General features: G+C 43.0%; 47 protein-coding genes and 2 pseudogenes (1 of these 49 only partly in view). 42 read left to right on the top strand and 7 right to left on the bottom strand.

The window, feature by feature from the left end; genetic code table 11:
* Window positions 1–239 precede the first annotated feature (239 nt).
* Window positions 240–632, top strand: a complete 393-nt coding sequence (locus GC093_RS01850) for a hypothetical protein (protein WP_171650143.1) — start codon at window positions 240–242, stop codon at window positions 630–632.
* A gap of 305 nt (window positions 633–937) precedes the next feature.
* Here GC093_RS01850 and yjcZ read toward each other — a convergent pair whose 3' ends face one another.
* Window positions 938–1,027, bottom strand: a complete 90-nt coding sequence (yjcZ, locus tag GC093_RS01845) for a sporulation protein YjcZ (protein ID WP_171650142.1) — start codon at window positions 1,025–1,027, stop codon at window positions 938–940.
* A 151-nt stretch (window positions 1,028–1,178) separates the two neighbouring features.
* Here yjcZ and GC093_RS01840 point away from each other — a divergent pair, with 151 nt between their 5' ends.
* A complete protein-coding gene (locus GC093_RS01840) occupies window positions 1,179–1,898 on the top strand; it encodes a class I SAM-dependent methyltransferase (RefSeq protein WP_171650141.1) in 720 nt (239 codons plus the stop codon).
* Window positions 1,899–2,356: 458 nt separating this feature from the next.
* Here the strand turns inward: GC093_RS01840 and GC093_RS01835 are convergent, their stop codons facing one another.
* Window positions 2,357–3,037, bottom strand: a complete 681-nt coding sequence (locus GC093_RS01835) for an SDR family NAD(P)-dependent oxidoreductase (RefSeq protein ID WP_171650140.1) — start codon at window positions 3,035–3,037, stop codon at window positions 2,357–2,359.
* Between the two features lie 96 nt (window positions 3,038–3,133).
* Here GC093_RS01835 and GC093_RS01830 point away from each other — a divergent pair, with 96 nt between their 5' ends.
* The 6 genes from GC093_RS01830 to GC093_RS36765 all read left to right on the top strand — a co-directional run bounded on the left by GC093_RS01830 (window position 3,134) and on the right by GC093_RS36765 (window position 8,650).
* A complete protein-coding gene (locus tag GC093_RS01830) occupies window positions 3,134–3,316 on the top strand; it encodes a DUF2524 domain-containing protein (protein ID WP_171650139.1) in 183 nt (60 codons plus the stop codon).
* A 411-nt stretch (window positions 3,317–3,727) separates the two neighbouring features.
* Window positions 3,728–6,133, top strand: a complete 2,406-nt coding sequence (locus GC093_RS01825; protein WP_246313284.1) for a xanthine dehydrogenase family protein molybdopterin-binding subunit — start codon at window positions 3,728–3,730, stop codon at window positions 6,131–6,133.
* Window positions 6,120–6,953 (top strand): FAD binding domain-containing protein, encoded by an 834-nt coding sequence (locus tag GC093_RS01820; RefSeq protein ID WP_171650138.1) that lies wholly within the window; start codon window positions 6,120–6,122, stop codon window positions 6,951–6,953. Before GC093_RS01825 ends, GC093_RS01820 begins: the two co-directional genes overlap by 14 nt.
* A gap of 3 nt (window positions 6,954–6,956) precedes the next feature.
* The gene (locus tag GC093_RS01815) at window positions 6,957–7,427 is read left to right on the top strand and encodes a (2Fe-2S)-binding protein (RefSeq protein ID WP_171650137.1); all 471 of its coding nucleotides are present in this window, start codon (window positions 6,957–6,959) and stop codon (window positions 7,425–7,427) included.
* Window positions 7,428–7,469: 42 nt separating this feature from the next.
* Window positions 7,470–8,510 (top strand): XdhC family protein, encoded by a 1,041-nt coding sequence (locus GC093_RS01810; RefSeq protein ID WP_171650136.1) that lies wholly within the window; start codon window positions 7,470–7,472, stop codon window positions 8,508–8,510.
* Window positions 8,507–8,650, top strand: coding sequence for an NTP transferase domain-containing protein (locus tag GC093_RS36765; protein WP_376768611.1), 144 nt, complete (start codon window positions 8,507–8,509; stop codon window positions 8,648–8,650). Before GC093_RS01810 ends, GC093_RS36765 begins: the two co-directional genes overlap by 4 nt.
* A 229-nt stretch (window positions 8,651–8,879) precedes the next feature.
* Here the strand turns inward: GC093_RS36765 and GC093_RS01800 are convergent, their stop codons facing one another.
* Together GC093_RS01800 and GC093_RS01795 are read right to left on the bottom strand one after the other, a co-directional pair.
* Window positions 8,880–9,926, bottom strand: coding sequence for an FUSC family protein (locus tag GC093_RS01800; RefSeq protein ID WP_246313283.1), 1,047 nt, complete (start codon window positions 9,924–9,926; stop codon window positions 8,880–8,882).
* A 7-nt stretch (window positions 9,927–9,933) separates the two neighbouring features.
* Window positions 9,934–10,149: a hypothetical protein gene (locus GC093_RS01795; RefSeq protein ID WP_216624455.1), complete on the bottom strand. Its 216-nt coding sequence runs from the start codon at window positions 10,147–10,149 to the stop codon at window positions 9,934–9,936.
* Window positions 10,150–10,332: 183 nt separating this feature from the next.
* On the opposite strand from GC093_RS01795, the gene GC093_RS01790 reads away from it, so the two are divergent.
* The 6 genes and pseudogenes from GC093_RS01790 to GC093_RS01765 all read left to right on the top strand — a co-directional run bounded on the left by GC093_RS01790 (window position 10,333) and on the right by GC093_RS01765 (window position 15,609).
* Window positions 10,333–11,337, top strand: coding sequence for an S-layer homology domain-containing protein (locus tag GC093_RS01790; RefSeq protein WP_171650134.1), 1,005 nt, complete (start codon window positions 10,333–10,335; stop codon window positions 11,335–11,337).
* A gap of 555 nt (window positions 11,338–11,892) precedes the next feature.
* Window positions 11,893–12,708: pseudogene (gene argC / locus GC093_RS01785) on the top strand (N-acetyl-gamma-glutamyl-phosphate reductase); the annotation flags it as partial.
* A 200-nt stretch (window positions 12,709–12,908) separates the two neighbouring features.
* Window positions 12,909–13,658 carry an alpha/beta fold hydrolase gene (locus tag GC093_RS01780; protein ID WP_171650133.1) on the top strand — a complete coding sequence of 250 codons (750 nt, stop codon included), beginning with the start codon at window positions 12,909–12,911 and terminating at the stop codon, window positions 13,656–13,658.
* Window positions 13,659–13,710: 52 nt separating this feature from the next.
* A complete protein-coding gene (locus tag GC093_RS01775; protein WP_171650132.1) occupies window positions 13,711–14,505 on the top strand; it encodes a Nif3-like dinuclear metal center hexameric protein in 795 nt (264 codons plus the stop codon).
* Window positions 14,506–14,841: 336 nt separating this feature from the next.
* Window positions 14,842–15,309 (top strand): hypothetical protein, encoded by a 468-nt coding sequence (locus GC093_RS01770; protein ID WP_171650131.1) that lies wholly within the window; start codon window positions 14,842–14,844, stop codon window positions 15,307–15,309.
* A gap of 192 nt (window positions 15,310–15,501) precedes the next feature.
* On the top strand, window positions 15,502–15,609 hold the full coding sequence (locus GC093_RS01765) for a YjcZ family sporulation protein (protein ID WP_171650130.1): 108 nt from the start codon (window positions 15,502–15,504) through the stop codon (window positions 15,607–15,609).
* An 82-nt stretch (window positions 15,610–15,691) separates the two neighbouring features.
* Here the strand turns inward: GC093_RS01765 and GC093_RS01760 are convergent, their stop codons facing one another.
* Window positions 15,692–15,961 (bottom strand): hypothetical protein, encoded by a 270-nt coding sequence (locus tag GC093_RS01760; protein WP_171650129.1) that lies wholly within the window; start codon window positions 15,959–15,961, stop codon window positions 15,692–15,694.
* Between the two features lie 394 nt (window positions 15,962–16,355).
* Here GC093_RS01760 and GC093_RS01755 point away from each other — a divergent pair, with 394 nt between their 5' ends.
* The 4 genes from GC093_RS01755 to GC093_RS01740 all read left to right on the top strand — a co-directional run bounded on the left by GC093_RS01755 (window position 16,356) and on the right by GC093_RS01740 (window position 22,308).
* Window positions 16,356–16,670: a heterocycloanthracin/sonorensin family bacteriocin gene (locus tag GC093_RS01755; protein WP_171650128.1), complete on the top strand. Its 315-nt coding sequence runs from the start codon at window positions 16,356–16,358 to the stop codon at window positions 16,668–16,670.
* Window positions 16,671–16,857: 187 nt separating this feature from the next.
* The gene (locus tag GC093_RS01750; RefSeq protein ID WP_171650127.1) at window positions 16,858–18,774 is read left to right on the top strand and encodes a putative thiazole-containing bacteriocin maturation protein; all 1,917 of its coding nucleotides are present in this window, start codon (window positions 16,858–16,860) and stop codon (window positions 18,772–18,774) included.
* On the top strand, window positions 18,771–20,714 hold the full coding sequence (locus tag GC093_RS01745; protein WP_171650126.1) for a TOMM precursor leader peptide-binding protein: 1,944 nt from the start codon (window positions 18,771–18,773) through the stop codon (window positions 20,712–20,714). The genes GC093_RS01750 and GC093_RS01745 overlap by 4 nt, the downstream gene beginning before the upstream one ends.
* A 22-nt stretch (window positions 20,715–20,736) precedes the next feature.
* The gene (locus tag GC093_RS01740; protein WP_171650125.1) at window positions 20,737–22,308 is read left to right on the top strand and encodes a SagB family peptide dehydrogenase; all 1,572 of its coding nucleotides are present in this window, start codon (window positions 20,737–20,739) and stop codon (window positions 22,306–22,308) included.
* Window positions 22,309–22,549: 241 nt separating this feature from the next.
* Here GC093_RS01740 and GC093_RS01735 read toward each other — a convergent pair whose 3' ends face one another.
* Together GC093_RS01735 and GC093_RS01730 are read right to left on the bottom strand one after the other, a co-directional pair.
* Window positions 22,550–23,584 (bottom strand): stalk domain-containing protein, encoded by a 1,035-nt coding sequence (locus tag GC093_RS01735; protein ID WP_171650124.1) that lies wholly within the window; start codon window positions 23,582–23,584, stop codon window positions 22,550–22,552.
* A gap of 1 nt (window position 23,585) precedes the next feature.
* Complete coding sequence (locus GC093_RS01730) at window positions 23,586–23,990, bottom strand: alpha/beta hydrolase family protein (RefSeq protein WP_171650123.1); 405 nt, start codon at window positions 23,988–23,990, stop codon at window positions 23,586–23,588.
* Window positions 23,991–24,132: 142 nt separating this feature from the next.
* Between GC093_RS01730 and GC093_RS01725 the strand changes: the two genes are divergently transcribed.
* From GC093_RS01725 to GC093_RS01610, 24 genes and pseudogenes are all read left to right on the top strand, one after another.
* The gene (locus GC093_RS01725; RefSeq protein WP_171650122.1) at window positions 24,133–24,753 is read left to right on the top strand and encodes a TetR/AcrR family transcriptional regulator; all 621 of its coding nucleotides are present in this window, start codon (window positions 24,133–24,135) and stop codon (window positions 24,751–24,753) included.
* A gap of 312 nt (window positions 24,754–25,065) precedes the next feature.
* A complete protein-coding gene (locus GC093_RS01720; RefSeq protein WP_171650121.1) occupies window positions 25,066–26,049 on the top strand; it encodes a phosphotransferase enzyme family protein in 984 nt (327 codons plus the stop codon).
* Between the two features lie 606 nt (window positions 26,050–26,655).
* Window positions 26,656–27,528: a DMT family transporter gene (locus tag GC093_RS01715; protein ID WP_171650120.1), complete on the top strand. Its 873-nt coding sequence runs from the start codon at window positions 26,656–26,658 to the stop codon at window positions 27,526–27,528.
* A 340-nt stretch (window positions 27,529–27,868) separates the two neighbouring features.
* Window positions 27,869–28,663 carry a pirin family protein gene (locus GC093_RS01710; protein WP_171650119.1) on the top strand — a complete coding sequence of 265 codons (795 nt, stop codon included), beginning with the start codon at window positions 27,869–27,871 and terminating at the stop codon, window positions 28,661–28,663.
* Between the two features lie 197 nt (window positions 28,664–28,860).
* Window positions 28,861–29,547: a GntR family transcriptional regulator gene (locus GC093_RS01705; RefSeq protein ID WP_171650118.1), complete on the top strand. Its 687-nt coding sequence runs from the start codon at window positions 28,861–28,863 to the stop codon at window positions 29,545–29,547.
* A 164-nt stretch (window positions 29,548–29,711) separates the two neighbouring features.
* Window positions 29,712–30,641, top strand: coding sequence for a 4-hydroxy-tetrahydrodipicolinate synthase (gene dapA, locus GC093_RS01700; protein ID WP_171650117.1), 930 nt, complete (start codon window positions 29,712–29,714; stop codon window positions 30,639–30,641).
* Between the two features lie 28 nt (window positions 30,642–30,669).
* A complete protein-coding gene (locus tag GC093_RS01695) occupies window positions 30,670–31,821 on the top strand; it encodes a sialidase family protein (RefSeq protein ID WP_246313286.1) in 1,152 nt (383 codons plus the stop codon).
* A gap of 93 nt (window positions 31,822–31,914) precedes the next feature.
* Window positions 31,915–33,510 carry a type 2 periplasmic-binding domain-containing protein gene (locus tag GC093_RS01690; protein ID WP_171650116.1) on the top strand — a complete coding sequence of 532 codons (1,596 nt, stop codon included), beginning with the start codon at window positions 31,915–31,917 and terminating at the stop codon, window positions 33,508–33,510.
* 67 nt (window positions 33,511–33,577) lie between these two features.
* Window positions 33,578–34,531 carry an ABC transporter permease gene (locus GC093_RS01685; protein ID WP_171650115.1) on the top strand — a complete coding sequence of 318 codons (954 nt, stop codon included), beginning with the start codon at window positions 33,578–33,580 and terminating at the stop codon, window positions 34,529–34,531.
* A 12-nt stretch (window positions 34,532–34,543) separates the two neighbouring features.
* Complete coding sequence (locus GC093_RS01680; protein WP_216624454.1) at window positions 34,544–35,419, top strand: carbohydrate ABC transporter permease; 876 nt, start codon at window positions 34,544–34,546, stop codon at window positions 35,417–35,419.
* A 61-nt stretch (window positions 35,420–35,480) separates the two neighbouring features.
* Window positions 35,481–36,563 carry a sialidase family protein gene (locus GC093_RS01675; RefSeq protein ID WP_216624453.1) on the top strand — a complete coding sequence of 361 codons (1,083 nt, stop codon included), beginning with the start codon at window positions 35,481–35,483 and terminating at the stop codon, window positions 36,561–36,563.
* A gap of 62 nt (window positions 36,564–36,625) precedes the next feature.
* The gene (locus tag GC093_RS01670) at window positions 36,626–38,797 is read left to right on the top strand and encodes an MGH1-like glycoside hydrolase domain-containing protein (protein WP_312886447.1); all 2,172 of its coding nucleotides are present in this window, start codon (window positions 36,626–36,628) and stop codon (window positions 38,795–38,797) included.
* 53 nt (window positions 38,798–38,850) lie between these two features.
* The gene (locus tag GC093_RS01665) at window positions 38,851–40,362 is read left to right on the top strand and encodes an extracellular solute-binding protein (RefSeq protein ID WP_171650114.1); all 1,512 of its coding nucleotides are present in this window, start codon (window positions 38,851–38,853) and stop codon (window positions 40,360–40,362) included.
* Window positions 40,363–40,391: 29 nt separating this feature from the next.
* Window positions 40,392–41,462, top strand: a complete 1,071-nt coding sequence (locus GC093_RS01660) for a sialidase family protein (RefSeq protein WP_171650113.1) — start codon at window positions 40,392–40,394, stop codon at window positions 41,460–41,462.
* 341 nt (window positions 41,463–41,803) lie between these two features.
* Window positions 41,804–42,433 carry a class I SAM-dependent methyltransferase gene (locus GC093_RS01655; protein ID WP_171650147.1) on the top strand — a complete coding sequence of 210 codons (630 nt, stop codon included), beginning with the start codon at window positions 41,804–41,806 and terminating at the stop codon, window positions 42,431–42,433.
* 134 nt (window positions 42,434–42,567) lie between these two features.
* Window positions 42,568–42,738 carry a hypothetical protein gene (locus GC093_RS01650; protein ID WP_171650112.1) on the top strand — a complete coding sequence of 57 codons (171 nt, stop codon included), beginning with the start codon at window positions 42,568–42,570 and terminating at the stop codon, window positions 42,736–42,738.
* 187 nt (window positions 42,739–42,925) lie between these two features.
* Window positions 42,926–43,138, top strand: a complete 213-nt coding sequence (locus GC093_RS01645; RefSeq protein WP_171650111.1) for a DUF2691 family protein — start codon at window positions 42,926–42,928, stop codon at window positions 43,136–43,138.
* Between the two features lie 168 nt (window positions 43,139–43,306).
* Entirely contained in the window at window positions 43,307–43,969 is a 663-nt protein-coding gene (locus GC093_RS01640; RefSeq protein WP_171650110.1) for a methyltransferase family protein, read from the top strand.
* A gap of 221 nt (window positions 43,970–44,190) precedes the next feature.
* Window positions 44,191–44,667: a GNAT family N-acetyltransferase gene (locus GC093_RS01635; RefSeq protein ID WP_171650109.1), complete on the top strand. Its 477-nt coding sequence runs from the start codon at window positions 44,191–44,193 to the stop codon at window positions 44,665–44,667.
* Window positions 44,668–44,904: 237 nt separating this feature from the next.
* Entirely contained in the window at window positions 44,905–45,576 is a 672-nt protein-coding gene (locus GC093_RS01630; RefSeq protein ID WP_171650108.1) for a CatB-related O-acetyltransferase, read from the top strand.
* A 317-nt stretch (window positions 45,577–45,893) separates the two neighbouring features.
* Complete coding sequence (ppsA, locus tag GC093_RS01625; protein WP_171650107.1) at window positions 45,894–48,506, top strand: phosphoenolpyruvate synthase; 2,613 nt, start codon at window positions 45,894–45,896, stop codon at window positions 48,504–48,506.
* Window positions 48,507–48,615: 109 nt separating this feature from the next.
* Window positions 48,616–48,909: pseudogene (locus tag GC093_RS01620) on the top strand (DUF8821 family protein); the annotation flags it as partial.
* Between the two features lie 253 nt (window positions 48,910–49,162).
* Window positions 49,163–49,612: a GNAT family N-acetyltransferase gene (locus GC093_RS01615; RefSeq protein WP_171650106.1), complete on the top strand. Its 450-nt coding sequence runs from the start codon at window positions 49,163–49,165 to the stop codon at window positions 49,610–49,612.
* A 610-nt stretch (window positions 49,613–50,222) separates the two neighbouring features.
* Window positions 50,223–50,717, top strand: the beginning of a protein-coding gene (locus tag GC093_RS01610; RefSeq protein WP_171650105.1) for a LuxR C-terminal-related transcriptional regulator. The gene runs 1,563 nt beyond the window's last position; only the first 495 of its 2,058 coding nucleotides appear in the window; the start codon lies at window positions 50,223–50,225; the stop codon falls past the right edge of the window.

Here is a 50,717-nt window from a genome sequence, read left to right as displayed (position 1 = left end):
TTGGTTACAATTGACAATATAATCCTTGTGTGGAACACCTTACGATATTGGTTTTCAGCTTGGTCAATCACTAAAGCCCCGTGTAATCGGAATTGTTGGATATTTGCTGAAATCAGGTGAAGATTTTCAAAGTAATGAGATCGAAGAAACCATCATTCGATTAACGCAACATTTGAATAAATATTGGCGTCCTAATGTATAGGAATTAACACGTTACTTTAATTAAAGGAGGGAAGTGCGTGAGGATCGTTGTGTTTTTACTTTTGTTTATGTGTTTCATGACAACAGGGTGCACGAAAGATGAAATATTAATTACTTCAGAACAGACTAAAACCATTGGAAATCCAACTGCAGAAGAAGTTTTGACAATGGATCCGAATGCTAATGTTTTTTTGTATAAAGACACCATTTATATTGCAGGAATTCCTTGGGTAAACGAGTTAAAATTAACCAAAGACATACAAGTAACTGAAATTACTCATCAAAGTAATAATGGTAAAGCTTTTATCAACGGAACAGCAAATAAACTGGCAATCGGAACAAAGATCTTTCGTGTCAAAGAGCGAAATGACATACTAATAGCTGAAACAGATAGAGGAGACATTAGATTTTATCAATTAGTTGAAGGATAATATAGATTCTCGACGTCATTTGCAACTATGCTAACACTGTAGTTAACCCTGGAGTCCATGGTCGTTGTTCCACGAATACAGTCGTTCTAGCTAACTACTTTTCTTGAAGCTCTACCTGCTTTACGAAAAGAATTTTCATAAACAAAAACCAAAAGAACCTCCTATATGGGAGGTTCTTTTGGTGAAAGGGGGATGTCAAATGTCATGCAGGGCTTTGGTTACATAAATACGATATTCGAAAAAGTCTAGAGCTGCTTGGGCTATAGCCCGATTAAAGAAATAAACTCAGTACCACTTATCAGATATTAAATACAAAAGCCAGCAGATAAAACAATAACCAATAGGATGAACAGAACCAAGATTGTTGCAGTGGAAGTAAATCCGACAGAGCTCATTGCTATCCCTCCTTTTTCGTTTCTAAGCATATGTTATTCGCAGCTCATACATTTTGAATGGACTTATACCTACTATATAGCATTAGTCCATTACAATATTGTTTTTCATTCATATGATGAGATAAAAATGTTGCGAAAGGAAGTTATCCGTATGGAATATTTAGATATGCTAGCAAAATTAGGGATTGGCAACGCTCATCCTGGAGGATTTGCCGCAACTATAAAGCAACTTGAGCAATATCCTCTTCAAACGAACTCTCAAGTTCTTGAAGTTGGATGTGGAACAGGAAGAACCTCTTGTTATTTAGCTGCGAAGGGCTATGATGTAACGGGTATTGATATTCGCTCGGAAATGATTTCAAAAGCAACTTTACGGGCAAAAGAAGTGAATGTCTCTGCCGTCTTTTTGGAAGGAGACGCATGCTCACTTCCATTTGAAAGCCACTCTTTTGATGTGATTCTTGTTGAATCCGTATCTATATTCGTGGATACTGCTAAAGCCTTATCGGAATATTATAGAGTTCTGCGTACTGGAGGCAAAGTTTTTGACAGAGAAATGATTCAATTCAAACCTATGCCAAAAGAAATCTATGATGAAGTTACACGTTTTTTTCAGATAGACACGTTATGGGATTATCAGGAATGGTCCCAAATAGTAAATAAAGCTGCCTTTAAAGACACACAGATAGAAGGCCCCTTTTTGTTTCACAAGATCAACGAGGATCTTCTCGAACATCCCGATCACCATCAACACATAGATGCCGGTTCTTTTTATGACGCCGCACTTTGGGAAGTAACTAATAAATATAATAGTATAATGGAACGTTATCAAGAATACATGGGTTATATCCATTTTATGGGAACTAAATAAATACTTGCTATAATGACGAATGGCTTTTTTACGATTATTCCGAAAGTTCGAGGGTAAATCACTAAACTACAAACAAGCCTGCAGCTTAATCAGCCGCAGGCTTGCTTTTGTTAAGCCAAAATGCCTATGTTAAGAATATTAATTTTAACCTTTGGCTTAATATTAATTTTCGGAGTTCATTCCTTCAAACATTTTCTTTTCCAGCTCATCTCAATGTGTCTCGGGATCAACGTGATGGGCAAGGAAAGCCTCAATATTCCCAATGACAGTATGAGCTGTAAAATTTAATTATAATCAGGAGGCTTATAAGTTTTCAGTCCCAATGATTATAGAGTGTGACAAATATCCACCTCTAAGTGTTGAAATCGAATACACACATACAAGCAATGGTTGGAGAATTAATAAACTTCCTAAGAATTTTAGATTGTCTATTATTATTCCACGCTGGAGCTTTTATATTAATTTGATATTTTAGTTGGATCAAACCCTTGCGGGAATATTTCTTCAAAGCGTTCCTTTTTCTCGTATAAGTTATACCAAGCTTCTGCAATGACATCCGGATCTCCTGCTGTGTCGGCTTGTATCAAGGTTCCGATTGAAAGATGTCCGACGAATATGCCTTTTCCTTTCAACTCATTGTACAGGTTTGTAGCATAGTTACGAATACCACTCATTACAATTCCGCCATTCCCGACAAAAGGTAGAGGGAACATGGCAGATAAGCCTGTTGTAAATAGAATTGCCCCAGAACCGTTATTTATCATGTCTGGTAATACTTCATTGACTGAAAGAACGGCAGGTAGTAAATAGCTGTTTACTTGTTCTAATACGCTTTCAGGCGTTATTTCTAATACACTTGTGAATTTATCCCACCCCGCATAAGGGCTAAATTCTAGCACATCTATATGACCAAAATCTTTTTTAGCAGCTTGTATGGCTTGTTTTAAAGCAGCCAAATCAGTGACATCCGCTACATAAGACTGCGCTTCAATATTTAACTTTTTAAGTTCACTCACGATAATTGATAATTTCTCCGGATTACGCGAAATGGCGGCTACCTTAAATCCTTTTTCTCCGAATTTTTTGGCGAGAGACAAACCTAATCCAGATCCTGCACCAATTATTGCAACAGTTTTCATCTTTCATGAACTCCTTATCAGTGATATAAATGAATAAATAAATTGAAATCCACCATAATAGTCAAGTACACCTACCTATCGATTGGAGGATAAAACATGCTCGATAACCTCGAGAGTAACTATGATTGTTCCAATGCGGGAGAAGATCTGCAGCAACTCAAGCAGGAGCTAAGATCACTTCGTGAACAGCAAGCAGAAGACAAAGAATCACAGGAAAAGACCAATCGGCTTGAAAATCAAATCTCGTTCATATTAAACAAATGTGATATCAACCATTGAATAAACAACGAATACCCTTCTTTACCCGTCAAGCAGCTTCCTAGCATGAAACAAGGGATTGAGATTGATGGCTAAAAAAAATCACGAGGATAAATAAGGGAAGCTCCATCTGAAAAGTGAGGAGAGGGAGGGGGTCAGGGAAACTCGGCTCTCTTCCTCTATGCCTGAGAAGCAGGGCCTTGGAGATGGCAGATACATTTACAAACGGGATCGTTAATCTATTTCCAAATGTCACTAAAATTAAATAATCCGTATTCCATAAACATGTCCAGTTGTTAGGACATGTTTATTTGTTGACATCAAGTAGTGATGAAAGTCTTCTTACAACCTTTATCTAGATGACACCGTTTTGCGCCAAGCTATGATCGTGTTGAAATTCTTTTAAGAAGTTCATTTATTAATTTAAATAATATGGACAACAAGACCTGTATATATATAGGCTATGAAGATTTTGAACGTTGCAAGATCATTTGGAAAAAGGAGGGGGTCAAGATCGGTCAATCGGTTGGGAAAAGCGTTCCCCGAAGGGAAACATGGGAGAAGGTTACAGGGACAGCCAAGTATATTAATGATATCTCAAACCCAGGGCTATTACATGCCAAAATCGCTATCAGCCCACATGCTCACGCTAAAATAAAATCAATTGATTCGTCCGAAGCCATGAAAATTCCGGGTGTAAGGGCAGTCATAACCGGACAATATTACCTGATTTTGACCGGGTCGCCATTGGCAGACCGTCCACCAATCGCAATTGATAAAGTGAGATATTATGGCGAGCCCGTCGCCCTTGTTGTCGCGGAACAAGAATATATTGCAGAAATGGCGGCTCTACAAATCAAAGTGGAATATGAGCTTTTACCAGTTGTCCTTTCTCCCAGCGACGCCTTTCAGAAAAATGCTCCACTCATACATGAGCGTCTTGCCGAGTATAAGCGGAGCGAAGAGGTTTACCCGGAACCGGGAACTAATATCGCCAACCGAACAAAAATACGAAAGGGGAATATGGAAGAAGGATGGAAGAATAGCGATCATACCGTTGAAGTCGAGGTCACTTTACCGCAATCGGATCACGCTGCAATGGAAATGCGTTGCTGTACGGTACAGATTTTACCTGACGAAAAAGTAATCATCCATTCCGCTTCACAATCGCCCTTTGTTATCCGAAGAGCAATTAGCCAGTCGTTTCATATTCCGCTTCACAAAGTGATCGTTCACACGCCTCTGGTCGGAGGTAGTTTTGGTGGAAAAGCCGCGATTCAAATAGAATTTCTTGCTTTTTTGGCTTCCCGTGCGGTAGGAGGAAGAGCTGTAAAATTGGTGAATTCCCGAGAGGTGGACATGATCTCTTCTCCAGTCCATATCGGATTGGATGCTAAAATCAAGCTTGGCTGCACTCATGAAGGGAAAATGATGGCCGCCGAAATTTTACATCTGTTTGATGGAGGAGCGTATTCGGATCGAGGTGCGGTCATGAGCCGAGCGGGAGCCGTCGATTGCACGGGACCTTATCGCATCGATAACGTTCATTGCGACTCTTTATGCATGTATACGAACCACCCTTATTCCACTTCATTTCGAGGATTCGGCCATCCGGAACTGACGTTTGCCATAGAAAGAGCGATGGATCTATTGGCGGGTCGAGTGGGCATGGATCCTTTGGAATTTCGTTTTTATAATGCGATAGGGGCAGGGGATACGTCCCCGACACAAACTTTACTGGATAAAAGTAATCTGGGCGATTTGCCAATGTGCATTGCAAAATTGAAAACATTAATCCATTGGGATGACCATCCGACGCGTGAAACCGATGGCCATCTCATCAAGGCGAAGGGGGTGTGCTGTTTCTGGAAAAACTCAAATACGCCGTCAGATGCGGGAGCAGGAGCTGTTATCGTATTTAATCCCGATGGAAGCGTTAATCTGCTTTGCGGTGCAGTAGAAATCGGCCAGGGCACAAGGACGTCGCTGACTCAACTTTTGGCCGAACGGTTGGTTATGGATGATCAGATGATACATATCTCTACGGAAGTCAACACCGAGACCGATCCCCATCATTGGAAAACGGTAGCCAGCCGCAGCACCTTTTTAGTCGGCAATGCGATTCTTAATGCGGCCGACGATGCCATCGTACAGTTAAAAAACATAGCTGCAATCGTATTGCAATGCTCGCCGACAGACTTGGAAGTTGGAGCGGGCAAGGTCTTCTTGAAAGATCGCCCTGATATGGGGATAGCGATTGAAAAAATCGCTAACGGCTACAAATTCCCAAATGGGAATACCATAGGTGGTCAAGTCATCGGACGCGGGAGCTATGCGATGCGTAATTTAACATCACTAGATCCTGAAACCGGTAAAGGAAATCCCGGTCCGGAATGGACGGTAGGCGCTCAAGCAGTAGAAGTGGAATTGAATACGAGAGAATATACGTACAAAATCGTTAAAGCGACAACGGTCATTGATGCCGGCAAGGTGATCAATCCTGAATTTGCCCGCAGCCAAATCACAGGTGCTATGAGTATGGGCTTAAGTTTAGCAAGCCGGGAAGCTTTTTTATTCAATAATAAAGGTGCTGTATTAAATCCGCAATTTAGAACCTATAAATTAATTCGATATGGAGAGCAACCTGAGTACTTCGTTGATTTCGTCGAGACGCCTCATTTGGAAGCGCCTTACGGATTACGCGGAATAGGGGAGCATGGCCTGATAGGAATGCCCGCTGCATTGGCAAATAGCCTGTCCATCGCCGCTGGAATTGAGCTTAATCATTTGCCTCTGACACCAGAGATGATCTGGAGGACGATCCATGATTCCGTTTGACTTTGAATACTACAAACCTTCTTCCGTTCAGATGGCTGTGGAATTGTTTCAGTTTTTACAAAAACAAGGGAAGAAACCGATGTATTACGCCGGAGGGACGGAGATCATCACATGGGCTCGAACTAACTCCATTCAACCGGGGGCTGTTATCGATTTGAAGTCCATTCCGGAGTGCAGCGTAATGGAACTGCAGAAGGATAAGCTCGTTATCGGAGCTTGCATCACGTTATCGGCTTTATCTGCGGCGAACCCGTTCCCGCTGCTCAGTGAAACGGCACAGGGAGTCGCCGACCAAACAGCTCGGAATAAGATCACGCTCGGCGGAAACATTTGCGGCAAAATTTATTACAGGGAGGCCGTACTCCCGCTTCTGCTGGCTAACAGTCGTATGGTTATAGCAGGAATACAAGGGATAAGAGAAGCCTCGATTCACCATGTATTCTTACAACAATTGAGACTGGAAAATGGAGAATTTCTTGTACAGACCTTAACAGACCGAGGCTATTTACAGCTGCCTTTCGTTCATTACAAGAAACGGCAAATAGGCAACGTTGGCTATCCTCTAGTAACAGTAGCTGCTCTTAAGAAAGATAATCAGATTCACTCAGCATACAGCGGCGTCTGCTCATTCCCATTTCGATCCGTTGAAATCGAGCGGGCGTTGAATGATTCCTCGATACCATTGGCAGCAAGAATTGAGCAGGCGATCGGCAGCCTTCCTGGTCCTTTAGTACATAATGCGGAAGGTTCCGCCTCTTATCGGAAATTTGTGCTTAAACAAACAATGGCTGACATGGTACATATATTGGAAAGAAGGTGAAGCATGTCATCCTGCGATACTGCTTTGTATCCTGTTGAAATCGATGTTAACGGTGAGAAGCGAACGATTCAAGTAAGAGGAGCGGATATACTCCTACATATACTTCGAGACAAACTCGGACTCACAGGAAGTAAATCCGGTTGCAATAACGGTGACTGTGGTACATGTACAATATTGGTAAACCGTCAACCCATTAAATCGTGCCTTATGCTCACCGTGGAAGCTGATGGAAAACAAATCACAACGATCGAGGGGGTGACGAACTCACCGGTACAAAATGCCTTTGTTCACAATCAGGCATTCCAATGCGGTTACTGTACCCCCGGCTTTATTGTAAACTGTGAAGGCTTGTGGAATGCTCACCCGCATGCAGATGAAGAAACCATTAGGGTATGGCTGGAATCCAACATTTGCAGGTGTATGTCCTATGAAGAAATTCACCATGCAGTGAAGGACGTTTTTACACCGATATAATGAGAGGGATCACATGACCTCTGGAGTTGAGGAGGGGTGAGCTTGGAAGAAATACATCGTATTTTGGAAACCATTCAACGTACCAGCCTAAGAAGTGTGCTTGCGACGATTACCCAAGTGGAAGGGAGTGCTTACCGCAAAGAAGGAACCTCTGTGTTGTTCCTTGAAGATGGTACACAAATAGGGGTATTAAGCGCTGGCTGTCTGGAGGTTGAACTTTCGGTCTCCGTGCCGAATATTTTGGAAACAGGCATTGCTCGCAGCTTTGTGTTCGACATGCAATCATCGGATCCACTCTCCTGGGGGGAGGAACCAGGGTGCGGCGGTATCGTTCATGTAACGATGGAACCGGTACATGATGTGTTTGTGGATCATTTATGTACATTGAAGCATTATTTGGATCATAAAGTCGAGGTTATGCTCATTAAAAGAATCGGCTTGAATGGTTCTGTTACCGATTATAGTTTCTTCACTAGAGATAGGCATCTGTTCGGTGAGTGGAGGGGAGAATTTCCGCAGGCACTCTTAGATATGATGTGGTCCGAGGATTCGTGCAAGAGTGGAATGAGATTTCTCTCCTCCATTCAATCGGATGTTTTTGTTCATATCTACTATCCCAAACCGCGTCTTTTGATATTTGGTGCAGGACCGGACGCTAGACCAATTGCCTCTTTTGCAGCAGCTACCGGATTTTCCGTTATCGTCTCTGATTGGAGACCAGCTCTATGTGACCGACATTTTTTTCCGGATGCTGAATCTATTCTATTGGGGTTTCCTGAAGAAACGGTAGGGATGATACATTGTACACCTAACGATTATGCGATTGTAATGACTCATAATTTTAAGAGGGATCAGCAGCTGGTTCAACTTCTTTCCGAGCGACAGCTTTGTTATCTCGGCATATTGGGATCGAAGAATAGAACGAAACGTTTACTAACAGGAGAGACCGTTGCTATGGAAATTCATTCCCCCGTAGGACTTACGATTGGGGCGGATGGGCCAGAGGAAATCGCAATAAGCATTCTTGCAGAAATAATACTTACTCTTAGAAAAAATAGAAAAGCAAGAAGTTGTTATCCATGAGTAGGAAAAATATTTTTGGAATCTATTTAGCGGCAGGTCAAAGTTCCCGAATGGGTTCGGATAAACTTCGACTTCCAGTGGGGCCTATGAACTTGGGGAACTATGCGTTGGCAGCGGCTTTGAACTCTAGATTGGGATGATGAATGAGCTGCTTAATCGTTTTGAAACAAACAGCAATCTTGGTTTCGCGGCATCAGGTTACGACGGTTTGGCTAGACCCCCGGTTATTTTTGCACAGCGAATGTTTCCGGAGCTCCTACGATAGCAGAACGATCAGGGGGCGAGACATCTTATTCGAAAAGAAACATCGGGAATTTGCATCGATTTTGCAATACCGGACCTGTTCATGGATGTGGATACTGCTGAAGATTACAGGATTTTATTGGAAAAATTCGAGTTTTGGAAATCTTGAATGACTTGTTCGGCGTGCGTATACAACGCAAGCGGGTACTGGTAGCACTCCATATGAGTAGGCGCTTTGATTTGAGTAGCGGATCCGTTGGAAACCAAGGTAAACGGTTCAGGATTATCCAGTACTTTGTTCCATTCCTTGATAAGCCTCGCTAACGCGTTTAAATGATCGGCCCATATTCGTTGATTCTCTTTCGAAAAATTACCGCTTTCGGACCAATTCGTAAAAACGCGTATCATGTCGGTAAGATTGGCATGGCCAGATCGAAGTCGATGCATTTGCTGGGTTAGTTCTTTCAAAGTATTGCGTTTTTTGGTCCCTAGCGGATTGTAACGCAAACTTTGCTCCGCTTTATCCAACTCGGTTGTCGCTTGATGAAGTTCCTGGAATAAGGATTGTAACCTTAATTGCAAAGTTTGAGCTTTACTTGAGGAACAGCCCTCTGTCACCCAAAGAGAGGTGTTGATAAAATGATTGGATAGATGATCAGCGAATTGGATCATCTTTTTTTTGGCTTTGTTAACGGAATCGGGAGGGAAAATCATGATATGGATCACGATGGCGACGATTGCGCCAATAACGGTATCGCGTATCCGATCAAGGGAGTAGCTCGGCATCTTGCTTTGAAAATACATAACCAATAAAATGCTGAGAGCAACTTGGACCATTATTGCATGATCCAATTTCAGCCACGTTACGATAAGAGCCCCAACAAGAAGAAGAAGTCCGATACTCCAGCCGTTTAAGCCGACATAAGGTGTTACGGAAACAGTGAAAAGGACGCCGGCTATGGTCCCCATGATGCGCTGCCATGCAAATTGTATGGATTTGTCAACGGTTAATTGGATAGACAAAATGACCGTCAGAGGAGCCAAGTAAGGATGCTTAGATCCGGCCCACTCCGCAAGTTCCCATGACAGTGCTGCAGCTAATGGGGTTTTCCATACAACCCCTTTGTATTTGATAAAATCCATCATTTTATTCGTCATTTTGTTACGCTCCATCTTCATCTTATCCGTTCATAACTACTCCGCCGGTGACATGAATAAATTGCCCCGAAATGTAAGAAGAATCACCGAAGCCAAATATACATGGTTGATCGGAAAGGAGCTTTAGAATGGCCAATGAATTTGGGTTTAACATGGTTACCTGGATACTCATCATAAGAAACGTCAGGCTGACGAACAAAATATGAACTCGTTCAATCGACCACGCAGACCAATTCAAGCCGTGTCCTCTTTTCCACATGCAGTTTAGTTGATTCCATTATTTCCTTGGTGTTGTAGAACTATTCCATATAATATATAAAAATCGCAATCCGGAAGCTTCGGTCGTCAATGGTGCTGCAGGCGGCGTACTGGCTAAAGAATTTAGCGACTTCTTCTCCTTTACTTTTACAGGGTCGTCAAAATGACTATTCCAAAAATATCTATAGGAGCAGCAGCCGAAGCCAAGATAGAATCATTTACAATTGCAACACCAGTTGCAGCAATCACCTTTGATAAGAAGGCTCTAAAAACAATTGCGGGAGCAGCGAAGGCAGATGTAACAGTTTCAGTAAGTGCTGTAGATACGAGCACACTTTCCGTGCCTGCGGCTATAATAGAAAAGGTTGCGGACAGGCCGGTGTTTGATTTTACTGTAACAAGCGGCAATGAAAAGATATCAAATTTCGACGGCGGTTATGCAACAGTAGTAGTTCCATATACATTAAAAGCAGGAGAAAATGCAAACGCAATTGTAGTATATTATTTGGACAATAACGGAAATCTTGAAACAGTAATGGGTAGATTTGATGCTGCGACAGGTACAGTAAAGATGAAACTCAGCCACTTCTCAAGGTTTGTTATTGGCTACAATAAAGTAACGTTTGCAGATGTCGAAAGCACACAGTGGTATGCAGAGGCAGTAGACTTTGTAACAGCTCGCCAGTTCTTTAGTGGAGTAAGCGATGGTAAGTTTGCACCAAATATGGCGATGACAAGAGCCATGTTTGCAATGGTAATTGCAAATATAGTGGGAGCAGACCTTTCAAGCTACAAAACTTCAGAATTTACAGACGTTGACATTAATGCTTGGTATGGCAAGGCAACTGCTTGGGCAGCGGATAAGAAAATTGTTTCAGGCGTAAGCAATGGAAGATTTGACCCTGATGCTCAAATCACTCGTGAGCAAATGGCTGTAATGCTGAATAACTATATAAAATATAAGGGCATTAAGCTAGCAAGCAAAAGCCAGCCAGACTTTGCAGATGCAAGTGTAGTGAGTGATTGGGCGAAAGATGCTGTGACTCAGATCCAAAGCTATGGTATTATAAGCGGTGTAGGTGAAAACACATTTGCACCAAAAGCAAATGCCGATAGAGCAAGTGTTGCTACAATATTTACAAACTTTATTAAAGTGTTAAATAAATAAATGAAATGCAATGTCTCCCTTCGGTTAATTCCAAAGGGAGACTTTTTTGTGCTAGATGGAACGTAATCGTCAACCAGCCCCCGCCTTATGAAAAGATAAGGGCTACGTTAATCTTTAAGTATTTTTTTACTTAATTACGTGACAGGTCAGTGGTATTACTTGCGACCATGGCAGCAGCTTGTCCATGATTTCCGGATCCTCGGGCTTTCTAAATTAGAAAGCTTCTCGAACTAGAGACGAGAGGGAATTGGCGGCTTCGAACAACTACAATGAAGGCACATTTGTGTCATTAGACACTATAAGAAAATCGTAAGTGCTTAGGCCTACTGATTAAGGGACGGGTAGTATAACTCAATAATTATCATTGTATAATTATGCGTTATTATGTATTATTATACATAAACTAAAATGGTAAGGGGTGGAAAAGTGAAATATAAAATATTTGTTGATGGTAAAGAAGGTACAACAGGTTTAAAAATACATGATTACTTATCTAAGATTTCTAGCATAGAAGTAATCAAAATTGAGTCGGAAAAGCGATAAGATTACGAAGCCCGCAGGGCTTTAATAAATGAAGCTGATGTCGTATTCCTTTGTCTTCCAGATTCCGCTTCAAGGGATTCCGTATCTATGGTGAGTAATAATAAGACCAAAATAATTGATGCAAGTACGGCGTTTAGGACCAACCAGGAGTGGACATACGGATTACCAGAATTAGATAAGAATCAAAGAAATAAAATCCAAAATACATCTAGAATATCTGTCCCAGGATGTCATGCGACAGGGTTTATTTTAGCTATACAGCCATTGGTAGCTGAAGGAATTATACCGAGGGATTACCCGACGTCTTGTTATTCGCTTACAGGATATAGTGGTGGAGGTAAGAGACTTATATCTGAATATCAGAACTCAAATAGAGAACAGCTTTTCGCACCAAGGCAGTATGCACTTAACCTTAACCACAAGCATCTTCCAGAAATGCAACTATATTCTGGGTTAAACTCAGCACCACTTTTCACTCCAATAGTCGGAAACTATTATCAGGGTGATGCAGTTACTATTCCTCTCTTTCCTAGAATGTTTATAAAGAATGTATCAGCAAGAGATATTCAAGAACTGCTTGCCTCGTATTATAAAGATGAACGTTTTATTCGAGTTATCCCATACGACTCTGAGGCATATCTTGAAGACGGTTTCTTTAATCCCATGCAATGCAATAATACGAATTATTTAGATATATTTGTTTTTGGTCATAAAGATGAAATATTACTTGTTTCTAGATTTGATAATTTGGGAAAAGGCGCCTCGGGGGCTGCCATTCAAAATATGAATATTATGCTTGGATTTGACGAAGGTATAGGACTAGAGTAAGTGAAATAAGTTCTTCACTTAACTAAACGGGAGACGATAGTTTAATAAATAACCAGAACGAGGCTGCCGACATTATTAATCGGTAGCCTCGTTGATGTATCGGGCAGGATACTTCAATAGAAATCATTTACATGAGAACATGTGTTTGTTAATATGGAAGAAATAGGTTTTTAATTATTTAAATAGGAGGGTTTTATGCGATGCCACATTTAGAATGTAATAACATGGAAATGTTTTATGAACAAATGGGTGTTGGTGACCCTGTGATATTTTTACATAGTGGGTTTTCGCGAGGGATATTAGCTTTTGCAAGTCAAATGCTCGACTTCCAAAGTAAGTACACATGTTTTTTTCCAGATTTCAGAGGACATGGTCGAACTAGGAGCAACAGCCTCGAATGGAGTACTCCGCAGCATTCTAAAGACATTTTTGCATTTATGGATCAACTACAGATACCAAATGCACATGTCGTCGGATATGGTATGGGAGGAGGTGTTGCACTTCATTGTGCTGTCACTCAACCGCATAGAATTGCATCTTTGACTTCGATTGGTCAAAGTGGCTTTGTAGCCTCTATGGGATCCGAGGAATTTGAACCGGAATGGCTTTTACAAAACGGTCGTTATGACTTTATCACTTTGATGAAAGAAAGGCATTTGGAAGCACATCGTGGAAATTGGCAAGAGTTCTTACGGCAAAAAGTATGTGATTGGCGAATGTACCCCCAACTAAGCAACGAACAATTACGCAGCATAAAATGCCCAACTTTGTTTTTAGCTGGTCAAAATGACCAGTTTGCTCCTGAGGGAGAATTAAAGCTGGTTACGGAGCTTATCCCTAACTCTCGTTATGTAATAGTACCTGATTGTAGCCATAGACCCCACATGATTAGAGAAAATCCCGTCTTTGTAAATGATACTATATTACAATTCTTAGAGTTATTACGTTAACGAGTACACCCGTACATAAACAAAATAATCCATTATTAAGGAGGTCTCACATATGATCATTACTGTGCAGATGGTGTTGAATCGCCTCATCGAACCGGTTGGCCAACTAGAAACGACCGTCGATACGCTAAAGAGTGGAAACCTGAATGCAGAGGTCCGGAAAGTGGCCGTTGTTTTCATAACGACTTATGCTGCAATCAAGCAAGCGGTTGAATCAGGTGTCGATCTGATCATCACACACGAGCCGACTTACTACAACCACAAGGATGAAGTTGAGTGGCTGGCAGGGGATCCAGTATATGAGAGGAAGCGGATGCTCATCGAGGAGTCAGGTATTTCGATCTTCCGACTGCACGATTATGTCCATAAATACAAGCCGGACGGCATTCTATTAGGCATGTTAAAGAAGCTGGAATGGGAAGCTTACGCAAATCCAGAGAAGATGAACCTAATTACGCTACCCCCTGATGGGCAGCATACCGTCCGCACCATAGTCGCCCATCTGAAAAACAAGCTAGATATCGATAGCATGCTGGTGGCCGGAGATCCGGAAATGCCAGTAAGGTGTTTCGGACTGATGCCCGGTGCGTCAGGGGGTCGTTCACATATCAAATACTTTGAGAGCAGAAATATCGATCTCCTAATCGTTGGCGAGTCGAATGAATGGGAGACGAACGAATATGTGAGAGATGCCATGGATATGGGACTTCCAAAAGCGCTGATTATTACAGGACATCAGAACAGCGAGGAGGCAGGAATGCTAACAGTCGTGGAGCTGATGCGCGAAGCGTTCCCTGATCTTCAAGTGGATTTTATCGCGAGCCCTCTCGCGGTAAAGCGCATTTGAGTGTCGACGGTTTAAAACCGGCTTCTCCTTCAGATCCGCGTTAATCATCGCGGCAATGCTTGTGCTTTACATTGAAAACGAAGCCATTTTACTTGTTGAATTTAAGAATGAGAATGATGGGATGCATTATAACCTTCTGGATAACGGAAACAAGCTGAAGAGGTGAAATATGATTCGGGGAGTAATAATCGAAGGGTTGTCTACCACAGGAAAAACATCCGTATTTTCTGCAATAAAGAAATTGCATAGCCAAATACTAATATTGAAAAAACGGTAATTGCAATAAGCGAACATTATTCGCAAGTTTTGCACTCATACCAAGGCGTCTTAAGATCGATGGACAAGGATGAACATATTCAGCTTTTAAATCGTCATGTTGATTATCTTGAGCAACAATGCAATTGGATGGATTCACTTGGTCATACGAAACCATCAACCAGTGTATTTTATCTTTTAGAGAGGTTCCATCTAAATCATCGAGCGGCATTTATAAATTCTGCAGCAATTGAGATACTTGAAAAACGTCTATCGAGGTTGAATGCACATTGTATACTTTTAACCTTGACTGAAGATGTTGTTAAGCCTAGATTTATTGAAAGTCGTAGCGAAACTTGGAAATCATACGTGATGGAAAGTCACTCCACGGTATCGGAGGCATGTCAGAAGTTCTTAGAGGATCAGGAAAAGCTTCGCATGTGTGCGAAACAATCGCTAGTGCCCACTTTAGAGATAAATACAGACGAAGCAGACTGGGATTCTTATGCAGAACAAATACTCACTCGGATTCAACTGAACGGGTCATGATAGCTCAATAGTGCGCCTAGCGAAGCTAGACATAACTTGTTGTTGAAAGGGGCCAAGCACCCTCATAGCTAGCAGACCTCTTTGGAAGCGACTTGTTTCTCCGTGTACAAGAGTACATTCTCTGAACTGTCCAGTCACGCAATAATTGACATTCATAAAATACTGAAGTTAAAGCGGAAGGAGGCGGAAACTATGGGATTAGGAGTTGGAACAAGTTGTGCAGGCGGTTTTTTTACTAGCACAGCTACAATTCTTGTGTTATTCATTTTGCTTGTTATCGTTTCTCGTGCTTTTATTTAGCATTTTTAAAAGGAACTTGCTTACAGCAGGATCCTATCTTCAAATGATGAAAGTAAGTGATTAAAAAAGAATATCAAATAAATTACTTTTTATGAATGGAAGAGGCGGGATCGTCCGCTTTAGGCACAAATATGCCTACATATTTTATTTTGTAAAAGCTTGAGAAATCAGGCTTTTTTTTATTGTAGAGGGACATTTGTGCCAACAGAAAATGTACAAATGTTCCAGCATTGTCGACTAGTGACACAAATCCACCTATTTTGGAGCAGAGTATAGACAAGCAATTTGGATATCGTCTTACATTTCTATGACTCTCATTCTTGGATATATCTAATCCTATTACTGCGTTCATGCCACCCTCTCCCATAAATAAATTTAACAGCAGCCTACTAACCTCTGTAATTTCATAACATCACTTGCTATACGGGATATAGCTCCCAACATCCTCAAAGTAAGATCACAACAAATCGGTTGAACTTTCTTGTATTTCAACTTTGACCCCAGAAACAGTCGCAAACCTGGTTAAGCAAAGGTTTAAATTATAGTGATGAAGGTATTATTGAATGCTGGAACTCAAGTGGGCTAATATGCTGGTTCATTAGGTCATACCAAACCGTCATGGTTGCTTTGGTACAAAAGCCCATAAAATAGGCATTTGAATTAGTAACAAGTGCGGATGCTGCTCCATAGACTGGTATCATGTTCAATAAAGATCAATCTTTACTTGATGCCAATTTCAAAAAAAAATGGAGGTATTTACAATGAATAATTTCCAAAATGAGCTTCAACAGTTGAACGTTTCCCAATTTCAAGCCGGTGAGGTGACACCTTGGAATCAACAAAACCAGTACCCGACGGGTCAGTTTCCGAATGGCGTGAACCCGGCGGATCCATCACGGCTATGCGTTGGCTTCGGCAGGTGTGGTGGCTTTTGTGGCGGATTCTGTGCTGGAGTCTGTGGCGGATTCTGTGCTGGAGTCTGTGGTGGATTCTGTAGCGGATTCTGTAGCGGTTTTTGCCATCATCAGTGCGGCGGATTTTGCCACCATCGCTGTCGTTAAGCCCCATCATTACCAGTTTCTTAAGAAAACCGCATAGGCATGGAGTAGCGATTGCCCCTGTACAGCGATAGGCTGTTAGGGGCAATTAATAATTACAGACAAAGGCATGTGGGACGAATAGGCTTACATATGATAATGAAGAATCGATGTTACAAATTGGTTATCTGCAACAGTTAGGAGGAGTGAAATGCCAAATTTGACCCCTGCTGCACGTCTGAAAGTAAAGGCAGACACCTTCTTTCTCCCAGTTCCGAACGAGGGTGTATATTTCCGGAATAACTTAGGTACATTCCGTATGGAAGGCGAGATGATCGATCGGTGGATTGAAAAACTGATTCCGATGTTTAATGGGGAATACACATTGGAGGATCTGACGGACGGATTGTCGAGCCCACACCGGGACCGGGTGTATGAAATCGCGGACGTACTACACCAAAAGGGATTTATTCGGGATGTAAGTCAAGATCGTTCTCATCAATTGACGAATGGGATTATCCAAAAGCACGCTGCACAAATAGCCTTTTTAGACAGCTTCGGCGATTCTGGCGCATACCGTTTTCAATGTTATCGACAGGCTAGCGTTTTAGCGATCGGGTCAGGCCCGTTTTTCGTTGCGTTGGTTTCAGCATTAATTGATTCTGGTCTGACTAAGTTCCATATGCTGATAACGGATTCTGTGCCCACGAATCGACAGCGGCTAATGGAATTGACGGAGTACGCACGCCGAACGGATCCTGAGGTGCTTCTTGAGGAAATCACACTGGGGAAAGAAGGAGCTGACGGATGGCGAGACGTTGTGCAGCCGTTCCAATCGATTCTGTATGTATCTCAGGAGGGGGATGTTGAGGAGCTCCGGCGTCTCCATTCGATTTGCAAAACGGAGAAGAAAATCTTTGTACCGGCAATGTTCCTACATCAGACAGGAATGGCGGGCCCGGTCGTACATCCAGCGTCAGAGGGATGCTGGGAATCCGCATGGCGTCGATTACACGAGTCAGCTGTTTATAAAGATCCGGCAGTGCATGTCTTCTCATCCACAGCGGGGGCGATGCTTGCGAATGTGATCGTGTTCGAGCTGTTTAAAACAGTTACAGGAGAATCGGAGTTAAGAAATTCGTTCTTTCTGCTTGATCTGGAAACGTTGGAAGGAGACTGGCATCCATTCATGCCGCATCCCATGATACATGGATTTGCGGCAGCCCAAAGGGTTCAAGTATCGAATCTGTCGCTTGATGGGGGCTCGGACAAAAGTGCAGCGAACCGTTTGCTGCCATACTTTAATCGATTGACTTCGACACAAACGGGGATTCTCCATATTTGGGAAGAAGGGGCATTAAGACAGCTACCACTCTCTCAATGTCGTGTTCAGTCGGTTGAACCGTTGTCAGAGGGACCTGCTAAGCTGCAGCCGGAGCTGGTCTGTGCAGGCTTGACGCATGAGGAGGCGCGGCGGGAAGCGGGGCTGACCGGAATTGAAGCGTATGTATCACGATTGGTTAGTGTAGTTATAAATACGAAAGAAATTGTCGGAATCGGTGTAGGGGAAACGGCTGCGGAAGGCGTTATCCGCGGTTTGCAAGCAAATTTGACCGAGCAGCTAGCCATGCAACAGAAGGATCGGAAGCATCCTGTTATTCGGACGCAGTTAAGTAAGGTGGAAGATAAACGCTGCCGCTTCTATTTACAGGCTTTGACTGCCATGAGGGGAACGCCGGTGATCGGTATCGGCGAGGAAGTGTTCGGATTCCCAACAATATGGGTCGGTACAAGTGATTTCTTTTATGGTAGTACTGGTTTAAATATTACAATGGCGTTGCAGAAAGCGCTCAAAGCTGCATTACATAGGGTGCAGAATAATTCCGCAGGCTGTGCGGCCCAAGTGCTTCAAGCATCATCGGTGAATCTTGGAAAAGAATTAGCGGTTGATCTTGTGATCCCATCAAGTGAAGAATTAGCACAACCGAAAGTTTTGCAGGAAGCTTTACAAGCTTTGAAAAAGAATGGCAAGGAACTTTTTGTTGTGGATCTGGCCGTGGAACCTTTTTTGAAAGAAGGGCCTGAAGGAGTATTTGGTGTGTTGCTGCGAGAGGAGGAGTCCCAGTGAACACAGTGGTGGCCATTATCGGGGTAGGCGAGTTGGCGGACCTTGTATGCAGAGAGATGTCCGCTTTATGCCGGATTGTACGTTTGAAAGATTTTAAGGCAGAATTACCAGAAGCGGCGGATTTCGCCTTGGTGTTGCACGATGCTTGGCATCCTTCTGTTCATGAGGAGTCGGAGGAACTACTACGGGCAGCAGGCATTCCATGGCTGCGAGGCTTTATCGCATTCGGTGAGGGCGTGGTAGGACCGCTGATTCGGCCAGGTTTGTCCGGGTGTTCGCAATGTGCCGATACCCGGCGTCTCTTGGCGGGACGTGACCGTAAGGAGATGTGGATGCTGCAGCAGCGTCTGATGGAGACTGGGGGAAGAGCGAGTGATGCGTGGGTATCCCGCACTGGACTATTACAGATGACGTTCCTGCTCATAGCGGAGTCGCAGAGGATCCTTCAGGGCAATCGGTCCCGTTCGGAAGAACGGATGTATTTCATAGACTTGAAAACGTTGAAATGCACAAGCCACTTCTTTCTGCCAGATCCATTATGTCCAGTTTGCGGTGGTTTGCTTGACGATACACCGTCAACGGCCAGAATTTCACTGCAACCAAGTCCTAAGATCAGCGAGAAAAGTTACCGCTGCCGCTCGTTGGAGGACATGAAGAGATTTCTGATTGAAGATTATCTGGATTACAAGACCGGCTTTTTGAATGGCAAAATGATCGATCTCTTATCGCCTTTTGCCGATGTGAGTGTAAATCTTCCGATGTTTAACCAAGACGAGGCAACGGCAGGTCGGACACATTCCTATGCAGAGAGCGAGCTGACTGCCATTATGGAGGGGTTGGAGCGGTACTGCGGTATGGCGCCCCGAGGTAAAAAGGTAATGATCAATGACAGTTACCGCAATCTGGCAGATCGTGCTCTTAATCCTGTCACAGTAGGCTTGTATGCGAAGGAGCAGTATAAGCTGCCTAATTTTCCTTTTAAGCCGTTTAATCCTGACGACCCAATCGATTGGGTTTGGGGCTATTCATTTGAGCAACAAAGTCCGATTATGGTTCCTCAACAGCTCGCTTATTATAGTTCGAGCTGTGGACAAGGATTTGTTTATGAAACGTCCAACGGCTGCGCGTTGGGAGGAACCTTAGAGGAGGCCATTTTCTATGGCATTATGGAAGTGGTGGAGCGAGATTCATTCCTGTTGACTTGGTACGCGCAGCTGCCGCTTCCTCGGCTAGACCCTTTTTCGGCAGGCGATCTAGAATTGGAACTCATGATCAGCCGATTGCAAACGGTGGCGGGATTTGAATTGTATTTGTATAATGCGACTATGGAGAACGGAATCCCGAGCGTTTGGGCATTGGCCAAAAATACGAAACCTAAGGGAGTAAACCTGATTTGCGCGGCTGGAGCACATCCGGATCCAGTTCGTGCTGCCAAAAGTGCGGTTCATGAATTATCGGGGATGATGCTGACTCTTGACGAGAAGTTCGATGCTAACCGGGAGCGGTATGTGCAAATGTTCCACGACCCATCGCTCGTGCTCGGGATGGAGGACCATTCAATGCTGTACAGCTTACCACAAGCAGAGGAGCGTCTGAAATTTCTGTTGGAGGAAAACCGCCCTCTACGAACGTTTCAGGAGGAATTCAACCGGACACCGACGCATTCGGACCTGACCGATGACTTGAAGAACGTCCTTCTGGTGTTCCGCCAGTTGAACCTCGATGTGATTGTGGTGGATCAGACTACTCCGGAATTGAAACGAAACGAATTGTCCTGTGTGAAAGTACTGATTCCTGGAATGCTGCCGATGACGTTCGGATATCATCTCACCCGTGTGACAGAACTGGAGAGGGTGTTGAAAGTACCAGCACTACTTGGTTATGTGAAACAGCCGTTGCTTCTAGAACAACTCAATCCGCATCCGCATCCGTTCCCATGAAACGGCCTGGGGAGGGAGAAGGATGAGTCTGGAAAAATTCCTGCAAAGTCTCCATGCGGATACCTCCGAGTCCAGACAAACGGATTGGGAAATTGATTGGGAGGACGCGCCACTTCCCTATAAGCTCTATCGCAACTTACCGGTCGTTCCTTTATCCTCGGAAGTACCGCTGACGCTTATTGGTCATGAATCGCCCGCACATCCCGATCTGACAACAATCGGTCATTTCCTCTGGCATGTATATGGCCTCACTCAATTGAGCCAATACCCTGTAGCAAATGCCATAAACGAATCAGAGCGCTCATTACAGATGTACCGGCGATTCGTCCCATCAGGTGGCGGGTTGTATCCGAACGAACTGTATATATATTTGAAGACAAAGGAAGTTCCTGTCGGAGTTTACCATTATGATGCGGCACACCATCGTTTGGTATTTCTTCGCAAAGGAAATTTCGATTCCTATATGATCCAGGCTCTCGGCAACCGATGCGATGTGTCGGCTAGTTTTGGTATTGTATTTGTGTCGGTTATGTTTTGGAAAAATTTTTATAAATACAATAACTTTGCTTTTCGTCTGCAGGGACTAGATACTGGCGTATTGATCGGACAGTTACTTGAAGTGACGAAACGGTTCGGTTACGAATCAGATGTTTATTTCCAGTTTCTTGATCGTGCGGTCAACCATCTTCTCGGAATATCCGATCGGGAGGAGAGTGTGTATGCGGTGATTCCGCTCTCGATGGAGCCCACAATCTCGATTAATAATGGAATTCATGGAGAAGAGGATATTTCTGCGGATGATTTGTGCAGGGAACTACCAGTCATTCGGCATGAACACTATGTGCGGTCACAAAAAATCAAGGAGTTCCCGATGTTGACCAAGATGAACGAAGCATCCATGCAAAATTCAACAGGATCATTTCGTCACGTCAGGGTAGAGAAGCATGTTGATAGAGGGATACAGGCGATATATATGCCTCGTGTTGATCGGTTGTCTTATGATCTGGCATCGATTTGCCAAAAACGGTATTCGCCAGAGTCGGATTTCGTATTGAGCAAGGTGACACTAACGAAGGTGGCCGCTTTGCTGCAAGAGGCTGCGTCTTCCTTCTCTTATCATAATGATTTGAAGGGATCCCTTGAAAATATGTCTCGTATGTTCTTGTACTGTTGTTTGTATAACGTTGAAGGCATTCCGGACGGCGCTTACCGCTATGACAACACAGCTCATTTGTTGCGCCGAGTACTTCCCGGAGATCATCGGATATGGCTGCAACAGGGAATGTCCATGGATAACGTTAATCTATTTCAAGTACCGCTATGTCTGCATGTGGTTGGTGAAAAGGACCATCTCAAATCGTTGTTAGGGTACAGAGGATACCGAATTCAACAGATGGAAGCTGGGATGCTTGTACATCGCTTACTACTAGCTGCATCTGCTGTTGGAATGGGAGGGCGGCCCCTGCTCGGATTTAATCCAAGTATCAGTGATGAAATTTACAATTTGGCTCCACAAGGAAAAACCAGTCTGATCCAAATCCCGATTGGTCACTATCGTCAGCGCCCTCGTCTGGAAGGGGGCTTGCATAGCTAGAGCAAGTGCAGATCAGAGCAATGATTGGCTTCCTTCAAGCTATGGGAGACTCAATAAGGTATAAAATCATAAATTTACAGGGTAGTAGATGGATAAAGCTGAAGAATCAAATAGCTGTTTAAGCACTTCCTTATACATTGGAAGTGTTAAACAGCTATTGATGGTTTTAAAAGACTGTAAAGGGTTTAACTTGCCTAATTGGTTAGCCTATAATTTCCTCTTATAAGCACAACAGAAACCCCTATTTAGAAAAAATATTCATTTCATTCTTTGCCGGATTCCAATCGACTTGCAGGTGCAATACCTCCTCTAATATTTGTACTGTTACATAGGTAGATCCTTCAACAAGTGACGCAGGAGTAGAAAGTCGTACTTCTTGATCTCCTGATTCAGCAACCTCTGAGCCCAGCGCCAAGGTGGCCTTCATTCGGTCGCTCGTCACTAGAACGGTGTTTGCGGCAGCCGTCCATTGTACAGTTGCTTCAAGCTCTTCCATGGTATGACGCAGAGGAAGCAGCAGTTGTCCGTCAGATAACAGGGGCTTGAGGTTCAAGGTCTTTCCATTCAAAAATATTCGAACAGGTTTATCAACAACTGGGCTGTAGTACGTTTGGTTAAAGACATGCTGGTTCATGATTTGAGCAAATTTGTTTTCTTCTTCATAGTTTGGCGCATGTCCCGATTTTTCGAACAAGAACAGCTCCTTGTAGGGTGCGGCAAGCTGTTCATACAGCTTTTCGACAAGTTTAAGCGGTGTATTGTAATCGGCTTTTCCGGCGAAGAAGTACACAGGGACCTTCACTTCATGAATCTGATTCAGCAGATTATATTTAGGCAGTTCTGGAACAATGGTCGAAACTAGCAGGCCCTCACCCATTTCATAATTTTCCTTTTCTTCCCCTGTATATTCGGATGCGTTCCTAATATCAGTTATCATCACATCTTGAATGTACGTCGGACTGTAAAAGACGCCGCCCATAGGTATAATCCATTTTCTGAATGTAAGAAAGGTATCAAAGGAATCGTAGGGTGGAGGCCCAATTTTCTCTAATTCTTGTATGGCTGCTTCATTGCCAACCTCTCGCGCCTTATTTAATGTATAATCGTAACCAATCCGATCCCCTTGGGTAACATCCACGAATTGCCCCACACCAACGTAAGCGTAAAATGACTCTGGATGTCTTGAAATTTCAATCATACCTAGCAAGCTGCCCCAGGAATGCCCCACCAAATAAATCTTGTCTCTCCCAAATCGCTTCTTCAGCATTTCAACCATTTCATGCGTGTCGGATAAAAATTTGCTCCACAGCCAAAAATTCTTTGGAAAGCTCCGGTGAGAACGACTTGCCAGACCCCCGTTGGTCCCAGTTGACGACCACATAGCGCTTCTCCAGCTCTTTGAATCTAAGATTACTACCGATTTCCGCATGACCTGGACCGCCGTGGAGATATAGCAGAACAGGATTTCTTCGGTCTTCACTTCGGACCGTGATCCATTGATAGGTTCCTCCAATAGAAACTTTTTCTAACGTGGATATGCTGTTCACTCCTTCAATAGTTTCCGTATACGCTTTAGTCTCCTTGGAAGCGGAGTAGTCTGTCGCAAAGACAGGGGTAAAATAGGAAGCAATCAGAGCGCAGAATGTCATTACGAATGTGCATATTAAAAACCTTTTTTTCATGATGATTTCTCCTTTAAATTATACCGACGGAATAGTCGTTTTATTTTATTATACCGACGGTGTAGACGGTTTTATATAGGCATGGTAAAATTTTTTGTATAATATCTAAACTAATCAATCACAACGAATGGAGAAAAATCACATGTCACCTAAGGTTTCACAAAAATATAAAGATGAGAAACGGAAGGAAATTATTGAGGCCGCTAAACGGGTATTTCGCCAAAAGGGGTACGATTTAGCGAGCGTGGATGAGATTGTTGAAGAAGTAAAAATGAGCAAAGGCGGCGTGTATCATTATTTCTCCGGAAAAGAGGCTATTTTTGAAGCCATATTAGCGGAGCGAGCTGGTAATTTTGACTTATTTGAGTTCAAGGAGGGCATGTCGGTATGGACGGTAATTAAAGGCGCTTTGTCTCAGATCCGAGTGGATCTCAAGGAAACACGAGAAAGCTTTATGCCGGTTGTCTTCGAATACTTCATGAGAAGCTATCGTGACACAGCTCGGGAGAAAGCCTTGCGGATGCAATATGAGGAAGGTCTCCAAGTATGGAATGCCGTTATCGAACGAGGAACCATGGAAGGGGAATTCCGCCCGTTATTGCCAACCAAATCCATTGCAAGAACGATCATTTCATTTGTTGATGGAATGACCTGCGATGCCATGCAGATGGATTCCGATCAATTAGACATTGATAGTCAGATGGAAGCGATTATTTTTTATTTACGCAATGCGCTTCAGATAAAAGAAGAGGAACTCACTTGAGTCCCTCTTCTTAACATTTTCCAAATTCTAGGATTATCACTCAGCGTCTCTGTATTGTTTATCCATTAATTTATGACATTCAACTTGGAATTCATGAGGCTTGACCAAGAATAGATAAGCCTGATCAACCATATGCCGCTTTCCAAAGAGACGGATCACAGTGATTTTACTTTTTAAACGAATGAGTACATTGGGTTCTACAAGATAGAACTAATAGAAATTGAGAACTTAATTAAACGTGGTGACTGAACTAACTGGACACTATAGCTTAATAATTATTGTGCAATTGTGCAAAGGGGGGTAACCCATAATATGAATGAAGAAACTCTAATAGGGGTTCTTAGTAAATATGGAATTAAACAACCTGATATTGAATTTATTAGACATAATGAAAATAGGACTTATAAGGTCAACGATCTAGTCACAGGAAACTCATATTTGTTGCGTGTTCATCAACCAATTACAGTAAATATAGAAGGAATTCAACATACTTACAATGGTTTATTAAGCGAGTTACAACTGTTAGAGGAAATAGCAAACCAAACAGATCTTTTAGTTCAAAAACCTGTACGTAATTGTTACGGAGAGTTCATTACGGTAATAGAGCTCGATGGAAAGATTATAAATGGTTCAGTACTTACATGGCTAGAAGGAAAGGATCTGCAAAAGGAAGACTTATTAATCGAGGGATTTGTTACGAACCTAGGGGCTCAACTCGCTGAACTTCACCGCTTTTTTCGTAATTATAATAATCGCGTACATTTTAATACTCGACCTAATCAAGGTATTGAACGGAACAGTCAAATGCTTTCGCAAATTCAACGCGGCGTTGAGCTGGGATTAATTCTCCCGTCAAAATTCCATATTGTTGAGCAAACGATCCGATTGATTAACTCACGCCTCGAAAGTATAGGCAAGTCAGCAGACTCATGGGGAATCATCCATGCTGATTTAAACATGGGCAATATCATCGTAACTAGTAAAGGTGAAATTAGTTTCATTGATTTTGGATTATTCGGATTCGGTTATTATTTATTGGATGTTTCAACAGGGTCTTTAATGGTTCCGTCGGAAAATAGAAGGCAATTTCTTAAGGGATATTATGGGGTTAACGAAGTTCCTGAAGATGTTTTTGCTAAAATGGAAGGATTTATGTTAACGGGTATTTTGGGGTATTATGCTTTTCACATGGAAAATGAAGCGGTACATCCTTGGATTCGCGAACGTATGCCGCTATTATGTTCTAAATACTGTCTACCTTTTTTATCTGGGGAAAGTATTTTTTACAACTTCTAGCCATTTTCGTTAAGCTCTAACGGGACAAAATAGTTTAATTAGCACAACGCGGCTGCCAGGATGGATCGGCAGCCGCGTTGTGCTATTCCAGCTAATAGCTTGTCAATATTTAATTATTAATGGCCAGTCAAATGAGGTGGTATACTTCATGACATCACTCCCGTAGTATTTTCACCGGCAACCCCTAACCTTCTTGTCTTCCACACTATCGCAAGTAATACGGGATTCATATCCCCAACCAGCCTAACCATGGTTGAACAAGTAGGGGGGATGAACTGAATAGCTCTCGGATCCAAGTCCCACGGGCAGAAACGTTCGATCCCCGGCGACCGTTATCTTACGGCCTCAAAAAAATGAGGTCGACTAGAAATATCTGGTGACCTCATAATACGAACGGGCAGGATAGTTATGGTTAAATCAGTTAATACCCTAATCAACAAAATTCGTGTAAAATAAAACTAATCTTTTGAAAGTGAGCTGAAAACTAATGATGTGGTCACCACTATTTGAAAATGATGTACCTGTAGTTATTCTCCCTTAACGGTAGAAAAACTAAACTACATCTCCGTTAAGGACAGGAAATGTCTAGGAAACGGAGGGTACAACATGAAAAACACCTTATTAGGTTCTTTGTATTTATCACTCGCTGCTAGTATTTGGGGCGGGATGTATGTTGTGGTAAAACATGTGGTAGACTTTGTGCCACCTCTTGAATTAGTATGGATTCGCTATGTAATTGCGATTTTTGCATTGCTAATTATTGGCGTTGTAACAAAACAATCATGGCGTATTGAAAAACGAGACTTGTTATTAATTATCATGATTGGACTTATTGGAAATACAATTTCTATTATAACCCAAGAAGTGGGTACGATGCTTTCTACTGCACAAATGGGTGCCATTATTACTTCAACGACACCTGCATTCATGGTGCTATTTGCGCGCATCATCTTAAAAGAAAAAATCACGTTTAAAAAAGCAACTTCTATTATTTTAGCAACAATCGGTGTCGCCATTATTGTCGGAAATGCCGGTATCGATCCATCACTTCAACTTGGTGGTGTATCACTGCTTATTGCAGCACTTACTTGGGGGCTTATGTCTGTTCTTATTAAACGGGTACCCGAGCAATATTCACAAATTGTCGTAACCTGCTATACAACCCTTGTAGCAATTGTTTTACTTACACCCTTTACAATAAGCCGATTACCTGAGCTTGATGTTCAAGCCATGATGCATCCATCTATTTGGGGCGGTCTTTTGTACTTGGGAGTTATTTCGACAGCATGTGCCTTTTTACTGTGGAACCGTGGATTGCAAATGCTTAATGCTTCAAGTGGCGGATTATTTTTCTTTCTCCAACCTATAGTCGGTACTTTTTTAGGGTGGGTATTACTAGGTGAACAAATTGGCTTGTCTTTTTGGATAGGTACAATATTAATTTTTATTGGTGTACTATTAGCCATTCGAGAAGAATGAGCATCGAAAAAAGTTGATCAGCGTTATTTGCCGATCAGCTTTTTTACGTTAACGGGACACTATAGCTCCATAAACACCACGCCGAGGCTGCCGACATGTCCAAATCTCCTACGTTCAGTTTTTTGCATCCAACCGTATACCTTAAGCTTAACCAATGATTATACAAGCGTAGTTATCGGCCCATATTTAAAGAGATTACATTGTAAGTTTAATTATAATTTGATAAAGTGTCCATAGATTGAGGGAATGTGTGTCGTTGTCCTGTGATAATGTTACCAAGCGACAAAAGACACTGGCAACTTTTTAGAAGGATTTAGAAGATTTTGGAGGAAGGATGATTGTGGTGACAATTCGGAATTATTCGGTTGATAAACAAGCTTCAGGACAATTCGATGAAGGTAAGATTAAGGAGCAAAAACCAATCGGGTTTCCCGGGGAAGGGTCAGCCGTTGATCGCGTAGGAACGTTGTTTTACTGGGCGTGGTTTCGCACAAACGAAGAGGCGAATCTCCCTATGCACCCCCATCGTGGATTTGAGATCTTGTCCTATTTGTTAGCGGGCACCGTTCATCATCGGGATACGCTTGGGAATGAGCGATCGATCCAAGTGGGTGGTCTGCAACTCATGCAAACGGGCACTGGGGTTCAGCATGCCGAAAAGTACGGGAAAGAAACCTCCGGGTTTCAAATCTGGTTCGAACCCTTTATGGGTGAGGCGAACTATGCGATGCCAACTTATACGGATTATGAAGATCGGGATTTTCCTGTTCAAATCCGAAACAAGGCGAGAATCAAAACGATTCTAGGTACAGGCTCCCCGGTTCGAATGGTAGCTGACGCCCAAATGTGGGATCTTATACTTCCTGCGGGGCAATCGTTTGAGCATGTAATTCCCGAAGGATATTCTATTGCAGGGCTTGCCGTAGAGGGTGAGTCCACTTGGAAATTTGGGATCGATGCGCATCAAGTAAGCGCCAACGAGTTCACAGTCTGTGAAGCGGAAAAGACGCAAACCTTGCATATACAGTCCAGTAAACAGGCGGATTCACGGATCATTCTCATTCAAGTTCCTAGCATCCTGTCGTATCCTTCCTATAAAGAAGTCAAAATTCGCTTAGAGTCGAAACGTAAGTAACGAAGGGATACAATAGTAGGCACAGAAATCAGACCTTCTTTTCCGAACCTTACGAAGGTCTCTGTGATTAGACATAGAGGCGAGTTGCTACTTTTTTTGTCCCGATTTTTTCCATAAAGTCATTGACTTATAAATATATACCGTCTAATATATGTTATATGTTGTATACATCAAAGCGAAATAAAGGTGGCAAGCCAATGAGTTTACCGAAAATTGATACATCCAATTTGTGGGATAAGACCTATACACTTTTAAAAGAACGCATTATACGCCGAAAATTTGATCCCAACCATAAGCTTTCTATTCCGGAGTTATCTGACCAGTTAGGTGTGAGCCGAACCCCAGTGAGGGATGCATTAAATCGCCTTGAAATGGAAGGTTTAGTTAAAACGATTTCCAAGGTCGGTACATTCGTCGTCGCAATAAATGATCAGGATGTATTGAATATTATGGATACGCGGCTTATGCTGGAATTTTGGGTAGTCGAGAAACTTAATGATGTTAATAAGGATACTCTCAAGTATAGGCTTTCTAGAATGGAGGAAATTTTAAGATTATCCGCCGAAAAGGTTGAATCCAATCGTATAGACGATTATCTGAAGGCTGATTTTAATCTGGAGTTTCATTTGGAATTTATGGAGCTTGGACAAAATAAAAACAATATTGATATTTACTTAAGAACGATGAATTATCGGTATATCACAATGAAATCATCTATTGTTACCGATGAAATGGTCAAAGTAGCACAAGATCAGCACCAACAGATTGTAGACGCGCTAAAAGGCGGACAAACCAGTGATATGAAGCAGGTTATAAAGTTGCATTTGGAAGACTCTAAAGAGAGACTCTTAAGAGGGATACGGGAAAATGGTGGGACGATCTAATGCCAAATTTTTGACTTTATGAGGGGTGTACGGTTTAAAGTCCGAAACGGGCAGGAAGGAAAGCTATTTTAGCCACAGAAATAGTTTTTTTTTACTAAATGATGTATACAACATACAACATGGAACAATGAACGATTCGATATAAAATGGAGGTGAACAGCTGGATGTTTAAAGCCGAAGGCATTATACCGGCGATGATTACGCCGTTTAATGAACAACAGGAAATCAACGAAGAAGCTTTGCGCATGCTTGTTAAGCGCTTCATCAAAGCGGGTGTTCACGGATTATTTTGTTTAGGTACAAATGGCGAGTTCTTTTCGTTAAACTTTGAAGAAAAGAAGAGAATCGCGACCATAATCGTGGAAGAGACAAGGGGGCAAATTCCCGTTTATGTAGGTGCAGGCTGCATCAGCACAGCGGAGACGATTCGCCTTGCCCGCGAGATGGAAAGCATAGGTGTAGATGCATTGTCTGTTATAACTCCATATTTCCTTGCTTTCAGTCAGAAGGAACTGGCTGATTATTACAGGGCATTGGCAAATGAAACTTCTCTTCCGATTCTTTTGTATAACATTCCAGGACGAACGGGCAATGCGCTGCATCCAAAAACGGTTGGCGAGCTGGCACGGATCCCTAACATTGTAGGTATCAAAGATAGCAGCGGCAGCTTTGATACTATTTTGAACTATTTAATGGAGAGCGATGAAGGTTTCTCCGTACTGGCCGGCACGGATTCGTTAATTCTATCTACACTTATGTCGGGCGGGAAAGGCGCAATTGCAGCTACAGCAAATCTTTTTCCGGAATTGGTCGTAGCGATATATGATCTTTGGAAGCAAGGGAAGTTTGAGGAAGCGGAAGCTATGCAGCGGGGATTGAGAGAAATCCGCAGTGCATTTCAATGGGGTACATTACCTTCGGTTTTAAAGGAGGCAATGAATTGGGCGGGACTTCCTGCGGGTCCTTGCCGCTTACCGGTTAGTCCGTTAACCGCGGAGAAGCAAGTTGAGCTTACTCATTTAATGGATAGCTACCAAAAGCAAGGATTACTGTTTCCTGATGCTGCAACCATTCCATTAAAGAAGGTAACTTAAATACAAATGAGGAGGAGCACTCGTGACAATGAGAATGATGCTTGTGAATCAAGGGGTGGACAAAGACGGCACACTCCGATCCCGTTATAACGGCGGGGCTGAGGCTTACATTCCTACAGCCTACCGTGTCAATCATGCGCCCAGCATGGCGGAACTCGGTAATGGGGATCTGCTTGCGGTATGGTTCGCCGGGCATACGGAGGAAGGACGAAGCGACATAGAAATCGTCATGTCCAGGCTGAAAGCAGGAGAAATTCAATGGAGCGAACCGGTTAAAGTATCCGATGATGATACGAAATCGGAGCAAAATCCGGTGCTGTTCTTGGTGCCCGATGGCAAGCTGCTGCTCATGTATACGGCACAAGAGGCAGCTTCGATGAGTCGTGAAGAGTTCAAGAAGCTGTACCCGAATCGGACTTTTACGCGCCAGGAAACAGCAGTTATCCGCTGCCGCGAATCGTTGGACGGGGGCTGGACTTGGGGACCGGCTAGGACAATGTTTGAATCCGAAGGCTCATTTTGTAGGGCTCCCATTCATGTTGCCAAAGATGGAAGCTGGCTATTCCCCATGTGGTACAGCCGTGCAGACGGTGAAACCGAATATGGCAGTGATTACAGTGTCATTCAACGCTCCATGGACCAAGGAAAGACATGGGAGGAAATACCGGTGCCTAACAGCCGAGGCCGTGTTCACGCTTCGCTGGTATCAGGGGAGGGTGCCAACATGCTGGCCTTGTACCGAAGCCGGGCAGCCGATCGGATTTACATTAGCAAATCCTCCGATTTCGGCTGCACATGGACCGAGCCCGAACGCACCGTATTACCGAACAATAATGCTTCCATTCGAGCTGTTCGTCTACAGAGCAATCGATTAGCCGTTATTTACAATCATGCAAGCGCAAATGATGATCCGCATCTCACGGTCTGGCCCAAAGTCAGATATCCTGTCACGGTAGCACTCTCTGAAGATGAAGGACTAACATGGCCTTACCGACGAATTATAGAAACGGGTGATGGGTTCAGTGGAGAACACAATGAATCATTGAATCGCAAATATGAGTATCCATGGATTTTACAAACCAACGATGGGTTACTACACGCTGCTTTCGCTTATGGTGGACGTGAGGGTATAAAGCATGTGGTTTTTACGGAAGCATGGGTTAAAGGAACGGATATATAACGTATTTTTTTCAGAAATGAAAGCGTTTCCTGTTCGTGCGGCATGTCACGATAATGTTAGTAAATTTGAAAATATTGGAGGGGGAATACACAAATGCGTTTGAATAACAATTGGAAAAGCGGTTCTCATAAGATCATGTATATTGCGATAACTGGGGCTTTGATAAGTGTTACGGGCTGCAGCTCGGACGTTAATAAGCCGGCAGATACGAAGGATTCCAGCAAACCAGCAGTGGATCAAGTGGCACAGGCTAAATTTACATACACGCTTCCTGGAAAATTCGTGAATTGGATGAAGGATATGAACCATATTCCGGTATTGTTAAAGGAAACGGGTGCCAATATTGAATTTATAAATGGCGGAGATGGTGACCCCTATTATAAAAACATTGATCTTAAAGTGGGGTCGGGAGATTTTTCCGATGCGGGTATTATGCAGCTCAGCCAAGCCGAAGTTTACGGCTCCAAAGGAGCATTTGTGGATCTGCGCCCGCTGATCGATCAATATGGCCCTAACATCAAAAAATTCTTGGATGCACATCCTGATTATGCGAAGCTCGTTACAAGCAGCAATGGCAAAATGTATGCAATTATTCCCCAATATCCAAAAATCTCCAACACTACCTTTTATCGTGACGATATGTTCAAAAAAGCGGGAATTACTACGGATCCGAAAACAATTCAGGAGTTTACCGAAGTACTTCGCAAATTGAAAGATACGTACAAAGACAATAAAAATTTTTATCCGTTCGGCGGCCGCGAAGATTTCGTGAAATTTCAGTCTGCTTTCGGTGCTAACGATTTGATTGACGGTCAAGGCAAGGTCCATGGTGTTTACAACGGAGGGCAAGGTTACGATCTTAAAGCGGCTGGCTTCAAGAAAATGATAGATTGGTACATCGAAATATACAAAGATAAATTGATTGATCCGGAATGGGTCAGCGGTCTGTCCATGGAGGAAGCATGGCAGACTAAAGTGCTCAACGGCAATGTCGCAATCGGCCACGACTTTTACACCCGACCGTCTTGGTTTTTGATAAATGGCGGAGCCAAAACCGATCCCAATTTCTCAATGAAGGTGATGCCGCCGTTCCTTAACGATGCAGGTGGACAGTCTAAGTTCCCTACGGTTCCCGAATACCGCGTTGACCGTGCCTTCGTCATTAACGCCAAATCTGCCGATAAGGCTCCTGGCATTATTAAATTCCTGGATTATCTATATTCTGACAAGGGACAAACGTTGGTAGGATGGGGTGTAGAAGGTACGACGTTCAAGAAAAATCCGAACGGGAAAAATGAATTTACGATCAAATTCGAGGAAGAATCGACCAAACCGCTTGGTACTCCGGCGTGGACCTTCTTCCAGGATCGACTGACGTTCCCGATTCCGGTCAATAATGAAGCCTTCTATGAATTTAATCACAGCTTGACGAAATCCTACGCTAACGACTATTTCAATAAATATGCTGAATCGTTCCCGATCATCAAATATTCCACCGATGAATTGAAAGAGAGAAGCAATCTGGTGGCCAAAGTGAATGAAGCGTTAAAAGCCAATCTGGTTAAATTTGTAACCGGAAAACGGCCTATCGCAGAATGGGATGCATTCTTGAAAGAAATGGATACCCTCGGCTATTCAAAAATTGTAGAAATCGACCAAAAAGCTTATGACACTATGATAAAGAAATAATAGGTTCATCAGAAGATGAAAACGCTCTTATATTTTTGGAAAATTATAACAATAAGAGGTAATTCCTATGGAGATTAAACGAACCCAAACTGTTGTTTATACAGCTCGTCAGCGCCGGTTCAGGCAGCTGTGGAATACCAAGCTACTTTATCTGCTGCTGCTGCCGGGCTTGCTGCATCTTCTTATCTTTAAGCTGGCACCGCTGTTTGGGCTGGTTATTGCGTTCCAGGACTACAACACGTTTCAGGGGATTAGGGGAAGCTCTTGGGTTGGACTGGAAAATTTCAAGGTGTTTATCCAGGACCCTTATTTCTTGGTGCTGCTGAAAAACACACTGTTGTTAGCCATATACAACCTTGTTTTCGGATTCCCTGTTCCTATTATTTTTGCATTATTTCTAAATGAGGTACGCAGCGCGATGGTCAAACGGTTCACACAGTCGCTCAGCTTTTTTCCTTATTTCATTTCCTCGGCCGTTACTGTCAGTATTGTGTATACGTTTTTGTCTCCACAGACAGGTCTCGTAAATCGGCTGTTGGATGGGATAGGGATAGAGCCAGTGTTTTTTATGGCGGAAGCGGGTTGGTTTCGGAGCTTATATGTCAGCTTGAACGTATGGCATTCATTCGGCTACGGATCGATTATTTATTTGGCGGCTATCGCGGGCATTGATCCCCATCAATACGAGGCAGCGGAGATCGATGGGGCAACGCGGTGGCAAAAAATGTTTTTTATCACACTTCCATCGCTGTCGAATATTATCGTAACCATGTTTATCCTTAATATCGGTTCCTTCCTGTCGGTTGATCTGGATAAGGTGCTGCTGATGTACAATCCGAGTGTCTATGAAACGGCCGATGTAATTCAAAGCTTCGTTTACCGACAAGCCTTCGCATCACAGGGCTTTCCGAATTACAGCTTCGGAGCGGCGGTGGGCCTGTTCCAGTCCATTGTGGCGATGCTGCTCGTCGTAAGCGCGAATAAAATTTCCAAAAAATATTCCGAATCGAGATTGTTTTAGGAGGGTACATCTTTGCGGAAACGAAAAATTGATATGTTTGAAGCAACGAATAATAGTTTGCTGATTTTGCTGGCGATCATTTGCGTGTATCCCTTCTTGAACATATTGGCGGTATCGGTAAGCGATGGACTGGCGGTTATAACAGGCAAAGTTTATTTTTGGCCAATCGGGTTCAATGTAGAGACCTACAAGTATGTTCTCGGCAACTCGAGATTAGGCATTACCCTGGGTTTGTTCAATTCGATCTTTTATACGGTATCAGGAACGTTGGTGGCAGTGCTGCTGACGTTCGTCACCGCTTACGCTTTATCTCGCAAAAGGCTGAAGGGCCGATACTTCATTATGCTGCTTTTTCTGTTTACCTGGATTTTCGAAGCAGGCTTAATTCCGAGCTATCTTGTAAATAACACGCTAGGTTTGGTCAACTCCAGATGGATTATGATTTTGCCCGGGGCCATCAGCACATTTTTATTAATTATTACCCGCTCGTTTCTGGATGCCATTCCCGGTGAATTGGAGGAATCAGCCTTTATCGATGGAGCTAATGAGCTTCAGATGCTGACACGGATATTCTTTCCGCTTTCTACGCCGGTTCTAGCGACTATCGGAGTATTTTATGCCGTACATATATGGAACGCTTTTATGATACCGTTGATTTATTTGCAGGATCGTACACTGCATCCGATTCAGTTGATTTTGTACAGATTGATTATCAAGCCTGATGGGGGCACCTCATTTGAAAATTTAACGGTTAACGGACACCAAATATTACCTGATAATATTGAGGCGGCCACGATTTTTTTAGCGATTTTCCCTATATTGTTCGTGTATCCGTTTGCCCAAAAATATTTTACCAAAGGGATGCTCCTAGGCTCGTTAAAGGGGTAAGGTTTTATGAGAAATATTCAAACAACGGGAAAAACATTATAAATAATAAGGAGAGAGACGAATGAATAGACAAAATTGGATAACGCCTAAGGATATGGAACATGTAGTGCTGTATAGAAACGATAATGAATTCAGCTCATGGCCTTTTAACGCGGGAATGTGGAAAATTTCAGAGAACAATATCCTTGTCGGTTTTATGAATATGCCATGCGATTATACAAATACCAAGCACTTGATGCACCGCCGTGTGGAATTTTTCGGACGGATTGCTGCAGTACGATCGACAGATGGAGGCCGGACCTGGGGAGTGGCAGAGACCGTAGCCGACAATTTGGAGGTAAACGAACAGCTTCAGTTCGGTAAAGAGCCAACTATCGAGCCCCACGATTTCAGCGATCCGAATACGCTGCTCTGCTGCTGGACGACGCCGAACTCCGGTGCTCCTGACGCGAAGGCTTGGGTGAAGCTGTCGAAGGATGCTGGACTAACCTGGGGGCCTGCTGTTCTGCTGCCTTTTTGCAATATTCCAAGATTCCAGGGCAGATCCTCTTATTTGGTCCGTCCTGACGGCGTAATTCTGCTGTTTCTGACCGCTAAGCCGCAGCATAATAATTATGATCGTCCGGTTGTATACGGATCATTCGACGGTGGTGTCCGTTGGACACTGCTCTCCTACATGCCCGATAGTAACGAATATCGCGTCATTTGCCCTTCGCCTATTATGCTGAAGGATGGAACTATCATCGTCGGTGTACGATGCAAGTCTTCGATGGAAGCGGCTTGGGGCGAAGTGTATGCTTCCGAGGACGGCGGCTTGACGTGGCAGCTGCGCTCGCGCATCAACGAGCATGGAGATACGGTGCATCTGACGCTGTTGGAGGATGGGCGCATATTCGCTGTCTACGGCTACCGCATTCCGGCCTATGGAATCCGTGCGAAAATTAGTGAGGACGGCGGCCGTACGTGGGGGCCTGAGCTTATGCTGCGTGATGATGGAGGCAACCGGGATCTCGGTTATCCTCGCGCCACAGAAGTGGGTAAGGGTGAGATTCTGGCCACCTACTACTTCAACAGCAAGGATGATCCGATTCAAATGAACGGCGGGGGTGTCCGTCATATTGCAGGGACGATTTTGAAGGTTTAACCTGCGCATAAGTGCAAGACCTGTCTGAAACATTGCGATCTTGAGAAGGGAGGCTTGACCTGGTGAGGCAAATCAAAAATGGCCCAAGCACACAGTTCAATATCGATCAAGCTCTGGGAGGGGGGAAGCGCAGCCTGCGAACGCTGCCCAAATCCTGCTTGCTAGGCTCTACGGGAGCCAGGCTGTGGGCCGACTTCCTGTGGCCGCAGCCTGGCTTTAGCGGGGCCATCGATTTTATACATAAGCTGAACATTCCTTCCCTATTTACGGTTGAGTGTGATGCAGTGACAAGCTATGAGCCGTCCAAGATAAACTGGTATCCAAGCTATTTATCGATGGAGTATGCCACAAGTAGAGTAGAACTCAAAGAATACAAATATATAACATGGGAGGATTGCGCGGTCTCCTGCCAAACCTGGACAAACACAGGCGGCCAGGCCATAGTGCTTCGGCTGATTGCGGAGCCGGTGCTGTTCAGGTGCGAACCGATGGGCACCAGCTTGAACGGAAGTCTGAGCGTCCCACACTATGGCTTCACGCTGCAAGCGGCGCTTCGCACCAATCGGCCTGAGCTGTTCACGGGCCTGACGCTGCAGCCGGGCGAATCCGCGGAGCTGATTACGGCTGTGGCGCTCGGATTGCTCGAGACGGACACACCTGCCGAGCTGGAGCAGCGGCTCGACTCGGTTCTAAACCCGGCTCAAAGCGGTGCAGAGCTGCTCACCGGGCAGCAGCAGGCGTATCAGCGCTGGTTCGAGCATGCGCCAGTTTTTGCGAGCAGCGAACCTCTGCTGGATACGACCTGGCTGTACCGATGGTTCGTGATGCGCCACACTCTGGCTAATCCACGGTATGGTAATTTACAGCATCCCTTATTTTACGAGGGACGTTCACATAAAATGAGTAAACTGCCGCTTGATCCGAAGGGTTGGGAATTTAGCAAAATGATTCCTCTCACCGTTCCTATGCATTTACTCGAAGCCCGCTGGTACAACGATCCCGTTTATTCACAGGGCGCTATGCGCAGTATGAAGGCGAGTCAGGATGAGGAAGGCTTTTACAAATGCTTGTTTGTCAACAGCACGCTTCATTCATATGCCAATTTTATGGGCTGGGCGGCTTATCAGGATTATTTAGTTCACCGAGATCCAGAGCTGCTCAAGGAGATGCTGCCATCCCTCAAAGAGCAAGTTCGGGGAGAATCGGCCAAGCTTGGCAGTGCAGCTGACAGCTTGCTGATCGAATACACGCATAATCGAACAGGGAAGGAATATCAGCCAAGCTACTGGTATTTTCATGATTTCCCGAAGGATTGCAAAGACCCGGCGACGTTTACTCCGCTAAAAAGAGTGGACCGATCCGTCTATCATTATTTGAACTGCCTCGGCGTGGCACGGTTGTGCTGGGCGGCAAATGACACAGAAGCGGAAAAGTTCGATAAGCAGGCGGGTACAATCCGACAGGATATCCTACATAAGATGTGGGATGGGGGAACACAGTTTTTCTATGATTTGCATCATTTAACGGATGAGAAGGCATGGGTTAAGAACGTAGTCGGATTTTATCCCTACTGGGCACAGTTGACGGATGCTGAGCATGCCGATGGGCTGCTGCACGCACTCAATGAAGAGGAGTTCGGTACACCGAGCCCATTTCCTTCAGTATCCGCGGATTGCCCTGTTTACCAACCGGAGGGCAGCTGGCAAGGTAATTATTTCAAAGGACGCAACGGATGCGTTTGGGATGGGCCAACATGGCCTTATACAAACAGTATCGTCCTGGATGCAATGGCTTTGGAGAGCAAACGGAACGGGCATAAATGGGACCGTGATTTCGGCCATCTGTTCCGTGAATATTCCCTGCTTCATTATCGCAATCGGGATTTGACTGCTCCCTATCTGGTGGAGCATTACAGCAGCCAGAGCGGAGAGCCTTTGAGCGATGAGGTTGATTACAACCATTCTTATTATATTGACCTGGTTGTCAAGCATATTGCAGGTCTGAATGTTGAAGAAAACCGATTTGTGTTGAACCCGATCGATATAGGATTGGCACATTTCCGGTTGGAAGGCATCTGTGCGGCTGGATATGAGCTGACAATTACCTATAACAGGGGCGATGACCCGAATATAGATCTAGTCGCAGGATACAGGATTTATGTGGATGGACAGCTGGCTTTGGAAAGCGATACTCTGACCAGAATGGTTTACAGCTTTGAGAAAGTAGCAAAGTAACAGCAATTAAAACTACTTTTTAAATTATTATAACAATTAGGGGGATCTTACAGATGAATAAACAGAAGGCATGGGCTTCCTATAGTGCGGTGTTGGTGCTGACCGGGGCATTGGCCGGGTGTGGGGGAGAGGCCTCCAAACCGCCAGCCGCTTCAGACAGTAATGTGGACAACAGCAAGCCTGCCGATATTTCCATCGTTCTTTCCCAGGTAGGGGAGGTCCCGGCCAAAGGCAATGATGTGGAAACGGCCATGGAGAAGTACACTAATTCCAAAATTACAATTCAATGGATTCCCGGCTCCGCCTATGATGACAAAATCAATGTAATGATAGCGGCAGGAGAGCTTCCGAAGCTCGTCAGGGTCAAATATGTTCCGACAATCATCAGCACGATCCAATCCGGCGTTTTTTGGGAAATTGGCCCGTACTTGAAGGATTATAAAAATTTGTCGGCTCAAAACAAACAGCACTATGACAATATAGCGGTTGATGGAAAAGTGTACGGGATTCCGCTGTTCCGCGACTTGGGGCGCGCGGTCATTCACTACCGCAAGGACTGGACGGATGCTCTAGGGCTCCAGCTTCCAAAAACGATGGATGACTGGTACAAATTGGCCCAAGCCTTTACACTGAATGATCCGGATAAAAACGGCAAGAACGATACCTACGGCATGATTTTCGATAAAAAATACAATGATGGAGCGGAATCCACGCTGACCCGCTTTTCCGTCAGTATCGGTGGACCGAACAAATGGAAGGTCGAAAACGGCAGCTTTACGCCAGAATTCATGGCTCCTCAATTTATGGAAGCTATGAAGCTAATGAAAAGGATGTATGCCGATAAGCTGATTAATCAGGACTTTACCGTGCTCGATCCTACGGAAACCGAGAAAATCTACAACGCTGGACGCGCTGGCATTAAATTTTCCGGAGGGAACGCTCAGAACTGGCAGGATCTACTAGTGAAAAATGTTCCTGACGCGATGGTCGATGCAGCCTCTGTACAGGGACCAAACGGCATTCGTGTACCGGGAGAAAGCGGTAATAACGGATTTCTGGCTTTTTCGAAATCATCGATTAAATCGGAAGCTGAGCTGAAGCAGGTGCTTTCCTTTGTAGACAAGCTGATGGACCCGCCTATGGCGACGCTGTTGATGCGCGGCATTGAAGGGCGGCATTTCGTGGATAAAGGTGAGTACACGGAGCCCTTAGACCGCGAGGCCAATCAGAAGGAGGTCAAGCCCTACCGAGACAATCTGCCTTATCGTGAAGGTTATAATGTGAAGCCGACAAAGGATGCCCCGTTAAGTGTCAAAAACCAGCAGGTATCCAGGGAAAATGAAAAATATGTGGTGGCTAACCCTGCGCTAACCTTGCTGTCATCTACTTACAACGAACGCGGCAAGGAGCTGGAGCTGCAAATTATGGATGCTCAGACCAAATTCATTATGGGCAAGATCGATGAAGCGGGATGGCAAGCAGAGGTAGACAAGTGGAAGAAAAACGGTGGAGATAAAATGATGGAAGAATATAAAGCAGCGTACACCAAAGCAGGGCAAAAATAATCGGAGCATTCAGGAAAGAGGCGACCGCAATGGATAGGTTTAACGGCAAAATTACGACAATAGCTCCTGGTAGGGAGGATGCATTTCTACCCAATCTCTATGAAACAAGCCACGCCGCCAATTTACTGGAGCTCGATAACGGCGATCTGCTGTGTGTCTGGTTTTCCGGCAGTGGGGAAGGGAATCCGGACACCAATATCGTGCTGTCCAAGCTGCCACTTGGCAGTTCGGAGTGGAGCAGGCCAGATGAGCTGTCCAGCGACCTGGAGCGATCGGAGCAGAATCCGGTTCTGTTCCAGGCCCCTAACGGTCATGTGTGGCTGATGCATACTTCTAATGAACCGCATAATCAGCAAACCTCGCGGGTCGTGCGACGCATTTCCGAAGACAGAGGAAATACATGGAGTGAGCCTGAAATCTGGTTTGACGAACAAGGGATTTTTCTAAGACATCCCATCGTGATAACTAGCACAGGGGTTTGGGTTCTTCCGATTTATTACTGCAAGGATAATGGGGAGTACAGTGCGGTTAAGGTGTCAATTAATGAAGGTAGTAGCTGGAGCGATCATACAGTTCCATCCAGTGAAAAAGGGGTACAGATGAACATTATTGAGCGGAGCGATGGCAGTTTGTTTGCGATGTTCCGAAGCCGATTGGCAGACCGGATTTATACGAGTGTCTCCAAGGACGATGGACGCACTTGGTCGGAACCACAGCCCAGCGAGCTGCCGAACAACAACTCATCGACCCAGGTCGCGAAGCTGGCGAACGGACACCTTGCACTGATTTACAATGATGCCAGCCTTGAAAGAGGCCAGTACCGTATGGTCCTTAAAGACGGCCAAGAAAGGCGCAAGGCTCTACGAACACCACTTACCTTGTCTATTTCAGAGGATGAGGGAGAGACATGGCCTTATGCGGTTAATCTGCAGGAAGCCGATGACGAATACAAAGAGAATGAAATCGGCTACTCTTATCCTTCCATCATCCAAACACGTGACGGCAAGCTCCATGTTGCTTATACGTATTTGCGCAAAGGGCTGCGCTATGTGCGTGTGAACGAAGAGTGGGTTCGTGAGAACAGTCCAATAACTACTTGAAAGAAATTCAAATACTGTTTCTAGGTGCAATAAAGATTTGTCATTAATTATTACCAACTGTTCTTTAATTCAGTACTCATTTATAAGATTTGAACAGCTTGAGAAATCATAATGAAACGGCAAAACATCTATATATATATCTTTGTAACCACCAATACACTGACGGAAAACTATAATGGAGGAGCTTGCTACGCAGCAACTCCTCTTTTTCATTGAAGTAACATCTGTTGGAACGGTATAAGCCGACGGGTAAATACGGCTGTCTAGTTCTGAGAAAACTATGTACACGTATGATATGATTGAAAAAAGAAAGTGGATTCATGAAAGAAGGATGGGAAAGTATGACGGAATTCTGGGAAACAAGTTTTATAGAAAAACAAACGATGTGGGGATTTGAACCTACAGACTCCGCAATCGTGACAATGGACTTTTTCCTTGAAAGGAATGTTAAGGACATACTGGTACCAGGTATTGGATATGGCAGAAATGCAAAGGTTTTTATTGACAATGGAATAAAAGTAACAGGTATTGAGATTTCAAAAACAGCGATTGATTTAGCGAGGCAAAACGGGCTTGATATTAATATTTTTCAGGGTTCAGTAACTGATATGCCTTTTGATAACAAACTCTATGACGGCATATTTTGCTATGCACTTATTCACTTATTGAATAATCGTGAGAGAGATAAGTTTATTAAAGATTGCTACAATCAGTTAAAGCCAAACGGATATATGATTTTTACGACTGTTTCAAAAAAAGCCCCAATGTTTGGAAAGGGCAAACAATTGGATAAAGACTATTTCGAGATAATGGAAGGCGTAAAAATGTTTTTTTATGATTCTGATTCCATAAAACAAGAATTTGAAAAATATGGACTGGTAGAGTTTTCAGAAATTGACGAGCCAAGTAAGAACATGAAAAATAAACCTCCAGTAAAATTTATAATTGTAAAATGTAAGAAAGAACTATAAATACACAGTTAGAGTCTCAACATTTACAGTTTGCGGTAATTGTAATAAATCCATAATGGAGTTAATCATTGACAACTGGGATAAAATTCAAGCTACCTTCTCATACTAACTGTGAGACGATGGAGGTGAACGCTATGCCCAAAAATGACGCAGATCCAAAGTATGACCGTGAAGATAACAAAGCAGATAAGAAAGAAAACCAGCAGAATCACGCTCATTTCACCGAAGAAGCGCAAACGCTAACGAGCAACAAAGCCGACGATTACGACCCAAGTTTGAATGGTATCCCCAAAAATCAAGTTTGAGTAACTGGCTGCTCTTCTCGTCGCTAAATGATGGGAGAGCAGCTTTTTTAATTGGGGAGGCAAAGAAATGAAAGGTGAATATTTAAAATTCTTAATGTCGGGTGACAAGAACATTATCTCATTCCCAATGGATGCTCATTGTTAGTAAGATGAGTTTCTAGTACGTTAAAAGGGGGATTGGATATAGATGAAGAGAGGGCTCAGTTTCGAGATCCCCAATGAATACGGAAGATTCCTTGGGGAAGTATTGAAGCCAATCGATGTATCAGCGTTCAATTGGTATATCGGATGCGAGGAGTCATATTTCATTGAAAATGGTACGTTAGAGGCACTGCTTTTTCCCGGAGAGATCAACGGATTTCGTGGATGCCGGCATGGATTGGAAGCCACATTGTGTTAACGGGCAGAATAAAGCAAAATGAAACTACTTACATGACCTGCAAAAAAATACCGTATACTTAGTAATAGATATTGACGCCTAATGGTCGTCAACTATCATGCTTTAATGATCGGAAGGGCGAGATAGCGAGGGATTCTGAAGGGACTAATTTCATGGGAGGTGTAATTTTTGTTAAAGAAAAAAGTCTATTTTAGGACGCTCCTGTTTTCAATCGTTTTCTTTACTTTTCTCTTTTTACCCGCAGGATCTCTTAACTTTTGGGAGGCATGGATTTATTTTGTGATCTTTTTAGGTTCAACGTTCTATATCAATGGTTATTTTTTGAAGAGGGATCCTGAACTAATAGAGAGAAGAAGTAAGGCTAAAGAAAAAGAAAAGGAACAAAAAATTTTCCAAACCATATCTGGTATTTCTTTTGTCGGATTATTAGTCCTTCCTGGTTTAGACTATCGATTTGGTTGGTCAAATGTTCCTTTAATTATTGTATTAGTTGCAGATGTCATCATCTTACTTGGCTTTTCGATTGTTTTCTTAGTTTTTAAAGAGAATTCTTATACGTCTGCCATAATTGAAGTGAACGAGAACCAGAAAGTTGTATCTACAGGTCCATACGCGTTGGTTCGGCATCCAATGTATACCGGAGCTATTTTTATTATACTTTTCACTCCTCTAGCATTAGGTTCAATTTGGGCAATGATTCCCTCGATTTCTATACTCATTTTTATCGTTCTAAGGCTGTTAAATGAAGAAAAAATATTGTTAAAAGAGTTAAAAGGATATGAGGAATATTGTAAGAAAACACGTTTTCATTTAATTCCCCTTATTTGGTAAAACTTCAAAGCCAAATTGAATAGACCATGAAAAAAGAAGCTCGAAAATTTGGTTTCTAATGCCATTTAGTTACGCTCCCCCGATATGACTTAATTTACTCACGTAAGCTCGTGTATTTGCAGGATTTCATCCCTATTGGATTCGATAGAAGAAGGTATTGAGGAAGAAATAACCGGGGCAAGTCGAGGCAATCAAAAAAATGAAATAGAGAGGTTTACCTCATGTTAATAAGAGAGATAGCGGAAGAAGATAATAAACAAGTAGAGTACCTTATTAGATCTTGTTTGGTGGAATTTGGGGCGAATAAGCCAGGGACTGCTTGGTCTGATCCGAGTTTAGGGGATTTTTATAATCTGTATAAAAATGAGGGTTCTAAATACTGGGTTGTTGAGGAAAACAAAAAAATAGTAGCTGGTTGTGGAATTGGACCAATTACGGGCTGGCCAGATATTTGTGAATTGCAAAAGATGTATGCATTTAAAGAAACACGAGGCACAGGAATTTCAAGTGATTTACTGCAGGTTGTCCTAGATTTTGCAAAAAAGAACTATAAAAAATGTTATCTTGAAACTCTTAGCAATATGGTTGCAGCCAATAAGTTTTACAAAAAGAATGGGTTCATTCAGTTAGAAAAGCCATTAAATGCAACGGAACATTTTGCCTGTGATACATGGTATATTAAAACGCTAAAGGAATGAGCCATGTTGAAACTAACGAACTTTAACGGAAGAAGCTGCCTTATGCTGTGTCACTATGGTTAGTTCGGACAGTGAGGTATGATTTGACGAATAATTGATTCGTTTGTTACAATGTCCCCATCAAAGAGGAAAAGGATGAGGACGATGGTTCGTCGGTTGAAACGGTTTAAGAATGTTGCTATTGCATTAAGCTTCTAAGTAAAAATGATTTATATTACTTAGAAGCGAGGGAAAAGAATGAAACAACATCGGTTTAACCACTGGTCTGAAATTAAGTATCTGAAGGATATTGTCACCAACCCCATGATTGAAGTAGGGGAATACTCCTACTACTCTGGTTATTACGATAATCATGATTTTGAAGATGGGTGCGTTAGATACCTTTGGGGAGATGAAAAATCAAGAAAGTTATTTAACCCCATCGAAGACCATGGTTGGCTTTTAGATAAATTGATTATAGGAAATTACGTATGCATTGCAAGTGGTGTAATTATTTTAATGGGTGGAAATCACAATCATCATCCTGAATGGATTACTGTGTATCCGTTTGTGGAACAGATTGAAACTTCATACGAACCAAAAGGGGATACAATCATCGAAAGTGATGCCTGGATTGGCATGAATGCAATGATTATGCCCGGTGTGAAAATAGGTGAAGGTGCCATTGTTGCGGCTGGATCGGTTGTTGTAAAAGATGTACCACCATATACGATAGTAGGCGGCAACCCTGCTAAAGAGATAAAGAAACGCTTTCCAGACAAAGAAATCGAAAAGTTAAAGGAAATGCGTTGGTTCGATTGGGAACGTGAGAAAGTTGAACGAGCCAGTCATATCTTCTCAAGTTCTTCTATTCATCAATTATATGACTTTTATCAAAGGGAAATAAAACCATATGATCACTTCTTATAGAATAATCTAATCACAAATTACTCAACTAACCGGAAACGAGAATGGAGGGGCTTGCTTTGAGCAGCTCCTCTTTTGTTTGTTGCCGCGCCCGTATTGGCATCCGGTTACGTTGTAAGACTATAGCATTGCAAATAGAACCTGAGTAGTTTTACCAGGTTCTCTAATATTGCATATAAACAGACACGATGATATAATCAGATTGCGACTTTTACAAGGTAAATTGACATAAATATTAGATCTTACTCTTTAAGTCTACCATGCCGGTAAAACTCTTGTCAAATGTTTTTTCTCAATTTAATGGTTAGGAGAGATATTGAATGAGTTCTTTGGTTCTCGGTTTTCAAGAAATGGAAAAAACGCAGCTTTTGCTCGTTGGCGGAAAAGGCTTAAAATTAGGGCAATTATCAAGAATTGAAGGAATACAAGTACCGGAGGGATTTTGCGTTACAACAGTGGGATATCAAAAAGCCATCGAACAAAACGAAACGTATCATGCTTTGCTGGCTCGACTAACCATGCTAAAAGTAGAAGATCGAGATCAAATTGGTGAAATCAGCAGGGAGATTCGACAAATCATTATGGAAGTAGAAATCCCTAACGATGTTGTGAAAGCAGTTACCCACTATCTTTCCCAGTTTGGCGATGAACATGCATATGCAGTGCGTTCTAGTGCGACTGCTGAAGATTTGCCGCATGCCTCATTTGCCGGTCAACAAGACACCTATTTAAATATCATTGGCATAGAAGCGATCTTGCAGCACATTAGCAAATGTTGGGCTTCCCTATTTACGGACCGTGCGGTAATCTACCGTATGCAAAATGGATTTGACCACAGTCAGGTTTATTTGTCCGTTATCGTTCAAAGGATGGTTTTCCCACAGGCTTCGGGGATTTTATTTAGCGCTGATCCGATTACTTCCAACCGAAAGCTGCTATCAATTGATGCCAGTTTTGGACTTGGAGAAGCGCTGGTCTCTGGCTTGGTATCTGCCGATTGTTATAGAGTACAGGATGGGGAAATTGTCGATAAGAGGATAGCAACCAAAAAAATAGCTATCTACGGACGAAAAGAAGGCGGAACAGAGACAAAGCAGATCGATCCTGATCAGCAAAAGACTCAAACACTTACTGAACAACAAATTTTGCAACTGGCACGCATCGGAAGACAGATCGAAGCTTATTTTGGTTATCCGCAAGATATCGAATGGTGTTTGGTTGATGATACATTTTATATTGTCCAGAGTCGGCCAATCACGACTTTATACCCGATCCCTGAGGTAAATGATCAGGAAAATCACGTTTATGTATCTGTCGGTCATCAACAAATGATGACTGACCCGATAAAACCATTGGGATTGTCTTTTTACCTGTTAATAACTCCTGCACCCATGCGTAAAGCCGGTGGAAGGTTGTTTGTTGATGTTACACATATGCTGGCTTCACCTGTCAGCAGAGAAACTTTCTTAAATACCCTGGGAAAATCCGATCCGCTCATAGAAGACGCATTTATGACCCTAATAAAGCGAGATTTTATAAAATCATTACCAGATGATAGAAAAGAACTGAGTCCCGGTAATAGCAGTAAAGGTAGGTCGTCTGCAGGTTTTCAAGCACAAATCGAAAACGATCCGGCAATCGTTTCTGATTTGATTAAGAACAGTCAAACATCGATAGAAGAATTAAAGCAAAACATCCAAACGAAATCAGGAGCTGATTTATTTGATTTTATTCTGGAAAATCTCCAGGAATTAAAGAAGATCTTATTTGACCCACAAAGTTCAAAGGTTTTTATGACTGCTATGAATGCTTCGTCATGGATCAATGAAAAAATGTACGAGTGGTTAGGTGAAAAAAACGCAGCAGATACGCTTTCTCAATCTGTACCAAACAACATTACTTCGGAAATGGGTCTGTCGCTATTGGATGTCGCAGATACGATTCGTCCTTATCCGAAAGTAATTGATTATTTACAACATGTAAAAGATGATAATTTTTTGGATGAACTGGTTAAGTTTGATGGTGGACAGGAATCTCAAGGCGCTATCTATGCTTATCTCAACAAATACGGAATGCGATGTGCAGGTGAAATCGATATTTCGAGAACTCGTTGGAGTGAAAAACCAATTACACTTGTCCCCATGATTCTCAGTAACATCAAAAACTTTGAGCCTAATGCTGGCAATCGGAAATTTGAGCAAGGGCGACAGGAAGCTTTAGAAAAAGAACAAGAGTTATTAGATCGATTGAAGCAATTACCGGATGGTGAACAAAAAGCTGAAGAGACAAAACGAGTGATCAGCTTAATCAGGAATTTCATCGGTTATCGTGAATATCCAAAATACGGCATGATTAATCGCTACTTCGTTTATAAGCAGGCTTTACTGAAAGAAGCCGAACAACTTGTACAAGCTAGCGTTATTCATGAAAAAGAAGATATATACTATCTCACTTTTGAGGAACTTCACGAAGTCGTACGCACAAATAATCTGGATTATCAGATCATCAGTAAACGAAAAGACGATTACAATATTTTTGAAAAACTAACTCCCCCACGTGTAATCACGTCTGATGGTGAAATCATTGCGGGTGAGTACAAACGAGAAAATCTGCCAGACAAAGCGATTGTAGGTCTACCTGTTTCTACCGGAGTTATAGAGGGACGAGCACGTGTCATCTTAAACATGGAAGATGCTGATCTGGAAGATGGAGATATATTAGTCACCGCCTTTACTGACCCTGGCTGGACATCATTGTTTGTATCCATTAAAGGCCTGGTCACCGAAGTTGGCGGACTGATGACCCATGGAGCCGTTATCGCTCGTGAATATGGCTTGCCAGCAGTTGTCGGAGTGGAAAATGCTACCAAGCTGATAAAAGACGGGCAACGAATTCGCGTGAATGGAACAGAAGGGTACATTGAAATATTGTAATGGTTGAATAAGTCAATAGAGCCTCTGTCATAATGGAAGACATTAAATGCAACCTATCATGGATAAAAGGGCGGTTACCTTTTAACTACCCGTCTTAGTCAGGTAATTGGCGATTGCTGGTTTACGTGCTAATGAAGCCCGTTACTTTATGAACAAATACAAGCATGAATTTACGGTTGTACCAGCTAGCGAAAGCCAGGAGACCCTTGATTATGTGAACCGAATTTTGGAAGAAGAACGTGATATTGAGTTTGCGGCCAAACCTTTAGAAACGTCGCGTTTTCAAGTGGAAAATATTAAAATGGCCTACGTCTTTTATGAGGATGGTCTTGAGGTCAACGTCATGTATACAGTTGATGACCCTAAGAAGCGGGCCGTTGGTTTTAAGCTTTCTGAGGGGATTATTAAAGGAGAATATTAAAGTAAGCAAATAAACGAACAAAGTTATTTAGCCATTCAGAACATGTAAAATGGGAACTGATAGATTGCGCTAACGGGAGAACAATAGTTGAGGGGCTTGCTTCGCGGCAGCTCCTCTTTTGTTTTATTAGAGTAACGGAGTTAAGTGCATACATATTGCCTTGCCAAGATGTGCAATGACCTGTAAATTTTATTTTAGATGATTGTAATGATCTAAAGAATAGAGGCGTTTAAATATGAAAGAAAACAAGGTTAGGGAAATTCGAGAAACTGATTATCATGATATTTATTTGCTAAATCAAGCCTTTAACCCGAATCTACATGTATTTTCCGAAGAGAGAGTAAGAGAGAAGATTGAAATCATTACAAAGAAAACTAAAGATATCATTTTTGTTTACGAACAAGACACCGAGGTAATAGGATATATTCATGGAAGCCCGTATGAATTACTTTTTTCCGACTCTTTAGTAAACGTTCTGGGATTTGTTGTTAAAGAAAGTTATAGGAATCAGGGTATAGGCGGTATCTTGATTGATCGCCTTGAAAAGTGGGGAAAGGACAGTGGATATTCTGGAATAAAATTGTTATCCCACCCAGGTCGAATACATGCTCACAGGTTTTATGAGAGACGAAGCTATATGTTTACAAAGGATCAAAAGAATTATATAAAAAGATTCGAAGACTAAACTAACCGGGAACGAGGGAGTTCAATAAACAACCAATTTAAGGCTGCCGCGTCATAAACCGGCGGCCCTGTTATGTTAAAGGTCGCAATACGCGTGCACATACTAGCCCTCAATTTATCTGCCCAACTTACTGTAGCCGATCAACATTAAAATTAATTGGTTAAAGGACCTTTACTTCAAAGCCCTAAGGTTGAATAACTTATTGATGCGACAAGAATATCGAAAAGAAGTACTGGCTTCCACAGTAGAATAAAATATATAATTTATCTAGATAAGGTATTCGAAACTGAACCTTACCGGAAGAGCATAATTTCAAGAGAAACTCTGATCCAGATAAGAAAGAGACTTAGGATATGCGGTATGAAGAAAACAATTGCACATTTGCACATAAAGAAGAAAAGCTGCAGAAGATCGCAATTTTGAATTGCTGCGATTATCGGATGTCAGTTATGCAGGAATGAATATTCGACGGAGCTGATTGTAGGAGTGCTAGCTGCAGTTTGCAAAATGACCCTGACCGTTTTATTTGTAGTAGGCTAAAGAACCTACTTTACTGTAACGCACTCTCCCCGCGTTTTTTATGATGTAATTCGAAGGTAGGGTTTATCCTATGTATAATGGCAAGGTGAAGGTAGGCAGTTCCGAGGAACGCATAGCTGTCCAGATTGACCAGCTGGAACGGCATTATTTGGTAGGGCGGGACATCGAAATTCAGTATTTCATGCAGCAACTGACAATCGGTGGACAACAGGGACGGATCTTGAATCTCTATGGTACCGGCGGCGTAGGAAAAAGCTATTTAATCGACGAGTTCCGTCGGCTGGCGGTGCATGTGAATGCCGCCTTTCTGTTAATGGACAGCCGCGGGTTCTCTCATACACCACAGGACTTTTGTACGCAATTGTTGCGTATACTCGGCTATCCGATGGAGAAGCTGCAGCAGATCGCCGAGCCGCAGGCGCTTCTAGAGCTATGTCATGACATCCTGAGGGAAAAGGCAATGAATCAGAAGCTTGTCCTCGCCTTAGACACATTCGAGGACATGGGTGATATGGAGCTCTGGCTGAGAGAGGCACTCCTCCCACAATTGTACCCGGAAATCCTG

The organism is Paenibacillus foliorum, assembly GCF_013141765.1.
GTDB classification, from domain to species: Bacteria; Bacillota; Bacilli; order Paenibacillales; family NBRC-103111; genus Paenibacillus_S; species Paenibacillus_S foliorum.
This window is presented reverse-complemented; position numbering and strand designations above follow the sequence as displayed.

What these genes read in the sequence shown, in the direction of transcription:
- yjcZ (WP_171650142.1), bottom strand. Translation starts at nt 1,027, where the DNA reads ATGAGCTCTGTCGGATTTACTTCCACTGCAACAATCTTGGTTCTGTTC.
- GC093_RS01840 (WP_171650141.1), top strand. Translation starts at nt 1,179, where the DNA reads ATGGAATATTTAGATATGCTAGCAAAATTAGGGATTGGCAACGCTCAT.
- GC093_RS01835 (WP_171650140.1), bottom strand. Translation starts at nt 3,037, where the DNA reads ATGAAAACTGTTGCAATAATTGGTGCAGGATCTGGATTAGGTTTGTCT.
- GC093_RS01830 (WP_171650139.1), top strand. Translation starts at nt 3,134, where the DNA reads ATGCTCGATAACCTCGAGAGTAACTATGATTGTTCCAATGCGGGAGAA.
- GC093_RS01825 (WP_246313284.1), top strand. Translation starts at nt 3,728, where the DNA reads ATGGACAACAAGACCTGTATATATATAGGCTATGAAGATTTTGAACGT.
- GC093_RS01820 (WP_171650138.1), top strand. Translation starts at nt 6,120, where the DNA reads ATGATTCCGTTTGACTTTGAATACTACAAACCTTCTTCCGTTCAGATG.
- GC093_RS01815 (WP_171650137.1), top strand. Translation starts at nt 6,957, where the DNA reads ATGTCATCCTGCGATACTGCTTTGTATCCTGTTGAAATCGATGTTAAC.
- GC093_RS36765 (WP_376768611.1), top strand. Translation starts at nt 8,507, where the DNA reads ATGAGTAGGAAAAATATTTTTGGAATCTATTTAGCGGCAGGTCAAAGT.
- GC093_RS01800 (WP_246313283.1), bottom strand. Translation starts at nt 9,926, where the DNA reads ATGGAGCGTAACAAAATGACGAATAAAATGATGGATTTTATCAAATAC.
- GC093_RS01790 (WP_171650134.1), top strand. Translation starts at nt 10,333, where the DNA reads ATGACTATTCCAAAAATATCTATAGGAGCAGCAGCCGAAGCCAAGATA.
- GC093_RS01780 (WP_171650133.1), top strand. Translation starts at nt 12,909, where the DNA reads ATGCCACATTTAGAATGTAATAACATGGAAATGTTTTATGAACAAATG.
- GC093_RS01775 (WP_171650132.1), top strand. Translation starts at nt 13,711, where the DNA reads ATGATCATTACTGTGCAGATGGTGTTGAATCGCCTCATCGAACCGGTT.
- GC093_RS01770 (WP_171650131.1), top strand. Translation starts at nt 14,842, where the DNA reads ATGGACAAGGATGAACATATTCAGCTTTTAAATCGTCATGTTGATTAT.
- GC093_RS01765 (WP_171650130.1), top strand. Translation starts at nt 15,502, where the DNA reads ATGGGATTAGGAGTTGGAACAAGTTGTGCAGGCGGTTTTTTTACTAGC.
- GC093_RS01760 (WP_171650129.1), bottom strand. Translation starts at nt 15,961, where the DNA reads ATGAACGCAGTAATAGGATTAGATATATCCAAGAATGAGAGTCATAGA.
- GC093_RS01755 (WP_171650128.1), top strand. Translation starts at nt 16,356, where the DNA reads ATGGAGGTATTTACAATGAATAATTTCCAAAATGAGCTTCAACAGTTG.
- GC093_RS01750 (WP_171650127.1), top strand. Translation starts at nt 16,858, where the DNA reads ATGCCAAATTTGACCCCTGCTGCACGTCTGAAAGTAAAGGCAGACACC.
- GC093_RS01740 (WP_171650125.1), top strand. Translation starts at nt 20,737, where the DNA reads ATGAGTCTGGAAAAATTCCTGCAAAGTCTCCATGCGGATACCTCCGAG.
- GC093_RS01735 (WP_171650124.1), bottom strand. Translation starts at nt 23,584, where the DNA reads ATGGTTGAAATGCTGAAGAAGCGATTTGGGAGAGACAAGATTTATTTG.
- GC093_RS01730 (WP_171650123.1), bottom strand. Translation starts at nt 23,990, where the DNA reads ATGAAAAAAAGGTTTTTAATATGCACATTCGTAATGACATTCTGCGCT.
- GC093_RS01725 (WP_171650122.1), top strand. Translation starts at nt 24,133, where the DNA reads ATGTCACCTAAGGTTTCACAAAAATATAAAGATGAGAAACGGAAGGAA.
- GC093_RS01720 (WP_171650121.1), top strand. Translation starts at nt 25,066, where the DNA reads ATGAATGAAGAAACTCTAATAGGGGTTCTTAGTAAATATGGAATTAAA.
- GC093_RS01715 (WP_171650120.1), top strand. Translation starts at nt 26,656, where the DNA reads ATGAAAAACACCTTATTAGGTTCTTTGTATTTATCACTCGCTGCTAGT.
- GC093_RS01705 (WP_171650118.1), top strand. Translation starts at nt 28,861, where the DNA reads ATGAGTTTACCGAAAATTGATACATCCAATTTGTGGGATAAGACCTAT.
- dapA (WP_171650117.1), top strand. Translation starts at nt 29,712, where the DNA reads ATGTTTAAAGCCGAAGGCATTATACCGGCGATGATTACGCCGTTTAAT.
- GC093_RS01695 (WP_246313286.1), top strand. Translation starts at nt 30,670, where the DNA reads ATGAGAATGATGCTTGTGAATCAAGGGGTGGACAAAGACGGCACACTC.
- GC093_RS01690 (WP_171650116.1), top strand. Translation starts at nt 31,915, where the DNA reads ATGCGTTTGAATAACAATTGGAAAAGCGGTTCTCATAAGATCATGTAT.
- GC093_RS01685 (WP_171650115.1), top strand. Translation starts at nt 33,578, where the DNA reads ATGGAGATTAAACGAACCCAAACTGTTGTTTATACAGCTCGTCAGCGC.
- GC093_RS01675 (WP_216624453.1), top strand. Translation starts at nt 35,481, where the DNA reads ATGAATAGACAAAATTGGATAACGCCTAAGGATATGGAACATGTAGTG.
- GC093_RS01665 (WP_171650114.1), top strand. Translation starts at nt 38,851, where the DNA reads ATGAATAAACAGAAGGCATGGGCTTCCTATAGTGCGGTGTTGGTGCTG.
- GC093_RS01660 (WP_171650113.1), top strand. Translation starts at nt 40,392, where the DNA reads ATGGATAGGTTTAACGGCAAAATTACGACAATAGCTCCTGGTAGGGAG.
- GC093_RS01655 (WP_171650147.1), top strand. Translation starts at nt 41,804, where the DNA reads ATGACGGAATTCTGGGAAACAAGTTTTATAGAAAAACAAACGATGTGG.
- GC093_RS01650 (WP_171650112.1), top strand. Translation starts at nt 42,568, where the DNA reads ATGCCCAAAAATGACGCAGATCCAAAGTATGACCGTGAAGATAACAAA.
- GC093_RS01645 (WP_171650111.1), top strand. Translation starts at nt 42,926, where the DNA reads ATGAAGAGAGGGCTCAGTTTCGAGATCCCCAATGAATACGGAAGATTC.
- GC093_RS01635 (WP_171650109.1), top strand. Translation starts at nt 44,191, where the DNA reads ATGTTAATAAGAGAGATAGCGGAAGAAGATAATAAACAAGTAGAGTAC.
- GC093_RS01630 (WP_171650108.1), top strand. Translation starts at nt 44,905, where the DNA reads ATGAAACAACATCGGTTTAACCACTGGTCTGAAATTAAGTATCTGAAG.
- ppsA (WP_171650107.1), top strand. Translation starts at nt 45,894, where the DNA reads ATGAGTTCTTTGGTTCTCGGTTTTCAAGAAATGGAAAAAACGCAGCTT.
- GC093_RS01615 (WP_171650106.1), top strand. Translation starts at nt 49,163, where the DNA reads ATGAAAGAAAACAAGGTTAGGGAAATTCGAGAAACTGATTATCATGAT.